The sequence below is a fragment of the Xanthomonas sp. F4 genome (assembly GCF_011761895.1).
The window spans coordinates 112,459-167,440 of sequence record NZ_JAASQX010000008.1 but is presented as its reverse complement, the minus strand read 5'-3'; the positions used below and the strand labels follow the sequence as shown (position 1 = coordinate 167,440).

Sequence of the window (54,982 nt, the reverse complement as noted above, 5' to 3'; positions counted from 1 at the left end):
GCAACGGCATCCAGAACGGGCCCAACGACGGCCTGGCGCTGGTCGACGGCAACGGCAAGGTGGTGCAGTTCCTCAGCTACGAAGGCAGCATCACCGGCGGCGGCGGCCCCGCCGCGGGCATGACCAGCCAGAACCTGCCGGTCAGCGAGAGCAACAGCACCCCGGCCGGCACCTCGCTGCAACTGCGCGGCAACGGCAGCGCCGCAGCCGACTTCAGCTGGACCGACAGCGCCACCGGCACCTTCGGCGCCTGCAACAACGGCCAGACCTTCGCCGGCGGCGGCGGCAGCAACGCCGCGCCGACGGTGACCGCCACCACCCCGACCCAGGGCGCCACCGACTTCCCCGCCGCTGGCGACCTGGCGGTGACCTTCAGCGAAGCGGTGAGCCTGGCCAGCGGCGCGTTCGGCCTGAGCTGCCAGCAGTCCGGCAGCGTGGCGCTGACCTACCCCGGCAGCGGCACCCAGTTCGCGCTGTCCACCAACACCGCGCTGAAGGCCGGCGAGAGCTGCACCCTGAGCATCGTCGCCGCACGCGTGAGCGATGCCGACGGCGCGCATCCGGCGCAGGACCGCAGCGTCGCGTTCAACGTCGCCAACGGTTCCGGCGGCGGTGGCAGCGGTGCCGGCACCTACTATTCGCGGGTCAACACCTCCAGCCCCAGCCAGCTGCGCTGCTCGCTGCACGAGACGATCAAGGGCCACACCGCCTATCCGTACAGCAGCAACTCCGGCACCGACACCTGGGCCATCCTGGAGATCGCCGACGAGGATCCGAACAACAGCCAGCGCGTGCTCGACGCCTACCGCAACCGCAGCTACGCCAAGGGCACCGACCGCGCCGGCAGCGGCAGCGGCCTGAAGTACAACCGCGAGCACAGCTGGCCGAACTCGCTGGGCTTCGGCACCTCCACCGGCGACAAGGGCCTGCCCTACGCGCCGTACACCGACACCCACATGCTGTACCTGACCGACGCCACCTGGAACGCCGACCGCGGCAACAAGCCCTACGCCAAGTGCGACAGCAACTGCGGCGAGCGCGCCACCGAGGCCAACGCCGGCTTCGGCGGCGGCAGCGGCCGCTACCCGGGCAATTCCAACTGGGTGCGCACCCCGGACGGCAACAGCGGCACCTTCGAGGTGTGGGACCACCGCAAGGGCGACATGGCACGTGCGGTGATGTACATGGCGATCCGCTATGAAGGTGGGACCGATGCCAAGACCGGGCAGTCCGAGCCGGACCTGGAGCTGACCGACGACCGCAGCAAGATCGTCAAGACCTCGTCCTCGCCGGCCTACATGGGCCTGCTGTCGACCCTGATCGCGTGGAGCCAGCAGGATCCGCCGGACGACGCCGAACGCGCCCGCAACGAGGTGATCTACAGCTTCCAGGGCAACCGCAATCCGTTCATCGACCACCCGGAGTGGGCGACCTCGTCGCTGTTCACCTCGGCCAAGCCGGCCAGCTGCCAGTTGCTCAACTGAGCCGTGTTGCCTCGCCCGCTGCGGCTGCAGCGGGCGAGGATTGGGGAATCGGGATTGGGGATTCGCGGCGGCCGGCCACGGCCGGGCGCCGCCAAAGGGGGGCCGGCATCCCTATACTGTCGGCCGCATGTCCGCGCCCGCCCTCCGCTTGCTGCTCAGCACCTGCCCCGATCCGGCCAGCGCCGCGCGGATCGCCCAGGCGCTGGTCGACGAACGCCTGGCCGCCTGTGTCAGCCGCCTGCCCGGCGTGCAGTCCACCTACCGCTGGCAAGGCGAGGTGGAGCAAGGCGAGGAAGTGCTGCTGCTGATCAAGACCGCCGCCGACCGGCTGCCCGCGTTGCGGCAGCGGCTGTGCGCGTTGCACCCCTACGAGGTCCCCGAACTGGTCGAACTCGAGGTCGCCGGCGGCCTGCCGGCCTACCTGCAATGGGTGCATGCCGAAACCCGTGAGGAACCGTAAGCCGATGACCCTGCTGCACCGCCTCGCCGCCCTGTGCCTGCTGGCCGTGGCCGCCTTCCCCGCCCTGGCGATCAGCGAAAAGGACTTGCTGCCGGTGGACCAGGCCTTCGCGCTCAGCGCGCAGGCGCCCGAGCGCGGCCGCATCGCGCTGCATTGGGACATCGCCAAGGGCTACTACCTGTACCGGCACCGCATCGCGGTCAAGGTGATCGGCGGCTTCAAGCCCAACCCGACCCTGCAGCTGCCGGCCGGCCACAAGAAGACCGACCCGTACTTCGGCGAGGTGGAGACCTACCGCGACGCGTTGAACGCGGTGCAGAGCGGCATCGCCGACCCCGGCACCGACCGCGTGCAGCTGGAGGTGCGCTACCAGGGTTGCGCCGATGCCGGCGTGTGCTACCCGCCGCAGAAACGCCTGCTCGAGGTGACCCTGCCGGCCGCCGCCTCCGCCACCGCCGCTGCCGATCCCACGCCGGCGCCGCCGGCCGCGATGGGCGGGCTGCCGGGCAATGGCCTGGGCGCGAGCACTGGCGCCAAGCCGCTGTTCGGCGCCGGCGCCGGCGCCGGCGCCGGCGCGGTGCAGGGCCTGCCGCTGCCCTCGGACCAGGCTTTCCACTTCGAAGCCATCGTCGGCGATGGCAATACGCTGCTGCTGCGCTTCACCCCGGCACCCGGCTATTACCTGTATCGCGACCGCACCGCGCTGGCGCTGGAAGGCGCGCCCGGCATCCGTACCGGTATGCCGCGCTGGCCGCAGGGCAGCTCGCACCAGGACGAGCACTTCGGCAACGTGGTGGTGTACTTCGACCAGACCGAGGTCACCGTGCCGCTGCAGCGCCAGCGCGCCGACGCCACCGCCGCGACCCTGGTGGCGACCTTCCAGGGCTGCCAGACCGACGGCATCTGCTACCCGCCGATGACCCGGCGGGTGAAGCTGGCGCTGCCCAAGGGCAGCGTCACGCCCGCCGACCAGGCCGAGGTCAGCCCGCTGCTGGTGACGCCGCTGGACAGCCGCCAGGCCGACGCCAACGACGCGGCCGCCGCCACGGCCGCCAACGCCCTGCCGGCGACGCCGGACGCCTCGGCGCACAACGCCGCGCGCAGCGCCGCACCGCCGCCGGCCACGCAGAACCTGCGGTGGATCCTGTTGCTGGCGCTCGGCGGCGGTCTGCTGCTGAACCTGCTGCCGTGCGTGCTGCCGATCCTGTCGCTGAAGGTGCTGGGCCTGGCACAGAGCGGCGAGAGCCGCGGCCGTGCCCGCAGCCATGCGCTGTGGTACACGCTGGGCGTGCTCGTCTCCTTCGCCGTGGTCGGCGGCATCGCCGTGGCCGCGCGCCTGCTGTGGGGCTTCCAGCTGCAGCGCCCGGGCTTCGTCGCGGTGCTGGTGTACCTGATGTTCGTGGTCGGGCTGAGCCTGTCGGGCGTGTTCACCCTCAGCGCCAACCTCGGCGGCGTCGGCCAGTCGCTGTCCACGCGCAGCGGCCCGGTCGGCGACTTCTTCACCGGCGTGCTGGCCTGCGTGGTCTCCAGCGCCTGCATCGGCCCGTTCATGGGCCCGGCCCTGGGCTATGCGCTGACCGCACCGCCGGCGATGGCGATGCTGGTGTTCCTGACCCTGGGCCTGGGCCTGGCGCTGCCGTTCCTGCTGATCGGCTTCGTGCCGTCGCTGGCCAAGCGCCTGCCCAGGCCCGGCGCCTGGATGGAGACGCTCAAGCAGGTGCTCGCGTTCCCGATGTACCTGAGCGCGATCTGGCTGCTGTGGGTGCTGGGCAAGCAGCGCGGCGTGGACGCGGTGGCGCTGCTGCTGGTCGGCGCCACCCTGCTGGCGCTGGGCCTGTGGTGGTTCGAGCGCGCGCGCTGGCGCGACCACAAGACCGGCATGCGCCTGGCCGCCGTGCTGCTGCTGGCCGCGCTGGTGCCGGCGTGGAGCGTGACCCGGCTGCCGCCGCCCGGCGCCAGCGTCGAGCGCAACACCGTGGCCTATTCGCCGCAGATGCTCGACCGCCTGCGCACCGACAACCGCGTGGTGTTCGTCAACATGACCGCCGACTGGTGCGTCACCTGCAAGGCCAACGAGCGCAACGTGTTCGACAGCGATGCGTTCCGCGACACCATCAAGCGGGTGGACGCGGTGTACATGAAGGGCGACTGGACCAACGAGGATCCGCGCATCAGCGCCTTCCTCGCCGAGCACAAGGCGGTGGGCGTGCCGCTGTACGTGGTCTACGGGCCCGGCGCGCCGCCGACCGTGTTGCCGCCGGTGCTGAGCCAGGCGGTGGTCGAGGACGCCCTGCTGCGCGCGGCGCGATGACACCCGGCACCGCACGCCTGCTGGCGGTCGCCGCGGTGGCGGCGGTGCTCGGCGTGGCGGCGGCGCACTGGTGGGAACGGCGGACGCCGGCTGTGGCCCCGGCCTCGGTGTCCTCCGCCACGGCCAGCGGCCATGCTGCGGCGGCCCCGGTTGCCGCAGCGCGCCCGGGCGACCCCGCCCCGGCGCTGCGCCTGCCCACGCTCGACGGCGGCCAGCTGAGCCTGGCGCAGTTCCGCGGCCGGCCGCTGCTGGTCAACGTGTGGGCGAGCTGGTGCGAGCCCTGCGTGCGCGAAATGCCGGAACTGGACCGGCTGGCCCGCGCGCAGCCGGCCGACGGCCTGCAGGTGCTCGGCATCGCCCTGGACCGCGCCGAGGACGTGCGCGACTTCCTGCAGCGAGTGCCGATCGGCTACCCGATCGCCCTGGAGACCCCGGGCCCGGCCGACGCCAGCGTGCGCCTGGGCGACACCCAGGGCCTGCTGCCGTACAGCGTGCTGATCGACGCCGACGGCCGCATCGTCAAGCAGAAGCTCGGCCCGTTCGCGCCGGGCGAAGTCGAGGGCTGGGCGGGCGGTGGCGCGCAGCCCTCGCGTTAGCCGATGGCCGCACCCGCCGGTGCGCGCTCTTGTGGGAGCGACTTCAGGGCACCTCTAATAACTCACGTTGCCGCGACTCAAACGAACATGTCGTGCCACCTTCGTAGGAGCGGCTTCAGCCGCGACGGGCCTTCCCGGGAAAGCCCGTCGCGGCTGAAGCCGCTCCTACAGGAGGGCTCGCGTAGTCATCAAAGGTGTCCTTCAGTCGCGACGAAGCATTCCCGATAACGCCTCGTCGCGGCTAGGCCGCTCCTACACGCGCCTTTCAGAAGTATGCGGAGGCTGCCCTGCAGTCGCGACGCGATGCCAGGTCACGCCCGTCGCGATCGAAGTCGCTCCCACAGAGGCTTGCGGCGAACCCGCCGAATGCGCTGTGGGAGGGACTTCAGACCCGACGCATGGCATGGCGCCATCGGAAAGCACCCCACTTCACGCGTCGCGGCTGCGTGGCGGTCGACGCCCACACCACCTCCACGCCGCACTGGATCAGCCCGCTACAACACCTGCCGCTGCCGCGCATCGCTAGCACCCTCATCGCCAGTCCGTGCCTGCGCCAGCGCCGCCAGCTCCTCGGCCAGGCGCTGCGCGGCGGTACGCAGCTCCGGCACCGCGGTGATCTCCCACAGGCCGCCGCGCAGCAGCGGGCCCAGGCAGTACAGGCCGGCGACCGGCTGGCCGCCGGCGTCGCGCACCCGCAGCCGCGGATCGACCGCCAACCCCAGGCCCAACGGATCGGCCTGCAGCAGGCCGGCCTCGCGCATCGCCGCGACCAGCGGATGGCTGGTGCGGGCGACGTCGGTATCCAGCCCGGTGGCGCGGATCAGCACGTCGAACTGCTCGGTGCGCGCGCCGCGGTCGGCGCGGTCGCGGATCACCGCCTCCACGGCATCGTCGCCCAGGCGCGCACGCAGCAGGCGCCCGGCGCGGATCCGCAACTGTCCCTGCTGCTGCATCTGCGCCAACGCGGTGGCCGCAGCCGGCGCCAGACGGTGCCGTGCCACTTCCCAGTACGGCCGCAAATGGCGCAGGAAACGCGCGCGCGCCGCCGGCGCCAGGCCGCTCCAGAACGGCTGCAGGTGCGGACGCAGCGCATCCACCACGCAGCGCCAGTCCTCCACCACCGTGGTCAGCTGGCGCAGGCTGCGCACCAGGCCGCGCAGGTCGTGGCTGCGCAGCGCCTGCACGACGCTGGGCGGCAGGCTCACCGGTGCGCCCGGCTGCGGCAGATGCGCCTGCGGCGCCAGGCCGCGCCGCGACAAGGCGGTGATCGCGCCGCGGTGGCCGCGCCGGCGCAGGGTCAAGGCCACGTCGGCCATGGTCAGGCCGGTGCCGACCAGCAACAGCCGCGCCTGCGGCGGCACCGTGTCGAGCACGCCGTCCTGCCACGGCCAGCCGATGTAGCGCCGGTGCACCGCCAGGCGCGGGCCGATGCCCGGCAACGCCGCCGGCGGCAGCGCGCCGATCGCCAGCACCACCACGTCGCTTGCGAAGTCCTCGCCGTTGGCCAGGAACACGCGGAAGCCCTGCGGATCGCGCTCCAGCGCCACTGCCTCCTGCGCCAGCGGCACCACCTCGGTCGCCGACTCCGCCAGCGCGGCGGCCAGGTGCTGTTCCAGGTACTGGCCGTACTGCAGCCGCGGCAGGAACGCCATGCCCTGCGTGGCGTCCAGGTGCAGCGCCGCGGCGAACCCGCCCGGATCCTGCGGATCCACGCCCAGGTCCTTGGCGCGCACGTTCAACAGGTGCTCCGGCCGCGCCGCGCCATAGGCGACGCCGCGGCCGAAGGTGTCGGCCATGCCGACCAGGGTGACGTGGCTGGCGGTGCCCTGCCTGGCCAGCGCCGCGGCCAGCGCGTTGCCGCAGAATCCTGCGCCGATGATCGCAATTCGCATGGCTGGCACCTTGGCCGCTCGGGGCATCCTTTGTGCCCCGGATGCGACGCACGGGTGTAAATCGCCGGTTAATGCGTGCGCTGCGCGGCATGGCGATCGGGCATCAGCACATGGGCGATGCCCATGAGCAGGTCTGGGCCACCGGCGCGCGGACCCGCCGATCCGCCACGGCCCGCCGTCTCGCTAGCGCGCCGGCAGGCGCTCCACCAGGCCGGGCGCATCGGCGACGAAGCTGTCCAGCACGCCATCGGCGACCTTGACCGGGCCGCCGAAACGGGTGGCGCCGGGGATGGAAGGGATCGCCGCGGCCTGCGCGGCAAGCTGCCCGGCCATGGTAAAGGCCTGCGCGGCCGCCGAATCGCCGGCGAGCGCCTGGTTCAATCCGTCCACGCTCAGGCGCAGCGCGCGGCCCCACAGCGCGGTCGCGTCCAGCCATGGCGCCGCCTCGGCCACGAACGCGCCGGTGGCGGCACCGGCACGGATGCGCTGCGGTGCCGCCGCCAGGTCGTCGGCCGCCTGGCCCAGCGCGGCCAGCGCCGCGGCGCGGGCGGCCGGATCGCCGTCGGCCAGCGCATCGCGGGTGGCGTCGATCAGCGCCTTGAGCCGCGGCGCCTGCGGCTGCCAGGGCAGATGGCCGAAGGTCGGCGCCAGGTGCTGGGTGTCGAAGAAGGTCAGCAGCGCGTCGGCCACCTGCACATCCCCGCCGGCCAGGTCGCGCGCGGCCGCGCGCCAGGTGCGCGGCGCGTCGTAGCCGCGGTCGTTCCAGGCGAAGGCCAGCACCCCGGCCACCGCCGGCCGGCTGGCCACCTCCTGGTTCATCGGGTTGGCGACGATGCCGCTCAGCTCCGCCGACAACCCGGCCTGGCGGCGGTCGTACGGCGCCAGCAGCAGGCGCCCGGCGGTCTCGGCGAAGTCGTTGACCGGATAGTTGTCCCACAGCAGCGTCTTGCGCCCGAACGCCTTGGTCGCGTTCTTCGCATCGCTCACCGAGATCGACGCCGGGACCACGTCGGTGCCGGTCCACTGCACCACTACGCGCGGATCCAGCGCCTGCCGCAGCGTCGCCTTGTACGGCGACTCGGTGACGTTGTAGTACTCGGTCGGCACCATGATCAGCGCGCCGTGGCCGGCCGCGGCGATGTCCGCCTGCACCGCGTTGAGCAGCTGCGCCTGCGCGGTGGCGGCGGCCTGCTCGCTGGCGGCGCCGAACGCGGTGGCGTCGCCGGGGCAGTTCCACTTGGTGTATTCGATGTCGTCGAAGGCGATGTAGAAGCTGCGCACGCCGCGTGCGCGCAGCGCGGCGAACTTGCGCCGGATCGCCTGCAGGTCGGCCGCATCGCTGTAGCAGATCGACGGCCCCGGCGAGAGCGCATAGACGAAGTTGATGTGCTCGCGGTTGGCGACCGCGGCCAGCCGGCCCAGCGCCGCCAGCGTGGCGGCCGGGTACGGGGCGCGCCAGCGGTCGCGCGCGAACACGTCGTCCTTAGGGCTATAGATATAGGTGTTGGCCTTGAAGCGGGCCAGGAACGCCAGGTGCGCGGCGCGCTCGGCCATGCTCCACGGCTTGCCGTAGAAACCCTCGATCGTGCCGCGCACCGGCATCGCCGGCGCGTCGGTCACCGCCACCGAGGCGATGCGCCCGTGCGCAACCAGCTGCCGCAAGGTCTGCGCCGCGTGGTACAGCCCGTCGCCGTCGCGGCCGGCCAGCACGATCAGCGTGCCGCGGCCGCGGGCCATGCTGCCCAGCGCATAGCCTTCCGCGCGCTCGGGCACGTCCAGGTCGATGGCGGCCAGCGCGTCGCGCACCGGCGCCGCGTCGACCGTGCCGAGCACCACCGACACCGCTTGCGGATCGCGCGGCAGCGCGCTGGCGCGGCGAATGCGGGAGACCCCGGCGTCGCGCAGCACCGTGCGCACCAGCGCGTCGGTGGCCGGGTCGGGCGCTCCGGCCTGCACCAGCACCACCGACGGCCCAAGCGGCAGTTCCGGCCCAAGCAGGCGCAAGGCGGTCGGCGCCGGGTACACCGCCGGCAGCGTCGCCGGCGCCGCCGCCACTGCGGGGGTGGCGATCGCCCCGGCCAGCAGCGCAAGCGCCAGGATGGAGCAGCCAAGGCCGCAACGGCCAGCGCGGTCGGTTCGCATGCGCCCACTCCTGATTGGTCTTTCAGTGATTTTCAAATGGTATATACCACTTCCAGGAGCGTCGCCGCGCTCCCGTGGCGACATCTGAAATGCCGCCGTCCCATGCTGCAGCGACACTTGCGCGGCGCACGCAGGATGCGACATAAACGTAGGCGCCAGCGGGCGCCGTCCCGCGCCGCCGACGCCAATCAGGCCCGCCGCATGCGCACTGCGGCCCGGCGGCAAAATCAAACATTTGTTTAAAACACCCGCAACTTCGCCGAACTGGACAGCAATGCCGGCTTCGCGCAGACTGCCGCCCTTTCCGCTGCTTTGTTCCCGATGGCGCGACTGTTGCTGCTGCACGGCCCCAACCTCAACCTGCTCGGCACCCGCGAGCCGGGCGTGTACGGCCATGCCACCCTGGCGCAGATCGATGCCGCGCTGCAGGCCCAGGCCAGCGCCGCCGGCCACCAGCTGGAGAGCCTGCAGTCCAACGCCGAGCACGTGCTGGTGGAGCGGGTGCAGGCCGCGCGCGGCGACGGGACCGCCTTCATCCTGATCAACCCGGCCGCCTTCACCCATACCTCGGTGGCGCTGCGCGACGCGCTGGCGGCGGTGGCGATCCCGTTCATCGAGATCCACCTGTCCAACCCGCACAGCCGCGAGCCGTTCCGCCACCACAGCTATTTCAGCGACCACGCGGTCGGCGTGGTCTGCGGCTTCGGTGCCGACAGCTACCGCTACGCGATGGACGCGGCGCTGACCCGGCTGGGAGCGGCCGCATGAGCCGCGCCCACGCCCAACCGGCACCGCACACCCCCGTCTGAGTCCCCGGGCCGCGCGCCCGGTCTTTTTCAAAGTCACTTCACGAGGCCGTTATGGATCTCCGCAAAATCAAGAAACTGATCGACCTGCTGGAAGAATCGAATCTCGCCGAGATCGAGATCAAAGAAGGCGAGGAAAGCGTGCGCCTGGCGCGCACCCCCAAGGGCATGACCGCCAGCGCGCCGCAGTACCTGGCCGCCGCCCCCGTGGCCGCGCCGGCCGCCGCCGCGCCGATGCCGATGAGCTCGCCCACCGAGGCCTCCACCGGCGGCAGCGCCAAGCCCGGCAACGCCCTGCCCGAGGGCCACGTGCTGCGCGCGCCGATGGTCGGCACCTTCTACACCTCGCCGTCCCCGGACAAGCCCGCCTTCGTCAGCGTCGGCCAGTCGGTCAAGGCCGGCGAGACCCTGGCGATCATCGAGGCGATGAAGATGTTCAACCCGATCGAAGCCGACGTCTCCGGCACCATCGTCGCGATCCTGGGCGAAAGCGGCCAGCCGGTGGAGTTCGACCAGCCGTTGTTCGTGATTGGCTGAGACGCCGGGATTGGGGAATCGTGATTCGGGATTCGCAACAGCGGCCTCACGAGCGCCTGGACGTCTGGCGCGACGCGATGGCGCTGGTGGAAGCGACCTACCGGCTCACTCAGGATTTCCCGGATGCCGAGCGCTTCGGACTGACAGCCCAGATGCGGCGCGCCGCGATCAGCATTCCCTCCAACATCGCCGAGGGCGCCGCGCGGCGCTCCACCGCCGAGTACCTGCGCTATCTGTCGATGGCGCGGGGTTCGCTGGCCGAGTTGGATACGCAACTGCAGATCGCGACACGGCTGCAATTCTGTGCGACCGACGCGGCAACCCATGATCTCTTGAACCGCACGTTCTCCAGGCTCAACGCATTGATCCGCACGCTGGACGATTCGCGACACCTGCGCGATGCCGGCGCCCTTTACGAATCCCCAATCTCGAATCCCGAATCCCATGCTCGATAAAGTCGTCATCGCCAATCGCGGCGAAATCGCGCTGCGCATCCTGCGCGCGTGCCATACGCTCGGCATCCGCACGGTCGCGGTGCATTCCACCGTGGACCGCAACCTCAAGCACGTGGCCATGGCCGACGAGTCGGTGTGCATCGGCCCGGCGCCCTCGTCGGAGAGCTACCTCAACATCCCGGCGCTGATCGCCGCGGCCGAGGTCACCGACGCCCAGGCCATCCACCCCGGCTACGGCTTCCTGTCGGAGAACGCCGACTTCGCCGAGCGCGTGGAACAGTCCGGCTTCATCTTCATCGGGCCCAAGGCCGACACCATCCGCCTGATGGGCGACAAGGTCGAGGCGATCCGCGCGATGAAGGCCGCCGGCGTGCCGTGCGTGCCCGGCTCGGGCGGCCCGCTGGGCGAGGACATCGTCGCCAACACCAAGATCGCCCGCGAGATCGGCTATCCGGTGATCATCAAGGCCGCCGGCGGCGGCGGCGGCCGCGGCATGCGCGTGGTGCATTCGGAGGCCGCGCTGAAGGCCGCCATCGAGACCACCAAGTCCGAGGCCAAGGCCGCTTTCAGCAACGACCAGGTGTACATGGAGAAGTTCCTGGAGAACCCGCGCCACGTGGAGATCCAGGTGCTGGCCGACGGCCAGGGCAACGCCATCCACCTGGGCGAGCGCGACTGCTCGATGCAGCGCCGCCACCAGAAGGTGGTGGAGGAAGCGCCGGCGCCGGGCATCACCGAGGAACTGCGCAACGAGATCGGCAAGGTCTGCGTGGACGCCTGCATCCGCATCGGCTACCGCGGTGCCGGCACCTTCGAGTTCCTGTTCGAGAACGGGCGCTTCTACTTCATCGAAATGAACACGCGCATCCAGGTGGAGCACCCGGTCACCGAGCGCATCACCGGCATCGACCTGGTCTGCGAGCAGTTGCGCATCGCCGCCGGGCACAAGCTCAGCATCAAGCAGAAGGACATCGTCCTGCGCGGCCATGCGATCGAGTGCCGCATCAACGCCGAGGACCCGGAAACCTTCATGCCCAACCCGGGCCTGATCACCGGCTTCCACCCGCCCGGCGGCCCCGGCGTGCGCGTGGACACGCACATCTACAGCGGCTACAAGGTGCCGCCGAACTACGACTCGATGATCGGTAAGCTGATCGTGCACGGCCCCGACCGCGAGACCGCGATCGCGCGCATGCGCGTGGCGCTGAGCGAGATGGTGGTGGACGGCATCAAGACCAACATCCCGCTGCAGCAGCGGATCATGCGCGACAAGGGCTTCCAGGCCGGCGGCCAGAACATCCATTACCTGGAAAAGCGCCTGGCCGAACGCAAGAACAAGTCGATCGCGTTGTAGGAACGGCTGGGATTCGGGATTCGGGATTTGGGATTCGCTAGAGCCGGCTTCGGATCGATGCCGGCAGGCGCAAAGGGCGCGGCTTCGATGGACCCATGGTCTTGCCGGGCTTCGGGTCGCAGATGCGCCCAGCCGCACCTGAAAGATCCGGATCTGGATCCGCTTTTGCGAATCCCGACCTCCCCAATCCCGAATCCCGGCTATTTCCCCTGCTGCGTCCCCGTCACCGGCTCCACGCCCAGGCTCGAGGTCGGGCTGACGATCATCACCGTCTCGGTGGAGCCGTCCGGCCAGACGATCTGGAAGGTGCTGCCCGGGGCCAGAGTGGAGAACGGCATGCCGCTGTTGGCGCGGTAGATCGCCGCCACCTGCGCGGCGCCGGCGCGGCGCACGTCCGGCGCGGAGTGCGCCGTGGTCAGTTCGACCTTGGACAGGCCGCGGTAGCGCTGTTCGGCGGTGTCGATCAGCAGCAGGCCCGCCGCCGCCGCCGAATAGGCGACGAAGGCCAGGACCCAGAACCAGAATTTGGCGCCATGCAGCCATCGCCGGTAATTCATGAGCCTGCTCCCGTGGTGTCCACCAGTCGGTTGACCATGTCGTTCATCGTGTCCGTGCCTTGCCGCGGAACCGCGGCGTCATAAACAAAACTGCTGAAATCCTGGCTGGGGTCGCGCGAGCAGATCCCGCCGTTGGCGCAATAGCGGGTCATCAGCTCGCTGTCCGGGCCGCAATCCAATCCCAGCCTGCAGGCGGCCAACTGCCAGGCCAATTCGGAAAACTGGGTGCCGGCCACGCCGCCATCCATGCCGTCGTCGCCGCTGGCGGCCAGGCCCATCGCCGGCGCCAGTGCCACGTAAGCATCGGGATCGCCGGACGCGCGCACCCGCGCCACCAGATCGCGCTTGTACTCGGCGCCGGCATGCAACGGCTGGCCCAGCGCCAGCAGCGCCGCTTCGGCGGCCAGGTTGCCGCCGCGCGCGGCCTGCACCCGCTGGGCGACGATGGCCTGGCGGGTCAGGCCGTCGCCGGGCAAGAACCCGGCGCAACGGCGGCCGACGCGGGCACGCGCCTGCACCATCTGCGCCGAGGTCGGCAGGCGGGCGTCGGCGATCGCGCGGGTATCGGCCCCGTAGCCGACCGGGTCCATCGCGTAACCGGCGCAGTAGTCGTAGATGCGGCTGAGCCGCCAGGACGCCTCGGGATCGCCGTGCGCGGCGGCGATCGACAGCTGCTGCGCGGCGCGGTAGAGATCGGCGCCGCGTTCGCCCTCGGCATCTGCACGCGGGCGCATCGGCGCCGAGGACGGCACGGGCGCGGTGGCAGGCGCGGCGGGCGCAGGGGCGGCAGCGGACGCCACCGCAGTCGACGGCGCGGCCACCACTGGTGCCGCCGGCAGCGACAGCGCGCGATAGGCGACCACGCCCAGCAACAGCGCGGCGGGCGCCAGCAACAGCCAGGTTGGACGGGACACGACGGGCATGCGCGAGAGAGCCGGACAACGGGCAGAAGCGCAGCCGGACCCCCTGTCGCCCGGTGCTGCGAGCCGGCAGTCTACCCCAGGCCGCGGCCATGGCATGCGCCAAATGGCGCCGCAGCACGGACGCGCGGACCGGCGGCACGGACGAACGGCACGACGCGCCAGCACAGGCCGCATCCAGCGCGAGGTCCGCCGCCCGTCTAAGATGCGCCCTTCCCCCCATTGCCCACCGACCGATGCCGTTCCTCGAACTGACCCTGCGCTGCACCGACGCCACCCAGCCCCGCTACGAGACTGCGTTGGAGGATGTCGGCGCGCTGGCGGTGACCCTGCTCGATGCCGACGCCGACACCAGCAACGAACGCGCGATCCTGGAGCCGGGCGTGGGCGAGACACCGCTGTGGGGCACGCTGGTGCTCACCGCCCTGTTCCCCGAGGAACAGGACGCGCTGGTGCTGCTGGCCGCGCTGGAAGCGTTCGACCCCGGGCTGGACTGGACCCAGGCCACGTTCCGCAAGGTCGACGACCAGGATTGGGAGCGGGCCTGGCTGGACCAGTTCCAGCCGATGCGCTTCGGCACGCGTACCTTCATCGTGCCGTGGAACCATGACCTGCCGGAGGAGGCCCGCGGCGCCGACGCCGCGGTGGTGCGCCTGGACCCGGGCCTGGCGTTCGGCTCCGGCACCCACCCGACCACCGCGCTGTGCCTGCGCTGGCTGGACGCGCTGGCCACCGACGGCGTCCTGGCGCAGGCGCGCGTGCTCGATTTCGGCTGCGGTTCGGGGATCCTGGCACTGGCCGCACTGAAGCTGGGCGCCGCCGCCGCGGTGGGCGTGGACAACGACCCGCAGGCGCTGCTGGCCAGCCACGACAACGCCGAGCGCAACGCCGTGGGCGAGCGCCTGGCGGTGTACCTGCCCGCCGACGAACCGGCGGCCACCTATCCGGTGGTCGTGGCCAACATCCTCGCCTCGGCGCTGGACGCGCTGGCACCGACCCTGGCCGCGCGCGTAGCGCCAGGCGGGCGCATCGCCCTGTCCGGCATCCTGCACGGCCAGGAACAGGAACTGCTGCAGCGCTACGCGCCGTGGTTCACCCAGCTGCGCACCGAGCAGGACGGCGACTGGATGCGCATCGACGGCGTGCGTCGCGGCTGATTCGTCATACCCGATCCGACGCGCCGTCGCACCCGGCGCCGACCGGCCCGCGGCAGGGGCAGCGGGTAGGCACATGGACCGGACCTGCACGCCCTGCAAATTAGCTCTTGATTAATTATCGTAAAAAGATAATTATCGCCGCGTAGCGCACCGACGCGGAGGCAGCATCATGCGGCATCAGGGGAAAGAGGACGGCGGGGCAACACCCGCGGCAGGCGACGCGCTTGCTCGCCGGGGAAGGGTGTTCTTCGCCATCGCGTGCGCCGTGATGGCGCTGATGGCGGCAACTGCCGCACTTCAGGTGCTCTTGCTGCTTTTCCGTGTCGGGGACCACGCCGGCATGCTGCATGGCGGGTTCGCCTTCATCCTGCCGCAGGCGCATGATGGCGCGATGCCGGCCGGTTTCGTGGCGATCTCACGCTATGCAGGTTGGCAGTCCGCCTTGGCGGCTGCGCTGCTGACGTTGCGTCTGATTCCGGGTTTAGTGATCCTGTCCGGGCTGATCGGTCTGTTCCGTCTTTATGCCCGACACCTGATTTTCACCGCCGCCAATGAAGCGCTGGTGCGTCGGATCGCATGGGCGCTCATCGCCTATGCCGTCGTCCCGCTCATGACCCATGCCGTGCTCTATGCCGCCGACATGAGCCCGGTCGCCATCAAGCTGGAACTCCGCCAACTCGACGCGGCGGTCCTTGGCATCCTGCTGTTCGCGTTCGTGAACGTCGTCGCCGTCGGTGCGGAGATCGAACGCGACCGTGCCGGGTTCTTTTGATGCCGATCGTCATCCGGCTCGACGTCATGCTTGCGAAGCGGAAGATGCGGTCGAAAGATTTGGCGCGTGCGATCGGCGCGACCGAGGCCAACCTGTCGCTGTTCAAATCGGGGAAGGTCAAAGGACTGCGCTTCGAGACACTGGAAGCGATATGTCGGGAGCTGGACTGCCAGCCCGGCGACCTTCTCGAATACGACCCGGACACGCCGTCGCCCCCCTGATCAGCCGCGCTCAGCGCGCCCTCGCCCCCTCAATGATGGAGAAGCCCATGCGTCCGATGTCGGCGCTCGTCGCCTCGTGCCTGTTGCTCAGCCCCCATGCCGAATCCTCCGTGCCGCTGACCCCGGCGGGGAACGGCCATTTGGTCGTGCCTGCCTTCGTCAACGGCAAGGGGACCGTGCCCTTCATCCTCGACACCGGGGCTGACGGAACACATGTCTATCAGTGGTTCGCCAAGCAGCAGGCGTTGGAACCGGGCCTGCCCATCAGCGTGGAGGGCATGACCGGAGCGGCGATGATGCCGACCTATCGACTCGACAGCCTCACGGTCGATGGCCGCACGATGCGCAACGTCGAGGCCACCGGCTTGCCGGATCGCAAGGACGCCGAGGTCGCGGCGGGGGTGACGGGCAACGACCTGATGGACGGTGCGATCGCAATCTTCGACTTCCCGTGCCGCGAAGTCTCGCTGCGCCCCAAACCCGTCTCGATGCGCCGCATCCTCACCAAGGATGCAGTGATGCTCCAGGGCGGGACCGTCGTCGACGGAACGCAACTGACGCTGCCTGTCACCGTCAACGGCGTGGCGGGAATCGCCGTGCTCGACACGGGTTCGCGCGGGACGCAGATCAATCCGGCGTTCGCACGTGCCGCGCATCTCGATGTGGATGGCCCGTCTTTCCGGCGCGGGGAGACGCTCTACGGCGCGGCATCGGAGGCAAGGGAAACGCGCGAAGGCGAGGTCGACGCGGTGGCATTCGCAGGTCGCCGCGTGGACCGTCTCACCGTTCGCGTGGCCGATCTGCCAGTGTTCAAAAGCTTCGGGTTTGGCCAGGAGCCGGCGATGATCCTGGGCATCAACGCGATGATGGGGCAGCGCCTGGTCTACGACCACCAGGCAAAGCGGTTCTGGTTCGATCGCTCGCGCTGCGAGGCACCTGAATAAGCCAGCACCACCCCGCGGCGCATGGTCGACGCTTTGCGCGATTGGGCGCGTGGAACGGGAAAACGGGAAAGCGTCGGGGGCCGCAGAGGGCGGGCTCGCGACGAAGATAGTATCGCTAACATTCGACCAATAGGCAGCGCTACGAACCAACCGCAACGACCGGCACGGCTATATCTCGCCTCCCTTGCGGAGGTGCGTGTGAACAGCAAGCTGTACCAACGGGTGCGCGAAGCGCGCAAGCTGACCGGCCTCACCCAGGAGGCCCTGGCGCTGGACCTGGGCGTGACCCGCAGCGCCGTGGCGCAGTGGGAAATGGCCGAAGGCACAGCGCCGGCGGTGGAGCACCTGATCGCGCTGGCCCGCCGCAGCGGGCTGAGCTTCGAGTACCTGGCCACCGGCCGCGGCGAGCGGGTGTTCGGCGAACCGATCGCCGCGGACGCCGCCGCCATCGGCGAACTGCCCAACCAATACCAGTTCACCGACCAGCAGTTGCGCCTGCTGGAGCGCTTCGAAAGCCTGAGCCCGCGGCAGCGCGCCGGCTTGCTCGACCTGCTCGACACCCGCAAGTCGCGCTGAGCAGGCCGCGGGACCCTCGCGCCGTGACGCGTCTAGCGCTGACAAAGGCCACGATCCAGCGGTAGCGCGCTGCAGATCCAGCCGGCGCATGCTTGAATACGGCTCTCGCCGTCGTCGCCCGCGCGCATGCCCGATCGCACTCCGCCCCGTCCCAGCCTCGCCACCTTGCTGCGTCAGCCCGATCCGTCCGCCACGCAGGACGAGGCACCGGTCGCGCCGGCAGCGGGCGACGATGCACCGGCGGCAGCGCTGACCGACACGGCAGCACCGCCCGTAGCGCCAAGCGTCTCGCCAGCGTCTGCGAACGCGAAGCCGAGCAAGACCGAGGACGACGCCGACACCAACGCGCACCACGCCGCGCGTGACACGGACCTGGGGGCGCTGCCGTCAGCGCCCGCATCGGCGACGGACCCCGCACCAACACTGGCACCGACTACGACCGCGGCCATCGGTACCGCCCCCATCGCGCCTGCGTCCGCCGCCACTGCCGCCCCGAGCTTCCTGCATGGCCCACGCGCGCGGCGCCCGGTGCTGCACGCCGCGCCGTGGCAGTGGATCGCGCTGGCGGGGCTGGGCCTGCTGCTGGCGCTGCAGATCCTCATCGCCGATCGCCAGCGTCTGGGCGCCGACCCGCGCTGGCGGCCGTGGGTGGCCGGGGTGTGCCAGGTCCTGCGCTGCAGCGTGCCGGCCTGGCGCGAGCCGGCGGCCTTCACCATGCTCAGCCGCGAGGTGCGGCCGTTGCCCGGCCATGCCGGCACCCTGCAGGTGCAGGCGACGTTCCGCAACGACGCACGCTGGGCGCAGGCCTGGCCGCTGCTGCAACTGTCGCTGGCCGACACCGACGGCCGCACCATCGGCAGCCGCGTGCTGCGCCCGCAGGAGTACCTGGGCCGCGCACGCCCGGACAGCGCCACATTGGAGCCGGGACAGAGCGCACAGATCGCGTTCCAGGTGCGCGAACCGGCCGCCGAGACTGCGGCATTCAGTTTCGACTTCCACTGAGAACGCTGCGTTCGGGCACTGCGCCATGGCAGCGGCGCAGGCCACGCGCTAGACTCGTCCCCCCGCGCCGGCCCTCCTGCCGTCCGGCGCCGCTGTCATCCGGGGATCCGTCGAACTTGAACGCCGCCACCACTCGTCCTGACTCCAGTCGCGGCGCGCCGAAGCCGCCGCTGCGCGAACACGTGGCGCAATCGGTCCGCCGCTACCTGCGCGACCTCGATGGCTGCGACGCCGACGACGTGTACGAGATCGTGCTGCGCGAGATGGAGATCCCGTTGTTCGTGGAAGTGCTCAACCATTGCGAAGGCAACCAGAGCCGCGCCGCGGCGATGCTGGGCATCCATCGCGCCACGCTGCGCAAGAAGCTCAAGGAATACGGGCTGGCTTGAGGGCCGGGATTCGGGATGATCAGCCTGCGGCTGTTGAAAGCCGGGATTCGGGATTGCAGCATCCTGTCCTGCAGGACTTGAGTGGCAAGCGATCCGACACAGCACGCGACGCTGGTTGTAAGCGCTGCGCATCATCCTTGTAGGAGCGGCTTCAGCCGCGACGCCTGAAACCTGCATCGCCTCGCGAGGCGATGTCGAGCGAAGTGTTGCCGCGAAGAAGCAGCGAGCGCCGAAGGCCGCACATTGCCATGTGGGAGGGGCTTCAGCCCCGACGCGACACTGGCTGAAGCGCCAGGGCTGCAGCCCTGCTGCAACGAATGCCATGCCACCACCTGGCCGCAAAGCGCGATCGCATCACCCAACCTCCATCGCCGACAGACGAACGGCGATGGGAATCCGAAAGAAATTCCTACCCGCTTGCTGCGCGATCGGCCCCGACGCGCTATCGGGAAGGCATCGCGGCTGAAGCCGCTCCTACGCACGCACAGCGCGCGACACTCCAGCGAATCCCGAATCCCGACATCCCCAATCCCCGCCCCTCACACCCATCCATAACGGATCAGGTGGAAGAACACCGGCGCGGCAAAGCACACCGAATCCAGGCGATCGAGCACGCCGCCGTGGCCTTCGATCATGTGGCCCCAGTCCTTGATGCCGCGGTCGCGCTTGATCGCCGACATCACCAGGCCGCCGAAGAAGCCCATCAGGTTGGCGACCAGCGCCAGCGCGAACGCCTGCAGTGGCGAGAACGGGGTGATCCACCACAGCGCCGCGCCCAGCAGGCTGGCCGAAAGGATGCCGCCGAAGAAGCCTTCCACGGTCTTGGACGGCGACAGCCTGGGCGCGATCAGGTGCTTGCCGATCAGCTTGCCCCACACGTACTGCAGCACGTCCGAGGACTGCACCACGATCACCAGGAACGCAAACAGCAGCAGGTTGCGGCCTTCGTAGCCGGGAATCTTCAGGTTCAGCAGCGCCGGCACGTGCGAGATGCAGAACACGCAGATCATCAGCCCCCACTGCACTTTCGCGGTGCGCTCCAGGTAGCGCGTGGTGTCGCCGCCGATGGTGGACAGGATCGGCAGCACCAGGAACGCATAGACCGGGATCAGCAACGTGTACAGGCCGTACCAGTCGCTCCACACCAGCCAGTACTGCCACGGCAGCACCACATAGAACGCGGCCAGCAGCGCGTAGTAGTCGCCGCGCCGGGTCGGGGTGAGGGTGATGAACTCGCGCAGTGCGAACAGCGACACCAGCGCGAACAGCACGATCACGCCCAGGCGGCCGAAGGCGAACGCCAGCGCCACCACCGCGGCCATCACCCACCAGGCGCGGATCCGCGCCACCAGGTTGTCCAGCACCGCGCTGGGTCGTCCGCGCGCGCGCCAGCGCAGGGTCTCGGCGATCAGCGTGGCCACGATCAGCACCGTGGCGATGCCCAGGAACAACCACACCGTCTGTTGCCGCAGCGAGGACTGCTGCAGGTGTTCGCTCAGCGCGATCGGATTCATCGGGCCGCCTCCGCCTGCTCCGGCGCCAAGGCCAGCAAGGCCGCACGCGCGCGATCGAGGAAGGCCTGCTTGTCCTCGCCGGCGCCCAGCCGCAGCGGCTCGCCGAAGGTGGTGGTGCACAGCAGCGGCAGCGGCAGCCACATGCCCTTGGGCATCACCCGCTTGAGGTTGTCGATCCACACCGGCACGAACTCCAGTTCCGGCCGCTGCCGCGCCAGGTGATAGAGACCGCTCTTGAACGGCAGCAGGCCATCCTCGGTGTTGCGCGTGCCTTCCGGGAACAGGATCAGCGAGCCGCCGGCGTCGACCGCCTCGCACAGGCAGGCGATCGGATCGCGCTGGCGCTGCTGCGGATCGCGCTCGATCAGCACGCCGTTGAACACGGCATGGATCAGGTAGCGACGCAACGCGTCGCGCTGCCAGTAGTCGGCCGCCGCCACCGGCCGCACCTCTCGCCGCAACGGCGCCGGCAACGACGACCAGATCAGCACGAAATCGCCGTGGCTGGCGTGGTTGCCGTAGTACACGCGGCGCTCGCTGGACGGCATGCAGCCGCGCCACAGCGCACGTGCGCCGGTGAGCAGACGGATCGCGGCGCTGCAGCCGCGGGCGATCAGGCGGGCGATCATGTCCACTCCAGTTCGCGCACGATGGCGCGCACGCGCATCACGATGGTCAGCGCGGCGGCGGCGATCAGCAGCGCCAGCGCCACGGCCAGGATCATGTGGGCCAGCGTGGCGTGCTGCAGCAGCAGCGCCGCGGCCGCCGCCAATGCGGCCAGCGACAGCCAATGCATGCGCTGCACGCGCGCCATCGGCCCCTGCAGCGGTTCGCGCACCGCGCAGGCCAGGCCGAGCATGCGCACATAGGCGGTGCCCACGCACAGCAAGGCGGCGGCCCAGCCCAGTTCCGCGCCGATGCCCAACACCGGCTGCAGGCCATAGCCCACGCCCAGGCACACCGCCACATCCGACAGCCGGTCCGGCGCCTCGTTGTACACCGCACCGGCACGGCCGATCAGTTGCGCCTGATGCGCCAGCAGCCCGTCCAGGCGGTTGCACAGCAGCCGCGCCTGCAGCGCCAGCGCCGCCAGCACCAGCAGCGCGGCGGCATTGAGCGGCGGCTCGCGCCAGGCCAGGGCGAACATCAGCGCGGCCAGCACTGCGCACGCCAGCCCGGTCCACGACACGCCGTTGGGCGTGGCCCCGCGCGCGCGCAACGCCAGCGCCAGGCGCGCACGCCACTGCGCACGCCGCACCTGCCAGGTCGAACCGGCCATCAGTCGCCGCCTCCACAACCGCCGCAGCCACCGCCGCCGCAACTGCTGCCGCAACTGCCGCCGCCGTCGCTGCTGCCACCGCCGCCACCGCAATTATTGGTCGACGCGTTACCACCGCCACCGTTGGACAGCGGCGAACGCAAGGCGTGGTAGTCGGCCCAGGGCGTGGTCATCAACACACTGGTGCCGGCCAGGGCCAGCGGCAGCGCCAGGTGCGAACCGGGCGCCAGCGAGGGAGCAGCGACGCCGTCGCGCCAGGCCGCATCGCGATCGGCCAGCAGCGCGTCGCCGACGACGCTGCGCCGCGGCGGTGTGAGCAGGAAGCCGAGCGCAACGACCGTGACCACCACCATCGCCGCCACCAGGAAGCCGATCGGGCGCTGCAGCTGCAGGCCGATGCGCAGCTTCAGCAGACCCACGGTCCACAGCGCCAGCAACGGTGCGGCGCCGAACAGGCGCGCACACAGGGCCTGCGCATGGCCCAGCCATAGCCCCTTGGCGACCAGGGCCCGGCGCAGCGGTGCGGCGTCGCGCCGCAAGGCGGCCAGCGCCTGCTGCAGCTGCGGCTGCGCGCGCACGATCGCCAGCGCGCGCTGCAGCGCCGGCGGTGCGGCGACCCGGGTGTGTTCCAGCCGCGCGTGGCGGCGCAGGCGCGGGTCGGCTTGCAGGCGCACCGCGCCGGCCGCCAGCAGCAGGGCCAGTTGCTGATCGGCGACGCGCTCGCTGCCGCCGGCCAGATACGCCAGCTCGGCCGGATCCAGCGGCGCCTCGGTGTCGCCGCCGCGCAGTCCGCGTACGGCCAGGCGCAGCCGCGCGCCCAGGCTCCAGGCCAGGCCGATGCCGGCCAGGAACAGCAGCAGGAACGGCGGCCCGGGCCAATGCAGCGGCGAGTGCGGGCCGTTGCCCTGCCAGAGCACCGCGAACAGCAGCGCCACGCCCAGGATCCAGCCCCACAGGGCGACGCCGCCGCGCGCGCGGACCACACGGCGCGTGCCGGCCTGGCGCGGTGCCGGCGCGGTCGGCGCGCCGGCCGGGGCCGGCCAGCACGCCAACGGCGGCTCGCCGAAGTGATGCCAGTAGTGCCCCAGCGTGGCCTTGTACTGCGCCTGGAAGCGCTCGGCGTCGGCCGGGTCGCCGCGCCCGGGTTGATGATGCAGGGTGATCCGCAGCACCTGCGGACAGAACCGTTGCCAGTACTCGCGGGTGTCGGTGAGGTGGGTATGCCAGACCTGGTCGACCAGGGCGCTGGGCGTCACCTCCTCGCCGGCCACGCAGGCCAGGAAGCAGAAGCGCCGGTACTCCTCGACCGCCCGCGCGGCCAGCGCCTGCGACACGTTGGCTTCCTTGGCGACGCGGCGCACGAACGCCGGCAGCGCCGCTTCGCCGTCGCCGAAACGGTAGGCCTGCAGGCGCTGCCACAGCGCGTGCCGGGCCGCATCCACCTCGGAGCGCAAGGTCGTTGCGGGTTCGTCGGTCATGGCGTCTGCCTCCTCATGCAAACTGCCCCGTGCACAGCGCCAGTACCAGCGCCAGCAGCTGCACCACGAGCGCGATCAACTGCCGCCGCAGCAGGCGGCGCATGCCCTGCCAGCGCGCCAGCCAGTCGCGCGGCGGCGGCAGCGTGCACAGCAGGCCCAACCTGTGCAGGACCGCGTCCAGATCGGCACCGGCGCGCGCTGGATCCGCTTCGGCCAGCACTGCCTCCAGCAGATCCGCATCCAGGCCGACCCGCGCCGCCCAGTAGCGCTGCAGCAGGCCGGCCAGCGCCGAGCATCCGCACAGCGCCGCGGCGAGCACGGCGCCGGTGCCGGCATACCAGGCGACCAGCAGCAGGGCCGTTGCCAACACCACCTGCGACAGCCGGTCCAGTGGCGCGCCCTGGCGCAGCACGGCCGCCATCGTGTGCAGTTCCAGCGACGCGCTCATGCCGGCAGCTCCTGCGCCTGCAGCGACGCCGGCGGCGCAGTGCAGGCGGCGGCGATGGCGGCACGCTGCGCCGGCCCCAGCACGATGCGTGGCGCGCGCGCCTGCAGCAGCGCCAGCGCGTCGTCCACGCTGACAGCGCGGCCGCTACGCAGCAGCCAGGTGGCAACGGCGGCCGCGCTGCGCGAATAGCCCAGCGCGCAGCAGGCCAGCACCGGGCCGTGCACGCGCGCCGCTTCGATCGCGTCGGCGGCCGCACGCAGGGCCGCGGCCGGCGGCGCCACCAGGTCCAGCATCGGCACCACGCGGTCGTGCGCCTGCGCCGGATGCAACGACAGTTCCGCGCTGACGTCGACCACCGCGGCGAAGCGCGTGCGCTCGCCGCGGCCGGGCATGCGCCCGAGCCAGACGCCGTCGGCGATCGCGCGTGGCGCCGGATCGCGCCAGGTCCAGGCGCGCGAGTTCAGCCACGCGGCAACCAGGTACGGCGCGTACAACCAGCGCGCGGCCAGGCTCAGGCGGCCGTCGGTGCGCTTCTGCAAACCGAGCGGACCGAGCAGCGCGTAGCTGAGCGCGACCAGCAGCAGCGACAGCCCCGGCCACAGCAGCCACCAGCCGGCGCCACCGAGCGCGCGTGCGGCGGCCACGCAGGCCACGCTGCCGAGCAGGTACAGCGCGGCCAGGCGCCAGCGCCGCGGATCGCGCGCGAGTGCCGCCGCGGGCAACGGCGCGGCGATGCGCTCCGGCCATAGCCACACGCACAGCCAGCCGGCGGCCAGGCCGGTAGGCACATCCAGGAAGTGATGCTGGTAGGTGGTCAGCACCGACAGCCCGATCAGCGCGAACCAGCCGTGCAGGGCCAGCCGCGGCAGCCCGTGCAGGTGCTGCGCGTAGCGCACCCACAGCACCACCAGCAGCACGATGTGCAGCGACGGCGCCTGGTTGAACGGCTTGTCGAAGCCGAGCAGCACCGCGAACAGCCAGCCGAACACGCCCTCGGTGGGTGGCCGCTCGAAACCGAAGCGCAGCGGCCACAGCAGGAAGCAACCCACCGCCAGCAACTGCGCGGTGAGCAGGCGCCGCGCATGCGTGTCCAGTTCGGCACGCGTGCGGCACACGAAGAACGAGGCCACGTAGAACAGGTCGATCGACCAGTACGGCACGATGGTCCACGGCCAGAACGGGATCTGGGTTTCCCAGGCGAATGGCAGCGACGGCACGTCGACGCGACGCGCGGCCAGCGTGTTGGCCAAGCCGTAGCTGAGGAAGAAGAACGGCCCCAGCAGCGCCAGCCAGACCAGCGCACGCCGCCACGGCCGCGCGGCGGCAACGCTCATGGCGCGATCCGCTGCGCCAGCGACACAGTGAAGATGCCCCAGTCGTCGATGCGCTGCTCCAGCTTGCGGAAGCCGGCCGCGCACACCAGCTCGTCCATCTCCTGCTGGGTACGCCGGCGCATCACCCAGGCCGCACCGCCGCGGTGGCTGGTCAACGCGCGGGCGATGAATTCCAGCTGCGGGTGCCAGGGTTGACCGGTGTAGGCCAGGTAACCGCCCGGCTCCACCGCCGCGGCCACGCCCTGCAGCGAGCGCAGCACCTGGTCGTTGTCCGGGAACAGCTCGTACAGGCCCGACACCACCGCCAGCGTCGGCCGCGGCTGCAGCGCCGCCAGCGCGTCGCGGTCGAAGGCATCGCCCTGCTCGAAGCGGGCGATGTCGGTGGCGCCGAGCGCGGCGATCAGCGCGCGGCCCTGCGCCACGTTCAAGGGACTGAAATCGCGCAGCAGGATCGCGTCGGCGCGCTGGCTGCCACCGGCCAGCGCTTCCAGTACGTAGCGGCCATGGCCGGCGGCGATGTCCAGCGCGCGCACCGGCAGGCCGGCGGCGCGCAGGCGCTGCATCGCCAGGCCCAGCAGTTCGTGCAGGTGCTGGCGACGCACGCGGATGCCGCGCCAGCCGATCGCATCCAGGTAGTTGCGGTCGATCATCCGCCCCAACGGGCCGCGCCCGGCGGCCTGATCGCGGTAGATGTAGTCCAGCGTGCTGCCGGAATCGAAGCCGGTCTGCAGGCCCAGCGCGATGCCCTCGGACAGCCGCCCACCCAGGCGCAGGCCGGCGCGCACGCCGCGCCAGCGCAGGTCCTGCAGGCTGTAGCGCTCCGGCGGCCAGGCCAGGCGCTCGGCTTCCTCGAAGGTCGGGCCATGCCGGTGCGCCTGCAGCAGGCTGGGCAGCGCCGGCGCGGCGGCGAAGCGCTCGCGCACGAAGCGGCGGATCTGCGCCAGCGCCGGTGCGCGGTCGCGCTCGCCCAGGGTGTCGTGGAAGAAACCGGGCAGCAGGTGGCGCTCCTTCACCGGCGAGGACAAGCGCTCGTAGAAGCGATCCTGCGGCCCGCGATGCACCACGAAATCGCTGCCAGACACCAGCAGCTGCACCGGCACGGTGATCGCCTGCGCGTCGCCGACCACGCGGTCGGCCGCCGCATACAGACCCAGCAGCACCCGCACCGAGATCGGCCGGGTGATCAACGGATCGCTGCGGTAGCTCTCGACCCGCGCCGGGTCGTGGGTCAGCCACTGCGGCTTGACGTAGCTGTTGACGAAGAAGTTGCCGCGCAACTTCTGCATCAGGGCCAGCCCGGGCCGTGCGAACGGCACGTACAGCTTGACCTTGAACGCCGGCGAAGCCAGCACCAGCGCGCGCAGCGGCGGCGCGTAGTCGTGCACCCAGGTGCTGGCGACCACCGCGCCCACGCTCTGCGCGATCACCACGATGTCCTGCACGGCGATGCCGTGGACCTGCCCGATGTGCGCGACGAAGCGGTCCAGGTCGCGCACCAGCGCCGGGAAACCGGGCGCGTCGCCGCGCGCGCCGGGCGAGCGGCCGTTGCCGCGCGCATCCCAGGCGAACAGCGCGCAGTCGTCCAGGCCCAGTTCCTCGGCCAAGTGCATGACCCGCCCGGAATGCTCGTGGCCGCGGTGCAGCAGCACGATCGCCCGCGGCGGCGCCACCGGCGCGGTTGCCGGCCAATGCCGGTAGAACAGCCGTGTGCCGTCGAAACTGGCGAATTCGCTTTCGTTGACCTGCCGCATCCGTTGCCGATGTCCTGTCTGTGGTGAATCCATGTATCCCGCGGCCCGCAATGGCCGCACCCGCTCAGTCGCGCGCGTCCGCCTCGCGTAATCCGGCCGCGACGCGGCGCACCGCCGTCGACACGCACAGGAACGCCACCACCCCAGCGAAGCCATTGACGGCTGGTGCGCCGGGTAAGCCACAGGCCAACAGCACCCCCAGCACGCCGACGTAGAAGGCGCGATCGCTCTTGCCCATCGGCCCATCGTAGCGGCGGCTGGCGCCGACCATCAGCCCGAGCACGCCGGCATATTCGGTCAACGCCGCGCCCAGCACCATCAACCACACCCAGCCGCCCATCACGCCCGGCACGCTCAGCAGGCTCAGGTACAGCGCCGCATCGGCGACCACGTCGCACAGTTCGTTGAGGTAGGCGCCCAGCCGCGACTGCTGGCCGAACTCGCGCGCCAGCATGCCGTCCACCGCGTTCAAGGCCATCCGCAGCAGCATCCACACCGGCAGCAGCGCATACCACAGCGGCTGCGCCGCGCCTTGCGCGTAGACCACCGCGGCGACCAGCAGCGACAGCAGCGCCGCGGCCACCGTCACCTGGTTGGCGGTGACGCCGAGTCGGTCCAGCACGCGCACGCCCGGCCGCAGCAGGTCCTGGAAACGTCCTTTGAGGGCATAGATCGACACGCGCGTGGTCCTGACGGCGAGGGCGGGGCGGCGACAGCCTAATGCATCGCAGCGGCGGCGCGCGCGATGGCGCAGCCCGCCACGCCCGCGCCAGGCGCCGCGTGCGGCGGCACGACCAGTGCGCGTCGCCGTCACGCCGCGGGGGCCGCGCAGCACTGCCTGCGGCACGAGAACCCAACTACGCAAGGGCCGCCGAGCGCTCGGCGTCATCGCGTGGAATCGACCTTCGCACGCACGATCCGCTTACCCGGTGCGGACCTCAGCCGGGCGTCGGCGGGCCTCAGCGCCTACAATGGCGGCCCGTTCCGCTGCCCCCGCCCTGCCCCATGCCCTCCGATTTCCTGCCCGTGCGCCGGGCGCTGCTGTCCGTTTCCGACAAGACCGGCCTGATCGACCTGGCCCGCGCGCTGGCCGCTCGCAACGTCGAACTGCTGTCCACCGGCGGCACCGCCAAGGCGCTGCGCGAGGCCGGGCTGGCGGTGAAGGACGTGTCCGAACTGACCGGCTTCCCGGAGATGATGGACGGCCGGGTCAAGACCCTGCACCCGCTGGTGCACGGCGGCCTGCTTGGCCGTGCCGGCACCGACGATGCGGTGATGGCCGAACACGGCATCGCCGCGATCGACCTGCTGGTGCTGAATCTGTATCCGTTTGAGGCGGTCACGGCGAAGGCCGACTGCACGCTTGCCGACGCGGTGGAGAACATCGACATCGGCGGCCCGGCGATGCTGCGCTCGGCGGCCAAGAACTTCGCCCGCGTGGCCGTGGCCACCGACCCGGCGCAGTACGCCGAGCTGCTGGCCGAGCTGGAGGCCAACGACGGCCGGCTGTCGGCGGCCAAGCGCTTCGCCCTGGCGGTGGCCGCGTTCAACCGCGTCGCCCAGTACGACGCGGCGATCAGCAACTACCTGTCCGCGGTCACCGCCAGCGACGCCGCGGTGCCGACGCGCAGTCCCTTCCCGGCGCAGATGAACTCCAGCTTCGTCAAGGTGATGGAACTGCGCTACGGCGAGAACCCGCACCAGCAGGCCGCGTTCTACCGCGACCTCCACCCCACGCCCGGCACCCTGGCTACCTTCACCCAGCTGCAGGGCAAGGAGCTGTCCTACAACAACATCGCCGACAGCGATGCGGCCTGGGAATGCGTGCGCCAGTTCGACGCGCCGGCCTGCGTCATCGTCAAGCACGCCAATCCGTGCGGCGTGGCGGTCGGCGCCGGCTGCGGCGATGCCTACGAACTGGCCTACGCCACCGACCCGACCAGCGCCTTCGGCGGCATCATCGCCTTCAACCGCACGCTGGACGCGGCCACCGCCAAGGTCATCCTGGACCGCCAGTTCGTCGAGGTGCTGATCGCCCCCGACTACGACGACGCCGCGCTCGAATACGCCAAGAAGAAGGCCAACGTGCGCGTGCTGCGCATCCCCGCCGGCGACGGCGCCTACGGCATCGACAGCAAGCGGGTCGGCTCGGGCATCCTGCTGCAGACCAGCGACGCCCACGTGGTGCCGCGCGATGCGCTGAAGGTGGTGACCCGGCTGGCGCCGAGCGAGGCGCAGTTCGCCGACCTGCTGTTCGCGTGGAAGGTGGCCAAGTACGTCAAGTCCAACGCCATCGTCTACGCCAAGGACCACCGCACCATCGGCGTCGGCGCCGGGCAGATGAGCCGGGTGTACTCGGCGCGCATCGCCGGCATCAAGGCCACCGACGCCGGCCTGGCCGTGGAAGGCTCGGTGATGGCCTCCGATGCGTTCTTCCCGTTCCGCGACGGCATCGACGCCGCCGCCGCGGCCGGCATCAAGGCGGTGATCCAGCCCGGCGGTTCGATGCGCGACGCCGAGGTGATCGCCGCGGCCGACGAGCACGGCATCGCCATGGTGTTCACCGGCGTGCGCCACTTCCGCCACTGAGTCCGGAGCGATGCGCATGTCCGCTGTCGCGCCGCGTCCGCTCGCCGTGCTGGCCCTGGCCGGCGCCGTCGTACTCGGCGGCTGCGCGCCGGCGCCGGCGCCCTCACAAGGCAAGGCCCCTGCGGCTGCGCCCGCCAGCGCCGCCGCACCAGCCCACGTCAGCCGCACCGCGCGCCTGCTCGCATTCGTGCAGCAACGCTACGGCAGCGCCGCGACGCTCGCCGGACACTGGCCGGGGCAATGGACCCAGGACGGCGATAGCCATGCGGTGGACTGGCAGATCTGCGCCGAACAACCGGTGGTCATCGGCGACGGCTGGCAGCAGTTGCTGGCGGTGTGCGGCGCGCTGCGCGATGCCGGCCACCCGGAGCCGGGCACCATCGACTTCTACGTGCTGCGCCCCGAGGGCCAGGGCTTCGCCGTCGCCGCCGAACGCACCGGCGGCACCTACGGCAGCCAGGGCCAGCCGGGCGAGGTCGGCATCGTCCGCGCCGGCAGCGACTTCTACGGGTTCCGGGTCGAGGACGGCTGGTTCGGCCAGGGCTACGCGCTGCAATCGCAGACCCTGATCCTGCCCGGCCCCAAGGGCCTGGTCGACGCCGGCAGCGTGCGCAGCCACATCGACAACGGCGGCGCCGCCGACTGCGACGACGCCGATGCGGCGGCGGACTGCAAGGCGGGCCAGTTCAACATCGACTTCGCCCTGCGCTTCGACGACCGCGACCATGCCGCCCGCGTGTGGCCGCTGCTGATCGAGGAAACCGGCACGGACTGCGGCCAGCGTCCGGTGCACCGCGAACACCGTTTCGCGCTGGATCAGAAGACCTGGACTACCATTTCCCCGAGGCGCTGCAGCGCGAAGGCTGCACGTGAGGCGTGCGCGCCCGGTGCACCCGCTTCCCTTTCCCCTGCAATCTGGAACTCCGCGATGAAACTGCTCGTCATCGGCTCCGGCGGCCGCGAACACGCCCTGGCCTGGAAGCTGGCCCAGTCCCCCCGTGTCGACGAAGTGCTGGTGGCACCCGGCAATGCCGGCACCGCCGGCGAGGCCAAGTGCCGCAACGTGCCGGTCAAGGTGAACGACCTCGACGGGCTGTTGGCGCTGGCCCAGGACGAAGGCGTGGCGCTGACCGTGGTCGGCCCGGAAGTGCCGCTGGTGCTGGGCGTGGTCGACCGCTTCCGCGCCGCCGGGCTGCGCATCTTCGGCCCCAGCGCCGCCGCCGCGCAGCTGGAAGGCAGCAAGGCCTACGCCAAGGACTTCCTGCAGCGCCACGGTATTCCCACCGCGTTCTACGCCGTGCACACCGAGGTCGAACCCGCGCTGGCGTACGTCCGCGACAAGGGCGCGCCGATCGTGATCAAGGCCGACGGCCTGGCCGCCGGCAAGGGCGTGATCGTGGCGATGTCGCTGGAGGAGGCCGAGGCCGCGGTGCGCGACATGCTCTCCGGCAACGCCTTCGGCGACGCCGGTGCGCGCGTGGTGATCGAGGAATTCCTCGACGGCGAGGAAGCCAGCTTCATTTCCATGGTCGACGGCCACACCGCGCTGCCGATGGCCACCAGCCAGGACCACAAGCGCGTCGGCGACGGCGACACCGGCCCCAACACCGGCGGCATGGGCGCGTACTCGCCGGCGCCGGTGGTGACGCCCGAGGTGCACGCGCGGGTGATGCGCGAGGTGGTGGAGCCGACCGTGCGCGGCATGCAGGCCGACGGCGTGCCGTTCACCGGCTTCCTCTACGCCGGGCTGATGATCGACGCCAGCGGCGCGCCCAAGGTGATCGAGTTCAACGTGCGCTTCGGTGACCCGGAAACGCAGCCGGTGATGCTGCGCCTGCAGTCGGACCTGCTCGACCTGCTCGAGGCCGCGCTCGACGAACGCCTGCACGCGACGCAGGCGCAGTGGGATCCGCGCCCGTCGCTGGGCGTGGTGCTGGCGGCGGCGCCGTATCCGGAGACCCCGGTCACCGGTGAAGCGATCACCGGCCTGGACGCGGTGCCGGCCAACGCCAAGGTGTTCCATGCCGGCACCACGCTGGACGCGCAGGGCCGCGTGCTCAGCGCCGGCGGCCGCGTGCTGTGCGTGGCGGCGTTGGGCGACAGCGTGGCAGAGGCGCAGCGGCATGCGTACGCCGGTGTGGAGCAGATTCACTGGGCCAGCGAATTCCACCGCCGCGACATCGGCTGGCGTGCGATCGCGCGCGAGCAGGGGGCGTAAGGGGCTGGGAATCGGGAATCGGAGTGAAGTATCGGCCCACGAAGCCGGTCGTGCTGGGCAGTCCACGATGTCGCACCAGACCCTCTGTGGGAGCGGCTTCAGCCGCGACGAGCGAAGCCGAAAGCCGGCTGACACTCTACCCCGTCGGAACTGAAGTCCCTCCCACAAGGGTGCCCGGCCCACTCCCTGTGGGAGCGGCTTCAGCCGCGACGCATGAAGCCCAAAGCCGACTGACACTTCCCCTCGTCTGGACTGAAGTCCCTCCCACAAAGAGCGCACGTCGAGCGCACGTGGAAACACGCACGCGGCCACCATCGCCCTTGCGCTAGCCTGAAACTTCCCCCGGTTCGCACACACCCCATGGCCCTCTCTCCTGCCCTCCGCACCCGCTTCCGCGCGCTCGCCGCGCAGACCGACGGCATCGACACCGCGGCCTACGCCGCCTGCGACAAGGATCCGCTCGATCCCATCATCGGCCTTGGCCGCCGCGACGCGCGGGTGTGCATCCTGGGCCGCGACCCGGGCCGCAGCGAGGTGGAGCACGGCGAGCCTTTCGTCGGCAGTGGCGGCCAACTGGTGCGCAAGGCGCTGTACCGGCACCTGCACGACGGGGCGGAGATGCCCGATTTCGCCGCCGGGCTCGAGGCCGGCCGCGTCGCATTCTGGCTCAACACCGTGCCGTACAAGCCGGTGGGCAACAAGGCCTGGTCGATGCCGGTGAAGCGGCGCTTCCATCCGCTGATGCGGCGCCTATTGCTCGAGCAGTGGCGCGGCCGCGATGTGCTCACCCTCGGCCGCGAGGCCTTCCTGTGGTTCGGCATCGACCAGCCGCGCGAGGTGCGTGCGGCGCTGGACGCGTTCTGGGCGCGCGAGGACCGCTTCCAGGCGCAGACCGAGGTGGTGCTGCGCAGCGACGACGGCCGCCGCACCCGCCGCGTGGTGCTGCATCCGCTGCCGCATCCCTCGCCGCTCAACCAGACCTGGTACAAACGTTTCCCGGCACTGCTGGACGCCCGCCTGCGACAACTGGAAGTCTGAGCGCGCTCGCGTAGACGGGCCCTCTAGAGGGGGATCGCATACAGCGACGGTGCGTTATCGTGTCGCGGTGCCGACCCCCTCGATCGAAACCCGCCTGAGCCGCCTGTGGGCCCACGAAAAGGCCAGCTACGGGCTGCGCGTGTTCATCGCGCTGGCGGTGGCGATGGGCGTGTGCTGGCACCAGCAGCAATTGGAGGCGGTGCCGGCGCTCTTCCTGGGCACCATCGCCAGCGCCATCGCCGAGACCGACGACAACTGGCTAGGCCGGATCAAGTCGGTGCTGCTGTCGCTGCTGTGTTTCGCCGCCGCCGCCGCCGCAGTGGTGCTGCTGTTCCCGTATCCGTGGCCGTTCGCTGCCGGCCTGGCGCTGTCCACCTTCGCCCTGACCCTGCTCGGCGCGCTCGGCGAACGCTACGCCTCGATCGCCCAGGCCACGGTGGCGCTGGCGATCTACGCGATGATCGGCCTGGACCATGGCACCCAGAACGGCCACGTCGGCGGCACCGCCTGGCACGGCGTGGCGCTCCTGTTGCTCGGCGCCGGCTGGTACGCGGTGCTGTCGGTGCTGTGGACGGTGCTGTTCGCCAACCGGCCGGTGCGCGAGCGGCTGTCGCGGCTGTACCTGGAGCTGGGCCGCTACCTGCGGCTCAAGGCGGCCCTGTTCGAGCCGGTGCGGCAGAGCGACCTGCACGCGCGGCGGCTGGCGCTGGCCGAGCAGAACGCGCAGGTGGTGGCCGCACTCAACGCGGCCAAGACCGCGATCATCAGCCGCTTCGGCCGCTCCGGCCGGCCCGGCGTGCAATCGGGCCTGTATTTCCGCCTGTACTACATGGCGCAGGATTTTCACGAGCGCGCCAGCTCCTCGCACTATCCGTACGAGGCGCTGACCGACGCGTTCTTCCACAGCGACGTGCTGTACCGCTGCCAGCGTCTGCTGGCCCTGCAGGGCAAGGCCTGCGCGGCGCTGGGCGAGGCGATCCGGCTGCGCCAGCCGTTCGACTACGGCGAGCAGACCCAGCAGGCCACCACCGACCTGCGCGAGTCGCTGGATTTCCTGCACGCCCGCGCCGATCCACGGCAGGCACGGCTGCTCGGTTCGCTGGAATTGCTGGTCACCAACCTGCACAGCATCGAGCGGCGCCTGGCCGAGGCCGCGCAGTCGGACACCACCAGCGACACCCTCGACACCCGCCTGCGCGACTCCTCGCCGCACACCCTGCGCGAGATGCTGCGGCGCCTCGGCCAGCAACTCACGCCCGGCTCGGTGCTGTTCCGGCACGGTCTGCGCATGGCCATCGCGCTGGTGGTGGGCTACGCCATCATGCAATCGATCCACGCCAGCAACGGCTACTGGATCCTGCTGACCACCGCCTTCGTGTGCCGGCCCAACTACGGCGCCACCCGCCTGCGCCTGGTCCAGCGCATGGCCGGCACCCTGATCGGCCTGGGCGCGGCCTGGGCGCTGATGCAGCTGTTCCCCGGCACCGAACTGCAGCTGCTGTTCGCCCTGCTCGGCACCCTGGTGTTCTTCGTCACCCGCACCGACCGCTACATGCTCGCCACCGCGGCGATCACGGTGATGGCGCTGTTCTGCTTCAACCTGATCGGCGATGGCTTCATGCTGATCTGGCCGCGCCTGCTCGACACCCTGATCGGCTGCGCGATCGCCGCCGCCGCTTCGTTCCTGATCCTGCCGGACTGGCAGGGCCGCCGCCTCAACCAGGTGCTGGCAACCGTGTTGTCCAGCAGCGCGCGCTACCTGGCGCAGGTGCTGGAGCAGTACCGCAGCGGCATGCGCGACGACCTGCCCTACCGCATCGCCCGCCGCGACATGCACAACGCCGACGCCGCGCTGTCGGTGGCGCTGTCGAACATGCTGCGCGAGCCCGGCCGCTACCGCCGCAACCTGGATGCCGGCTTCCGCTTCCTGGCCCTGTCCAACACCCTGCTCGGCTATCTGTCGGCGCTGGGCGCGCACCGTGCCGCGCTGGCCGGCGAGACCGATCCGGACATCGCCCGCGCTGGCGATTACCTGCCGCAGGCGCTGGGCGCACTGGCCGACGCGCTGGCCGAGCGGCGCGCGCTGCCGGCCGCCGACGAAGCGGCCGAGACCGCGCTGGCCGACGCGCTGGAGCGCGAGGAGGGCATCGACGAGGCCAAGCGCCGGCTGGTGCGCAATCAGCTCGCGCTGACCCTGCGCCTGCTGCCCAAGCTGCGCGCCGCCGCGCAGGCGGTCACCGCCGCGACGGTGCCGCCGGCGCCGGCGCTTGCCGCGCCGGCCGCACGCTGATGCCCATCCACAGCAGCGCCGCCACCGCCAGCGCCGCGCCGCCGATCGCCACCCCGCGCCAACCGGCGTAGGCATAGGCCGCGGTGCCGAGGCTGGACCCGATCGCACCGCCGATGAAGTAGCAGGTGACGTAGGCCGAGGTGATGCGGTTGCGCGCAGCCGGATCCAATTGATAGATCACGCTCTGGTTGCCGATGTGCACGCCCTGCACCGCCACGTCCAACAGCACGACCCCGGCGATCAGCAGCCACAGCGAGTGCGGCGCGCCGAGCAGCAACAGCCACGACAGCAGCAGCATGACCAGGCCGCCCCAGCCGACCAGATGGCCGGCGCCGCGGTCGGACAGCTTGCCGGACAGGTTGGCGGCGAACGCGCCGGCCGCGCCGATCAGCCCGAACAGGCCGATGGTCGCGGTGCCGTAGCGGTAGTCCGGGCCGGACAGCAGGAACGCCAGCGTGGTCCAGAACATGCTGAAGCCGGCGAACAACAACCCGCCGAGCACCGAGCGCGCGCGCAGCACTGGCTCGTCGCGCAGCAGCGCCAGCACCGACCCGATCAGGTGCGGATAGGACAGGTGCGGGTTGCCCGGGTGCCGCGGTAGGCCGCGCCACAGCAGGCCCGAAGCCACCAGGATCAGCACCGCCGCGACCCAGTACACGGTGTGCCAGCCGCCGATCCCGGCCAGCAGGCCGGAGGCCGTGCGCGCCAGCAGGATGCCCAGCAGCAGGCCGCTCATCACCGTGCCGATGACCCGGCCGCGCTCGTGCGGCGCGGCCAGGGTGGCGGCGAACGGCACCAGGATCTGCGCCGCCACCGAACTCAGGCCGGTGATCAGGGTGCCGAGCAGCAGCAGCGCGAAACTGTGCGCCATCGCGCTGACCAGCAGGCCGACCGCGCTGAGCGCGTACAGGCCGACGATCAGGCTGCGCCGTTCGAAGCGGTCGCCCAGCGGCACCAGGAACAGCAGGCCGACCGCGTAGGCCAGCTGCGCGGTGGTGACCACCGCACCGGCGCGGCGCACGTCGATGGCGAAGGTCTGCGCCAGCACTTCCAGCAGCGGCTGCGCGTAGTAGTTGCTGGCCACCGCCAGGCCGGTGGCGGTGGCCATCAGCAGCACCAGGCCGCGGCGCATCGGCGGGTGCGAGGTCGTTTCCATGGAAGGACACCAGAAATCGTGGGGAGGGGCGCAGTCTGTGGCGACGGTAGCGATCTTTCAAACGCATTTTTTTCACCACTGCCATCTGCTTTTGAGATAGCGTGAGCGCGGCGGCCGGTAGCCGGGCCGCTTCGCCGGGGTTGCCGCTGCGGACGCATGCAGCCCTGCAGTCCAGAAAGAAAAGCGGCCCCACCGACTGCCATGGCTTCGAAGGAACGCGTCCCATGCCCAGCACCGACATCGCCGAGGCGCTGCACCAGCACGGGTACGCGGTGGTCCGCGGCTTCCTGGGCGACGGCGACATTCCCGACAGCCTGCTGCGCTTCCTGGAAGGCGCCGAAAAGTTCCACGACGGCGTGATCGGTGACCTGCCGGCGGCGGACATGCAGCGGATCCAGGCGCGCATCGCCGCCACCGTGCCGCCCGTGGCCGCGGCCATGGGCCTGGCGATCGCCGCCGACCGCTTCGGCTACTGCGCCATCCGCATCCGCGAAAGCCATGCCGCGCCGAGCCTGCGCCTGCCGTTCGACCAACACCGCGATCCGAAGACCGCGCCGGGCGGCGCGCTCAACTGGCACCTGGATCACTTCAGCTATTTCCTGCATGGCGACCATCGCAACTATCTGATCTGCTACATGCCGGTGCGCAAGCCCGATGCCGGCCTGGCCAACGTGGCCATCGTCGCCGACGACGTGGTCGCGCGCCTGGATCCGCAGCTGCACCGGCGCATCCAGGGCCGCGGCGCGCTACGCTTCCGCTGCGTGGAGGCCGACACGCTGGACTGGTTCCGGCTGCGTTTTCCCGGACAGGCCATCGCCATCGGCGACTGGTATGCGATCGAGGACCTGCACGACGCCAGCCCCGGCTGGAAGATCGACTTCGACCTGGAAGCGCACAAGGTGGTGCCGCAACTCGCGGTCGGCGACCTGCTGATCATGCGCGCCGACGTCATCCACCGTACCCACGATGCCGGCTGCGACCGCATCTCGGTGCGCTGCGATGTGCTGCCCGCGCGTGCGCCGCGGCTCGAGACGCTGCACGGCCTGCTCGGCCTGAGCCTGCGCTACCCGTTCATGAGCCGCAAGCGCCGCTACAACATCCGCCTGTGGCTGCGCCAGCAATGGCGCAAGCGGCTGGGGCGCGCGACGTGAGGCGGCCGCTGCGACAAACGTCGTTGCATGCATGCAGCGCCACCACTGCTCGGCTGCCGCGTCGCCACGGTGCACGCCAGGCAACGCCATGCTGACCCTGCGCCAGCTCGAATTCGCCGTGGCCGTCGCCGAGGAAGGCAGCTTCACCGCTGCCGCGCGCCGCTGCCACACCGTGCAGTCGGCGCTGAGCCACCAGATCGCCAAGATCGAGCAGGCGCTGGGCGCGCGGCTGTTCGAGCGCGGTGCGCGGCAGGTGCGCGCCACCGCCGCCGGCGAGGTGTTCCTGCACAACGCCCGCGCCACCCTGCGCGCGGCCGAGCGCCTGCACGAGGAGATGGCGCAGACCCTGGGCACGGTGCGCGGCCGCCTGCAGATCGGGCAGATCTCCTCGTTGAATGCGGTGCAGGTGCCGGCCGTGCTGCGCCAGTTCCGCGAGGCGCACAGCGCGGTGGACGTGCACCTGCGCACCGGCATGAGCGATGCGCTGCTGCTGGAACTGAGCGAAGGCCGGCTCGACGTGGCCCTGGTCGGGGTCGGCCCGCATGTGGCGCTGCCGCCGCAGCACCTGTTGCTGCACGAGGAAGGGCTGGCGCTGATCGCCGCGCCCGGCCACCGTTTCGCCGCGCGCCGCGAGGTGGCCCTGCGCGAACTGGAGGACGCGCCGATGGCCGGGCTGATCCCCGGCGCCGGCGTACGCGGCATCATCGACCGCGCCTTCGCCGCCGCCGGCCTGCGCCAGCGCCTGCAGTACGAGGTCACCCACGCCGACCTGCAGCGGCAACTGGTGGCCGAAGACCTGGGCCTGGCCGTAGTACCGCAGACCATGGCCACCGGCATGCACGGCGTGGCCACGGTGGCGCTGCGCGAGCGCTTCCGCTTCCTCACCTATGCCGTGTGGCGGCCGGACCCGACCCCGGCCGCGCGCGCCTTCATCGCCCTGCTGCGTGCGCGGCGCGATGCACTGCAGGCCGCGGCCGGCAGCGCCGAGGCCGGCCGCCGCGCGCCGCGCCTGCGCGCGCGGCGAACCTGCTAGGCTGCGCGCGTTCGCAAAGGAGCCTGCATGTCCGCCCACAGCCAGTTCGCCCTGTTGCGGCAACGCCGCTTTCTGCCGTTCTTCGTGGTCCAGGCGCTGGGCGCCTTCAACGACAACGTGTACCGGCAGGCGATCATCGGCCTGCTGTTCTATCTGGGCGTGACCCCGGAGCAGCGCACGCTGTACACCAACCTGGCGCCGGCGCTGTTCATCCTGCCGTACTTCCTGTTCTCCTCGCTGGCCGGGCAGATCGCCGAGAAGCTGGAGAAATCGCGGCTGGTGGTCATCACCACCACGATGGAGATCGCGATCATGTCGCTGGCCGCGGTCGGCTTCCTGACCGAGAACATGGCGGTGCTACTGGTGGCGCTGTTCTGCACCGGCCTGCAGTCGACCCTGTTCGGGCCGGTGAAGTATTCGATCCTGCCCTCGGTGCTCAAGCCAGAGGAACTGACCGGCGGCAACGGCCTGGTCGAGATGGGCACCTCGATCTCGATCCTGTGCGGCATGATCCTGGGCGGGCTGATCTTCCAGATCGCCGGCAGCCACGGGCCGGTGGCCGCGGCCACCGCGGTGGTGGCGCTGGCGGTCACCGGCAACCTGATGGCGCGCTGCATCCCCAAGGTCGACGCCGGCGCGCCGGACCTGAAGATCAACTGGAACCCGCTGCCCGAGTCGCTGGCGATCATGCGCCTGACCCGGCGCCAGCTGGCGGTACGCAACGCGGTGCTCGGCGTGTCCTGGTTCTGGTTCGTCGGCACCGTGCTCACCGCACAGTTGCCGACCTATGCCGAACTCAACCTGGGCGGCGCGCAGGACCTGTACATCTTCGCCCTGGCGCTGTTCTCGATCGGCACCGGCACCGGCTCGCTGCTGTGCGAGAAGCTGTCCGGGCGCACCGTGGAAATCGGCCTGGTGCCGCTGGGCGCGTTCGGCATCAGCGCTTTCATGCTCGACCTGTACTTCGCCCGGCCCGGCGCCGCGCTGCAGACCGGCCTGAGCATCGGCCAGTTCGTGCACCAGGCCGGCAGCTGGCGGATCATGCTCGACCTGGTCGGCATCGGCCTGTGCACCGGCCTGTTCGTGGTGCCGCTGTTCGCGCTGATCCAGAGCCGCACGCCGAAGGCGGAACTGTCGCGCGTCATCGCCGGGCTCAACATCCAGAACTCGCTGTTCATCGTGCTGGCAGCGATGATCGGCATCGTCCTGCAGATGCGGGAGCTGCACCTGTTCGGCACGCGCGTCGCGATGCCCGGGCTGAGCATCCCGCAGGTGTTCCTGGCGCTGGCCATCGCCAACGCGCTGGTGGCGCTCTGGATCTTCAGCATCGTCCCTGAATTCCTGATGCGCTTCCTCAGCTGGGTGATGGTGCGCACGCTGTACCGGTTGCGCCTGCACGGGGTCGAGCGCCACGTGCCCGAGGAAGGCGCGGCGCTGATCGTGTGCAACCACGTCAGCTACATGGACGCGCTGGTACTGGCGGCGGCGATCCCGCGGCCGGTGCGCTTCGTCATGTACTACCGCATCTTCAACATCCCGGTGATGCGCTGGATCTTCCGCACCACCAAGGCGATTCCCATCGCCGGCGCGCGCGAAGACCCCGAGCTGATGCAGCGCGCGTTCGACGCCATCGACGCTGCACTGGCCGAGGGCGAGCTGGTGTGCATCTTCCCCGAGGGCGCGCTGACCAAGGACGGCGAGATCGCCGCGTTCAAATCCGGCGTGGAGAAGATCCTGGCCCGGCGCGCGGTGCCGGTGGTGCCGATGGCCTTGCGCAACATGTGGACCAGCATGTGGAGCAAGCGCGATTCGCGGCTGCGGCGCATGCGCGTGCCGCGGCGCTTCCGCGCGCATGTCGAGGTGATCGCCGACGCGCCTGTGGCGGGCGCGCAGGCCACCGCCGAGACCCTGGAAGCGCAGGTGCGGCGCCTGCGCGGCGACGCCGCCTGAGTGCGGCGCAGGTGCCGCAAGCGCGCGCTTCGGGTAAATTAGCCGCAGGGGAGGCGCCACAAGCGGTGGCGTCCATTGCGAAGGACCGAACACAGTGAACCAGGTCGTACCACCACCAGCGCCCAACGCGACGGGCGTCTATGTGCCCAACAATCTCGTCTGGGCGATCCTGTCCACGCTGTTCTGCTGCCTGCCGCTGGGTATCGTCTCCATCGTCTATGCCTCGCAGGTGGATGGCCGCCGCGCCGCCGGCGATATCGCCGGTGCGCGCGAGGCCTCGCGCAAGGCCGGCCTGTGGGCGCTGTGGTCTGCGCTTGCCGGACCGATCCTGATCGCGCTGTGGTTCCTGCTGTTCGGCGGCCTGGCCTTCCTCGGCAGCCTGACCAGCCACTAGCGCTGGGCGTTTCCCGTTTCACCACCCAACCACCGGAGCAACACGGATGAACACCACCGCACCGCAAGTGTCCAACAACCTCGTCTGGGCGATCCTGACCACGCTGTTCTGCTGCCTGCCGCTGGGCATCGTGTCCATCGTCTACGCCGCGCAGGTCAACACCAAGCTCGCCGCGGGCGACGTGACCGGCGCGCGCGATTCGGCGGACAAGGCCAAGAAGTGGGCGATCTACTCGGCGATCACTGCGGTGGTGCTGATGGTGCTGTACATGATCTTCCTCTTCGCCCTGGGCGGCCTGGGCATGATGCAGCAGGCGTCCGCGTCCTGAGCACCGCGGCCGCCGTCGCCCGGCGACGGCGGCCGGCCACCCACGCTCGCTTCCCTGCCATGTCCCTGCCGCGCCTGCAGTCCCTGCCCCGCTGGCTGCCGCTGGCCGCACTGAGCGGCGCGGCATTGGTCGCCACCGTGGTGCTGCGCCGGATCGATCCCAACGTGCCCGGCAATCCGCTGCCCGGCTGTCCGTTCCGTGCCCTCACCGGCCTGTACTGCCCCGGCTGCGGCAGTACCCGCTGCCTGCACGCGCTGGTGCATCTGGACCTGGCCCACGCCTGGACCAGCAATCCCTTGCTGGTGGTGGCGCTGCCGCTGCTGGCGATCATGGCGCTCAACGCCGCCGGCCTGCGCCTGAGCCCGCTGGCGCCGCTGCTGAAGATCCTCGCCGACCCACGACTGTGGCTGTGGGTGCTGCTCGGCTATGCGCTGCTGCGCAATCTGCCCTGGTATCCCTTCACCCTGCTTGCGCCGCACTGACGGCCCGCCACACCCGCACCGCAGCGACTCGTCTAGACTCCCCGACTGCCGTGCACCACCCATCAAGGAGATCCACATGAGCACCGTCAGCCCCGTCGCGCCTCCGCCGCCCCCCGCCTCCGGCGTTCCCGGCCCGGTTCCCAATCACCTGGCCTGGGCGATCATTTCGACCGTGCTCGGCTTCTGCCTGTGCTGTCCGGCGCTGATCACCGGCATCGTCGCCATCGTGTTTTCCAGCAAGGTCAACGGCCTGCTCAACCAGGGCGACCTGGAGGGCGCGCGCCGCGCCTCCAACACCGCCAAGACCTGGTGCTGGGTGACCACCGCGCTGGCCATCATCGGCCTGCTGATCAACGTGGTCATGTTCGCCACCGGCGGCATGCAGACCTACATGGACTACATGCAGCAGATGCAGCACGCAAGCTGACCGGCATGCGCGCCTGGCAACAACGGGCGTGCCTGGGTGCCGCCGCCGCATTCGCGGCCGGCGGCGCCACGCTGTTGTACCGCTTCGACCCAAATGCCGCGAACAACCCGTTCGCGCCGTGCATGTTCCATGCGCTCACCGGCTACTACTGCCCAGGCTGCGGCATGACCCGTGCGCTGCATGCGCTGGTGCACCTGGACCCGGTCGGTGCGTTTGCGATGAATCCTGGCGCGATGCTCGGCCTGGCGCTGCTGCCGGGGCTGATCGCCTGGAAAGCCGGCTGGCGCGCAGCCTGGTTCGCCCCGGTGGTCGGCGTGGTCTCGCGGCCGAACTTCTGGCTGGTCGCGCTGCCGGGCTACTGGATCGCGCGCAACCTGCCGTGGTTCCCGTTCACCCTGTTGGCTCCGCACTAGCGGACGGTGCCGCGATTCGCGCCGGGCGCAGGCATCGCCTGCGTGTGTGCATCCCTCGCCGCCGGACCTCAGCTGACCCAGCCGGCGATCACCAGCAGCGCCAGCAGCACCAGCCACAGCAGCAATACCCGCCAGACCTGGCTCATCGCATCGCGCAGTTCGGGCAGGCGCCGCAGCGCCGGCACCACCATGCCCGCATCGCTGTAGTCGTGCGCCTCGGCATCGAGTTCGCCGCGTACGCTGGCGCAGGCCACCGGCCCGAGAAAGCCGGTGTCCAGCTGCCACCGCTTGCCGCCAGCGGCGCGCCAGGCGCCGAACACCGCCTCGAAATTGCCGACCAGTGCCAGCGAGAAGGTCATCAGGTGCGCCACCGGCCATTCCATCGCCGCCAGCAGCAGGCGCGCGCCGGCGGCGGTCGCGGGCGGCAGCCGCGGCGCATACGGGCCGACCGCGGCCAGCGCCAGCAGCCGGTAGCCCAGCGCGCCGAACGGCCCCAGCAGCAGGAACCAGAACAGCACCGCGAACCAGCGCCGCAGCGCGCTGACCGCCACCGCCTCGACCAGTCCGGCCGGATCCTCACGCAGCGGCCCGCCATCGGCCTGCAGCTGCGCCACCGCCAGGCGCCGCGCGCTGGCATCGTCGGCATCGATGATCGCCTCCACGTCGGTGTCCAGATCGCGCGGTCCCCAGCTGAAGGCCAGCACCGCGATCCCGAACAGCAGGGTCAGCAGGCCCAGATGCGGCGCCGCCAGCAGCCACTGCAGCAGGCCGACCAGCAGCAGCGGCGGCAGCAGCGCCAGCGCGATGCCGTAGCGGCCGCGCCAGGCGCTGCCTTCGCCGGCATGCGTGTCCAGCCAGCTCAGCCAGTCGCCGAAGGCGTCGAAGCGGCGCAACGAGGCCACCATGCCGGGCGCGACATGGCCCAGCACCAGGGCGACGATCACAGCGACGAGGGTCGTGAACATGCAGGTCCTCCGGGACCGTTCTGAAACGGATGCGCGCAGCGCGCCGGCGCGGTCAGGCCGGCGCGCCGTGCCGGTACCAGTCCTCGATCAGCGCGCGGGCGATGGAGATGCGCGGCGGCAGGCGCAGGCCATGGCCGTCGTCGGCGCTGTCGCCGTGCGCGGCCAGGCGCGCCAGCGCGGCGCCGACGTCCTCGCGCTCGAACCAGCGCGCGTCTTCCAGCTCACCGTCCACCTGCGGCGTGTCCGCCTCCGCCTGCGCACTGAAGCCGAGCATCAACGCGCCGGGAAACGGCCACGGCTGCGCACCGTAGTAGCGGCAACTGCCGGGCCGCACCCGCACCTGGGTCTCTTCGGCCACCTCGCGTGCCACCGTCTGTTCCAGCGATTCGCCCGGCTCGACGAACCCGGCGATCACCGAGTAGCGCCGCGCCGGCCAGCTCGCCTGGCGCCCCAGCAGCAGGCGCCGGCCGTCGCTGACCGCGACGATCACCGCCGGATCCACCCGCGGATAGTGTTCGCTGGCGCACTGCGTGCAGACGCCGAGGAAGCCGCCGCGCTGCAAGGCGATGGTGCCGCCGCATACGCCGCAGAAGCGGGTACGCGACTGCCAGTGCAACATTGCGCGGGCGTAGGCGAACAGGCCGGCCTCCAGCGCCGGCCATTCGGCCGCGGCGCGGCGCAGATCGATGCGCTGCAGTGGCGGCGCCAACTGCGGCACGGCATCGGCGGCCAGCGCGAACCAGGCCTGGCCCTGGTCCAGGCCGAGAAACAGCGCGTGCTCGGCCAGCGCGCCCAGGGCGGCGGTACTGGCGATCAGCGGGCGTGCGTCGGCATCGGCATGCGCATGGCCATCGGCGTCCAGCACCAGCACCCTGGCCTGTTCCCAGGCCTGGCGCAATGCCGCTGGATCGTTGCGCACGGCATCGGCACGGTCGATCGCAGGACCGGCGAAGGCGAAGGAAGCGGGCGTCGGATCGGACATGCGCCGCAGGGTGCAGGCAAACCGTGCGTCCCGCAAGCCGCAGCGTGTCTACACGCTGAAGCTGCTGCCGCACCCGCAGGTGGTCTTGGCGTTGGGATTGCGGATCACGAACTGCGCCCCGTGCAGGCCCTCGCTGTAATCCACTTCCGCGCCCATCAGGTACTGCAGGCTGAGCGGGTCGACCAGCAGGGTGACCTGGTCGGTCTGCACCGCCAGGTCGTCCTCGGCACGGTTCTCGTCGAACTCGAAGCCGTACTGGAAGCCGGAACAGCCACCGCCCTGGATGTACACGCGCAGCGCCAGCGCGTCGTTGCCTTCCTCGCGGATCAACTCGCGCACCTTGGCCGCGGCGGCCGCGGTGAAGTTCAACGGCCGCTCCAGCGACTGGTAGTCGGGCGTGGGCGCGGCGCCCGGCAGGGAAACGAGAGTGCTCATGGCGGCAGGATGGGGACGGACGGCGCCCGAATCAAGTCTCGGCCGTCAGCGCACGCGGCGGCTCGGCGTCGCTGCCGGCCTGCTCGCGGTGCGCTTCCGGCGGCGCCAACGCGACCAGGCTCCCGGCGTGGATCAGGCGCCCGGTCAGCTGTGCGCCGGCGTTCATCTCCACCACCTGGTAGTGCACGTTGCCCTGCACCCTTGCCTTCGACGCCAGCTCCACGCGCTCGGCCGCGTGCACGTCGCCGATCAGCTGGCCGTTGATGATGACCACCGGCGCGCGCACCTCGCCCTCGATGCTGCCGTGCTCGGACAGGGTCAGCGTGGCCGGCGCGCCGTCCTCGGCCACGACCTTGCCGAGGATGCGCCCTTCCACGTAGAGCCCGCCGCTGAACACCAGGTCGCCGCGGATCACCACCTGCGCGCCGATCAGCGTATCGACCACGGTCTGGCCGCTGTTGCGGCTGTTCTTGTTCCCAAACATAGGCTGATTATTCCCCTTTGCCGTTACCGGCCAATGTCCAATCGAAGGTCTGGCTGACCGGCGCCCCGCCGCCGCTCAACACCACCCGCACCCGTTGCGGAGTGAAGCCTTTGGGCAGGATCACGCTGCCATCCAGTTGCTGGAAGTAGCGGAACGAGTAGTCCTGCCCGGGCACACCGGTCTTCTGGTGCAATTCGTCCCAGCCCACGCTGGTCAGCTTGCCGCCTCGCACACCCTCCACGGTCAGCCGCAGCTGCCCCTGGCTGATCGCCCCGCGGTTGAGGTTCTGGGTCAGCACCACGTTGTAGCGCCAGGTGCCGCCGGCCTCGGCGGAGAACTCCACCGAATGCACGCTCAGGCCCTTGCGCTGGCTGGTCGCGCCGACCAGGCGCTCGTAGAACGCCACGTCGGCACGCAATCCGGCGATCTCTTCGTCGCGCTCGGCCAGCGAACTCTGCACCTCGTTGTTGGCGGCGCGGCTGATCTGGTCGGAGCGGGCCAGGGTGGCCTGGCGCTGGTTGAGCGTCTCGATCTGCCGCTGCTGCGCCTGCAGGTTGCGCTCGGCCTCGCGCAACTGCGCGCTGACCGCACTGAGCCGCGGCGCGGCCTGGCGGCTGGCCAGCCACCAGGTCAGCGCCAGCGACAGCAGCCACAGCCCGGCGAGCAACAACCAGACGGTCCGGCCGCGCGGCGGCGTGGCGCCATTGGGCACGATCTGGAAACGGGGAACGGGTCGGTTCATGCGCGCGGCCGCGCCACCGAGGCGGCGCCGGCGTCGATCCTCGCGGGTCGGCCTGCTGGGCCACCTAGTGTAAGCCACCCTCCTGAGCGGCGCCGGACTGCACGGCAAGCCCGCGCCGCGGGCTGGCCTTCGTGGCGGGCTTGGCCGATAGTGGCCGGCATCCGTGCAGTTGCAGGAGCGCCTGCCATGACCGACGCCCATCTCTTCGTAATCGGCATCCTGCTGGCCTGGCTGGCCGGCATCCGCGTCTACCTGACCGTGTTCGGGATCGGCCTGGCCGGCCTGTGCGGCTGGCTGGAGCTGCCGCCGGCACTGCAGGCGACGCAGTCGTGGTGGGTGCTGGGCACCTCCGGCGCGCTGGCGCTGGCCGAGTTCTTCGCCGACAAGATCCCCGGTGTGGATTCGGTGTGGGACCTGCTGCAGACCCTGACCCGGATTCCGGCCGGCGCCTTCCTGGCCGCGGCCACGCTCTCGCCCGACGGCCAGCTGAGCGCCGGCGCGCTCGCCACCGGGGCCGGCGTGGCACTGACCAGCCACGTGCTCAAGGCCGGCACCCGCGCCCTGCTCAACACCTCGCCGGAGCCGGCCAGCAACTGGATCGCCTCGCTGGCCGAGGATTCGGTGGTGATCGCCGCACTGGCGCTGGCCCTGGCGCATCCGTGGCTGGCGCTGGCGGTGGTGCTGACGGCGAGCGCGCTCGGCGCGCTGCTGGTGTGGTGGACCTGGCGCCTGCTGTGGCGGGGCATGCGCCGCCTGCTGGCGCCGGCGTCGGCGCCCGCCGCGCCGCAAGGCACGCAGCCTTCGCGAACTTGATCGCATAATTGGACGTGCACCAGGAACCAGACGCGATGCCCGCCAACGACGCCGCTCCGCTTTCCCATCGCGAGGACCCGCGCGCGCGCGCCGTCCGCGCCGAGACTCCGCCGCCGCACTACTGGCGCCGCTGGGTCGGCGACGCGGAGCACGTCGCCGCGCCCGCCGACCTCGCCTCCGATCCCGCGCCTGCCGACCACGCCGCGGCGTCCGCCATGCCGCTGGCCAGCAGTGAGCACGACGATGGCCCGGCCGACGCCAGCGCGGCCGCCTTCCTGGTCGCCGACGCCGACGCCGATCACGCCGCACAGGATGCGGCCGCGCCGTACCGCGTGCTGATCGTCGAGGACGACCGCGCGCAGGCGCTGTTCGCGCAGAGCGTGCTGCATGGCGCCGGCATGCACGCGCAGGTGCAGATGCAGGCCGAAGGCGTGCAGCAGGCCATCCTCGACTACCGCCCGGACCTGATCCTGATGGACCTGCACATGCCGGGACTGGACGGCATGCGCCTGACCGCGCTGATCCGCCAGCAGCCGCAGCATCAGTTGCTGCCGATCGTGTTCCTGTCCGGCGACGCGGATCCGGAGCTGGAGTACGAAGTGCTCGACAGCGGCGCCGACGACTTCCTGACCAAGCCGATCCGGCCGCGGCACCTGATCGCCGCGGTGTCCAACCGCATCCGCCGTGCCCGCCAACAGGCCCAGCAGGGCCACGCCGAGGCGGTGCCGCTGAACAACCCCGAGACCGGCCTGCCGACCCGCGCCCATCTGCTGCAACTGCTGGACACGACGCTGCGCGCGCGCCGCCCCGGCAGCCTGTACTTCATCGAGATCGCCAGCGCGCTCGGCTTGCGCGAACGCTACGGCTACGCCGCGTTCGAGCGGCTGATGGTGCAGGCCGGGCGCCGCCTGGCCGGCATCACCGCGCCGCAGCCGCTGGCGCGGCTCAATGACAACAGCTTCCTGCTGCTGGCCGAGGACGCCGACGCCGACACGCAGCGGCAACGCGCGCAGCGCCTGCGCGACACCCTGTCCGGCCACGCCTTCGCGCTGCGCGAGGACGAGGCGCTGCATCTGCGCTGCGCGGTCGGCTACGCCGACTTCGGCCATGGCTTCGAGGACGCCGGCAGCGCGCTGGAGGCGGTCGAACGCAGCGCACTGCAGGCGCGGCTGCATCCGCAGGGCGTCGCTGTCTACGTGCCGCCTCAGGCGGAAGAGGATCTGCAGCGCATCGCGATGCTGGAAGGGCAACTGGAGCCGGCCTACCAGCCGATCGTCGCTGTCGCCGGCGGCGACATCGCCCAATACCAGGTGCTGCTGCGCCTGCGTCAGCGCGACGGCAGCCTGCTCTCGGCCGGACAGATCCTGCCGGCCGCCGAAGCCGGCGGACGCATCGCCGACCTCGACCAGCAGGTGCTGGACCACGCGCTGGGCCTGCTGCATCTGTACCAGCACGCCACCCCGCCGCTGCGCCTGTTCGTCTCGCAGTCCACGCGTACGCTGGCGCGCACCGCCTTCGCCGAGTGGCTGATCGAGACCATCGGCCGCCGCGGCGTCACCGGTACGTCGCTGGTGATCGACCTGCGCCTGGACGATGCCCTGGTCCACACCGCCACGCTGCAGCAGTTCTGCGCGCGGCTGATGCCGCTGGGCGTGCAGTTCTGCATCAGCCAGTTCGAACCGGGCGCCGAAGCCGAAGCGCTGCTGGCGCATTTGCCGCTGGGCTATCTGCGCCTGTCGGCGCGCTTCGCCGGCGCGCATGCCGACCCCGAACTGCGCGACCAACTGCGCGCCACCATCGATCTGGCGCACCGCGCCGGGCTGCTGATCATCGGCCAGCAGATCGAGCAGGCGCAGGCGGCAGCGGCGATGTGGATGGGCGGAGTCGATTTCATCCAGGGCAACCTGGTGCAGTCGGTCGGCGACCAGCTGAACTTCGACTTCCAGAACGCGGTGCTCTAGCCATGTCCGACCGCAGACGCCGGCCCGTTCCGTGGCCGGCGGCCTTCGCCGCGGCGCTCGCCGTCGCCGGCACCTTGCTTGCGCTGCCGCCGTTGGCGCTGCCGTTGCCGGCGCCGTGGCACTGGCTGGCGCCGCTGTGCATGGCCGCCGCCGCGGCCCTGGCCACCGTCGCCGGCTGCTGGGCGCGCCAGCAGATCGAACGCCTGGATGCGGCGCTGGCGCGTGCGGCCCTGGCCGAGTCCGAGCGCAACGCCCTGCAGCACGACGTGCACGCGCGCGAGCGGCTGGAAAAGGAGCTGCTGCAGGCCAAGCAGGCCGCAGAGGCGGCCACCCAGGCGGCTGAAGCGGCGGTGCTGGCCAAGGGCGAGTTCCTGGCGACGATGAGCCACGAGATCCGCACGCCGCTCAACGGCATCATCCCGATGCTGGAACTGATCGGACGCGGCCCGCTCGGCCTGGACCAGCGCGAGATGCTGCGCGCGGCCAGCACCTCCTCGCTGCAACTGCTGCGCATCGTCGACGACATCCTCGATTACTCCAAGCTCGAAGCGAACCGGCTGGAGCTGGAGATCACCACCTTCAACCTGCGCGAGCTGCTCGACGGCGTGCTGGAGCTGATGCAGCGCGCGGCCGAGGCCAAGGGCCTGCGCATGGCGCTGCAACTGGACCCGGCGGTGCGCCTGCCGGTGCGCGGCGATCCGGTGCGCCTGCGCCAGGTGCTGAGCAACCTGCTCGGCAATGCGGTCAAGTTCACCGCGCGCGGCGCCATCGACCTGGGCGTGCGCCGGCTCGGCGAGACTCCGGCGCAGCACTTGCTGCGCTTCGAGGTGCGCGACACCGGCATCGGCATCAGCGCCGATCGCCAGGAGCACCTGTTCCAGGCCTTCACCCAGGCCGACGCCTCCACCACCCGCCTGTATGGCGGCACCGGGCTGGGCCTGACCATCTGCAAGCGCATCGTCGAGCTGATGGGCGGGCGCATCGGCGTCGTGTCGCGGCAGGGCCAGGGCGCCACGTTCTGGTTCGAGATTCCGCTGCTGAAGGTGATCGGCGACCTGCCGCAGAGCCCGGGCGGGCTGCCGCGACTGCATGCGTTGCTGGTCGGCGCCGACCAGCGCCTGCAGCAACGCCTGAGCGTGCTCCTGCCGAACTGGGGCGTGCAGGTGAGCAAGGTCGATTCGACCCAGGAAGCGCTGGAGCGGCTGCGCGGCAACGGCAGCGGCGTGCGCCCGGCCTACGACCTGGTGATCGGCGACCTCGACGGCCTGCGGCAGAGCGCGCGCGCCCTGCAGCGCGCGGTGGCGCGACTGCCGGCGCCGCAGACCGCGCGGCTGATCTGGCTGTACGGCGAGGTCGACATTCCCGAGGAGATCCGCGCGCACGGCGCGTTGCTGTCGCGGCAGGCCGCCGACATCGACCTGCGCAGCATGCTGGCGCTGGCGCCGGCGACCCCGAGCCTGACCAATGAAGCCGCGGGCGACGGCACCGCCAACGCTGGCGAGTTCTACCACGACGCCTTCGCGACCGACGCCGTGCACACCCCCGCGCCGGTGCTCGCCGCAGACCCGGCGACCGCCGTGACCGATGCGCCACCGCCGCGCAGCGGCTACCGGCTGCTGCTGGTCGAGGACAATCCGGTCAACCTGATGGTGGCGAAGCGGCTGCTGGAATCGCTCGGCCACCACGCCGACAGCGTCGAGGACGGCGCCGCCGCACTGGCGCAGTTGGCGCGGCAACCCTACGACCTGGTGATGATGGACTGCCAGATGCCGGTACTGGACGGTTACGCCGCCACCCGGCAATGGCGCCAGCGCGAGGCCGAGACGGGACGCCCGCGCCTGCCGATCCTGGCGATGACCGCCAACGCGATGGCCGGCGACCGCCAGCGCTGCCTCGATGCCGGCATGGACGATTACCTGTCCAAGCCGATCGACCGCACGCGGCTGGAGGCCTGCCTGCAACGCTGGCTGCCGCTGCAGCCGGTGGCCATGCCGGCCAGCGCGGCGTTCGCGCCCGAGCCCGCCGCCGCAGCGGCATCGCAAACAGCGCCGGAGATCGCCGCGAGCGGCCAGGTGCCGGACACGATCCCTCTTGCCAAGACATCCGCGGAGGCGCAGCCCGCTCCACAGGTCGAAGCGCAGGCACCGGTTGCCGCAAAGCCCGATGCGGCATCGGCATCCACCGTGGCGACGTCCGCGCCGACCGACGCGACCGACGCCGACGCGGTGGTCGAGCCCCCCGCCGTGCCGGCGCCGGTACTGGAGATCGCCGTGCTCGACGAACTGCGCGATGTCATCGGCAGCGCCAGCGTCGCGCAGATCGTCGAGCTGTTCCTGGCCGATGCACCGCTGCTGATCCAGCGCCTGGAGCAGGCCGCGGCGACGGCGGAGCCCGACGCGCTGCGCGAGGCCGCGCACACGCTGAAATCCTCGGCCGCCAACCTCGGCGCACTGGCGCTGTCGGCAGCGGCACTGCGCATCGAGTCGGGCGTGCGCACCGGTACCCTGGATCGCCCCGTGGTCGCAGTCGCCCTGGTGATCGCCGAGTTCGCACGCGCGCGCCTGGCGCTGAGCGGCTACCGCGCCAGCGTCCGCGACAACACCGAACCCGCCGCGCCGTAGCGCGGCATCGCACTGCGCCACGACTGCGGGCGACACGATCGCCCGCAAGACCTGGCCACAGTGCATCGAAGACGCAGACGCACGACCTGCTGCTTTTCTCGTAGAGAGCGACGTCGCGCGATGCCGATGCTATGCCGTCCGCATGGACCCGCGCAGGAGCGGCATGCGCCACTTTTCAGGATCAGCGGCGACGTTCCGCCAGCACTGCGTCGCGGCTGAAGGCGCTCCTAGACGCGCACGACAACGCCGACGCATATCCGGGAGTGCGGGGCGTACAGCATCCAGCGCGGCGCGGACACAGGCCAGCGCCGCGGCGTCATGCGCCGACGATTCAGTCGTCGAGCTTGGTCAGCAGGTAGTTCGGCTCGCCGATGCGCTCGATCAGGTCGAGCTGGGTTTCCAGCCAGTCGATGTGCTCTTCTTCCGATTCCAGGATGTCGGCCAGCAACTGGCGGCTGACGTAGTCCTGGATCGATTCGGCGTAGGCGATGCCGTCGCGCAGGGTGACGGTGCCTTCCTGCTCCAGCGCCAGGTCGCACTCGAGGATTTCCTTGGGGTTCTCGCCGATGCGCAGCTTGCCCAGCGCCTGGAAGTTGGGAAGTCCCTCGAGGAACAGGATGCGGTCCGCCAGCTTGTCGGCGTGCTTCATCTCGTCGATGGATTCCTTGTACTCGTGCTCGGCCAGTTCCTTCAGGCCCCAGTTCTTCAGCATCTTGGCGTGCAGGAAGTACTGGTTGATCGCGGTCAGCTCGTTGTAGAGGACCTTGTTGAGGAACTCGATGACTTTGCTGTCGCCCTTCATTGCATCGCTCGCGTAAAGCCGGAAAGCGCAGACTCTAGCGAATCGCGCCGCGGCGTGAAGGAACGCGAATCGTGATCATCCCGAATGCGCCGTAGCGCGTCGACGGAACTCAGGCGGCGCGGGCCAGGCCGCCCAGCACCGGCAACGGCAGCTCGCGGCTCAGCGCGCGCTGCAGCAGGTCGCCGGCCATGTCCAGGCAGGAGCCGCAGGTGGCACCGCAACCGGTACGCATGGTCAGTTCGGACACGCTGCGGCAGCCGGCTTCGGCGGCTTCGCGGATCTGGCGATCGGTGACCCCATTGCAGATGCAGACGTACACGGCGGGCTTGGCGGCGGACGGCGCGGACTGCGCCTGGCGCCCATTCAAACCAAAGTGAGAATGGTTGTCAATTCCGCCCGTTAATCGTTATTAATCCGCGCCGCCCAGGGGCCGCCGCGCTTGCGTGGACGCTTGCGCGGCCGATCGTGGCCGGCGGTATTGCCCGGCAACCAGGCCTCCTGGGCCAGGGTCGGCATGGCACGGATGCCGGCACCGGCGATGCTCTGCGCCAGCGGCGCCAGGTGGCGCAACGCCCGTGCGTAGACGCCACGCTTGAACAGCACCACGTGCTCCACCGGGTACCAGAAATCGACCCAGCGCCAGTGGTCGAACTCCGGCGTTTCGGTCAGTTCCAGGTTCAGCTGGCTCTCGTCGCACTGCATCCGCAACAGGAACCAGACCTGCTTCTGGCCGATGCAGACCTGGCGTTCGTTGCGGCGGATGGCCCGGCTGGGCAGGCGATAGCGCAGCCAACCGGGGGTGGCGCCGAGCACTTCCACGTGCTCGGGCAACAGCCCGGTTTCTTCGCGCAACTCGCGGTACATGGCCTCCACCGGGGTCTCGTCGGTGTTCATGCCGCCCTGCGGGAACTGCCAGCCGTCCCGGCGCACACGACGTGCCCAGAACACCTGACCATCCGGCCGCATCAGCACGATGCCTACGTTCGGTCGATAGCCGTCCGGATCGATCACGATGCGGACTCCTGAAAAATCTACTGGCTCCGACTCTGCCATGGCTGCGGCCGGGCCACAAGCAGCGTAGAAACCCGTTGACAGCCGCGCGCTTCTCTATAAGAATTGGCGGTTCACCAAGGCTATGTAGCTCAGCCGGTTAGAGCACAGCACTCATAATGCTGGGGTCGGTGGTTCGAGTCCACCCATAGCCACCATGGTGTGTACGCCCAAGGCGTGCGATACTTGCAGTCCACATTGCCCCGTCGCCAAGCGGTAAGGCACCTGACTCTGACTCAGGCATTCGGTGGTTCGAATCCATCCGGGGCAGCCAAACACACAAAAAAGGCCGATCGAAAGATCGGCCTTTTTTGTGTGTTTGGCTGCGGGTTCGCGCAGGCGCTACGCACCTGCGCCCCACACCTTGCTGCGCAAGGTGCGGGCCCCGGCCTTCCGCCTCCACATCCCCGCGCCTGTCGGCGCGCCCCCTTGGACTCCAAGGGGGCTTTTCACCAGACGGTTGATGCAGACTTGACGCAGGAAAGCCTCGAGCTGCAGGCGAACTGCAATCGCCTGCCAAGCCTGTTGAATACCGACCTTGCGCTAGGCGATGAAATCGCGAGCGATCCATCGCCGCCGCCACTGCCCAGCTCCGGCATCCAAATGGAGTGCCGGCCAGCACTACGGAGCTGAGTCCCAAACGACAAAAGCCCGGCCGAAGCCGGGCTTTTGCTTGGTCCCAGCGGGCTCCCGAAGGAGCCCACGCCAGGCGCGATGGATCAGCGCTTGGAGAACTGGGTGGCGCGACGGGCCTTGTGCAGACCGACCTTCTTACGCTCGACTTCGCGGGCGTCGCGGGTCATGAAGCCGGCCTTGCGCAGCTCGGTCTTCAGGGTTTCGTCGTACTCGACCAGCGCACGGGCGATGCCCAGACGGATCGCACCGGCCTGGCCGGTGGTGCCGCCGCCGGTGGCGGTGACCAGGATGTCGAAGCTCTCGGTGTTCTTGGTCAGCTCCAGCGGCTGGCGCACGATCATGCGCGCGGTCTCGCGGCCGAAGAACTCGTCCAGCGGACGGCCGTTGACGGAGATGTTGCCGGTGCCCTTGCGCAGGAACACGCGGGCAGTGGAGGACTTGCGGCGGCCAGTGCCGTAGTTTTGCGAAATCGCCATGATTAGATATCCAGAACCTGCGGCTGCTGAGCGGCGTGCGGATGCTCCGCACCGGAATAGACCTTGAGCTTGCGGTACATCGCGCGACCCAGCGGGCCCTTGGGCAGCATGCCCTTGACGGCGATTTCGATCACGCGCTCCGGGTGGCGCTCCAGCGCCTGCTCCAGGCTCTCGGTCTTCAGGTTGCCGATGTAGCCGGTGAAGCGGTGGTACTTCTTGTCCTTGAGCTTGTTGCCGGTGACGACGATCTTCTCGGCGTTGATCACCACCAGGTAATCGCCGGTATCGACGTGCGGGGTGTAGACCGGCTTGTGCTTGCCGCGCAGGCGGCGGGCCAGTTCGGTGGAAAGCCGGCCCAGCGTTTTGCCGGCGGCGTCGACGAGATACCAGTCGCGCTGGACGGTCTCGGACTTAGCAGTGAAGGTGCTCATGATCAGACTCGGTTGGTCGGGCGGATTCCTGCAGCGAACGGCCGGAACTTTGCCACGCGTTGTGAATTGCAAAAACGCAAGAGGCGGAATTCTACGTGGCCCGGCCGCAGCGCGCAAGTCCGCCCTGCCGGAGTCGGCAGGACCGGCGGCGCGCTTGGCAGTGCGCCGGCCGGCGGCGAAAATCGGGGTCCCCACCGCTTCCGGGCTTTTCCCCATGACTGCCAGCCGCCAGCATTCCCCGCTCGATCGCGCCCTGGTCGAGGCCCAGCGCGCGCTGGAAACCGTGTTCGGCGACCCGCCGGCGCAGCGCCCCTATCCCGCCGCGGCCACCGCCGATGTGGTGCTGGCGCCGGACGAGCGGCGCCATGCCGCCGGCCTGATGCGCATCAACCACGTCGGCGAGGTCTGCGCGCAGGGCCTGTACTTCGGCCAGGCCGCGGTCGCGCGCGATCCGGCCACGCGTGCGCACCTGCTGGAGGCGGCGCAGGAAGAAACCGACCACCTGGCCTGGTGCGCGGCGCGGCTGCGCGAACTGGACAGCCGCCCCAGCCTGTTCAATCCCCTGTGGTACGCCGGCAGCTACGCGATCGGCACCCTGGCCGGGCTGCGCGGCGACGGCTGGAACCTGGGCTTCGTGGTCGAGACCGAGCGTCAGGTCGAGGCGCACCTGGACGAACACCTGCAGACCCTGCCGCCGGCGGACCTGCGCAGCCGCGACGTGCTGAAGGTGATGAAG

54 protein-coding genes, 2 tRNA genes and 1 pseudogene (2 of these 57 running past the window's edge) are annotated in these 54,982 nt (G+C 70.7%); 34 read left to right on the top strand and 23 right to left on the bottom strand.

Annotated features, from left to right (window positions below; all coding sequences use genetic code 11):
* The 4 genes from FHR66_RS19940 to FHR66_RS19925 form a co-directional block, all read left to right on the top strand.
* Positions 1-1,484: the 3' portion of an endonuclease gene (locus FHR66_RS19940; RefSeq protein WP_160966523.1), read on the top strand. It extends 295 nt beyond the left edge of the window; 1,484 of the gene's 1,779 nt are visible here — the last part of the coding sequence; its start codon lies beyond the left edge, outside the window; the stop codon is at positions 1,482-1,484.
* A 127-nt stretch (positions 1,485-1,611) separates the two neighbouring features.
* Positions 1,612-1,944, top strand: coding sequence for a divalent-cation tolerance protein CutA (cutA, locus tag FHR66_RS19935; RefSeq protein WP_160966521.1), 333 nt, complete (start codon positions 1,612-1,614; stop codon positions 1,942-1,944).
* A gap of 4 nt (positions 1,945-1,948) precedes the next feature.
* Entirely contained in the window at positions 1,949-4,255 is a 2,307-nt protein-coding gene (locus FHR66_RS19930) for a protein-disulfide reductase DsbD family protein (RefSeq protein ID WP_160966519.1), read from the top strand.
* The gene (locus tag FHR66_RS19925) at positions 4,252-4,851 is read left to right on the top strand and encodes a TlpA disulfide reductase family protein (RefSeq protein WP_167088055.1); all 600 of its coding nucleotides are present in this window, start codon (positions 4,252-4,254) and stop codon (positions 4,849-4,851) included. The genes FHR66_RS19930 and FHR66_RS19925 overlap by 4 nt, the downstream gene beginning before the upstream one ends.
* A gap of 494 nt (positions 4,852-5,345) precedes the next feature.
* Here FHR66_RS19925 and FHR66_RS19920 read toward each other — a convergent pair whose 3' ends face one another.
* Positions 5,346-6,743, bottom strand: coding sequence for an FAD/NAD(P)-binding protein (locus FHR66_RS19920; RefSeq protein WP_160966515.1), 1,398 nt, complete (start codon positions 6,741-6,743; stop codon positions 5,346-5,348).
* A 183-nt stretch (positions 6,744-6,926) separates the two neighbouring features.
* The gene (locus FHR66_RS19915) at positions 6,927-8,885 is read right to left on the bottom strand and encodes a beta-N-acetylhexosaminidase family protein (protein ID WP_160966513.1); all 1,959 of its coding nucleotides are present in this window, start codon (positions 8,883-8,885) and stop codon (positions 6,927-6,929) included.
* Between the two features lie 321 nt (positions 8,886-9,206).
* On the opposite strand from FHR66_RS19915, the gene aroQ reads away from it, so the two are divergent.
* The 4 genes from aroQ (at position 9,207) to accC (ending at position 12,037) form a co-directional block, all read left to right on the top strand.
* On the top strand, positions 9,207-9,653 hold the full coding sequence (gene aroQ, locus FHR66_RS19910) for a type II 3-dehydroquinate dehydratase (RefSeq protein WP_160966511.1): 447 nt from the start codon (positions 9,207-9,209) through the stop codon (positions 9,651-9,653).
* 92 nt (positions 9,654-9,745) lie between these two features.
* Entirely contained in the window at positions 9,746-10,228 is a 483-nt protein-coding gene (gene accB / locus FHR66_RS19905) for an acetyl-CoA carboxylase biotin carboxyl carrier protein (protein WP_160966509.1), read from the top strand.
* Positions 10,229-10,305: 77 nt separating this feature from the next.
* Positions 10,306-10,683 (top strand): four helix bundle protein, encoded by a 378-nt coding sequence (locus tag FHR66_RS19900; RefSeq protein ID WP_202394629.1) that lies wholly within the window; start codon positions 10,306-10,308, stop codon positions 10,681-10,683.
* Entirely contained in the window at positions 10,673-12,037 is a 1,365-nt protein-coding gene (accC, locus tag FHR66_RS19895; protein WP_048489337.1) for an acetyl-CoA carboxylase biotin carboxylase subunit, read from the top strand. Before FHR66_RS19900 ends, accC begins: the two co-directional genes overlap by 11 nt.
* A 200-nt stretch (positions 12,038-12,237) precedes the next feature.
* Here the strand turns inward: accC and FHR66_RS19890 are convergent, their stop codons facing one another.
* Entirely contained in the window at positions 12,238-12,594 is a 357-nt protein-coding gene (locus tag FHR66_RS19890) for a hypothetical protein (protein ID WP_160966505.1), read from the bottom strand.
* Positions 12,591-13,517, bottom strand: a complete 927-nt coding sequence (locus FHR66_RS19885; protein WP_160966503.1) for a hypothetical protein — start codon at positions 13,515-13,517, stop codon at positions 12,591-12,593. Before FHR66_RS19885 ends, FHR66_RS19890 begins: the two co-directional genes overlap by 4 nt.
* Before the next feature lie 233 nt (positions 13,518-13,750).
* On the opposite strand from FHR66_RS19885, the gene prmA reads away from it, so the two are divergent.
* The 7 genes from prmA (at position 13,751) to fis (ending at position 18,575) form a co-directional block, all read left to right on the top strand.
* The gene (gene prmA / locus FHR66_RS19880) at positions 13,751-14,671 is read left to right on the top strand and encodes a 50S ribosomal protein L11 methyltransferase (protein WP_160966501.1); all 921 of its coding nucleotides are present in this window, start codon (positions 13,751-13,753) and stop codon (positions 14,669-14,671) included.
* A 169-nt stretch (positions 14,672-14,840) separates the two neighbouring features.
* A complete protein-coding gene (locus tag FHR66_RS19875) occupies positions 14,841-15,443 on the top strand; it encodes a hypothetical protein (protein ID WP_160966499.1) in 603 nt (200 codons plus the stop codon).
* Complete coding sequence (locus tag FHR66_RS19870; RefSeq protein WP_160966497.1) at positions 15,443-15,664, top strand: helix-turn-helix domain-containing protein; 222 nt, start codon at positions 15,443-15,445, stop codon at positions 15,662-15,664. Before FHR66_RS19875 ends, FHR66_RS19870 begins: the two co-directional genes overlap by 1 nt.
* Positions 15,665-15,711: 47 nt before the next feature.
* Complete coding sequence (locus tag FHR66_RS19865) at positions 15,712-16,608, top strand: aspartyl protease family protein (protein WP_160966495.1); 897 nt, start codon at positions 15,712-15,714, stop codon at positions 16,606-16,608.
* Between the two features lie 198 nt (positions 16,609-16,806).
* Positions 16,807-17,184, top strand: coding sequence for a helix-turn-helix transcriptional regulator (locus FHR66_RS19860; RefSeq protein WP_160966493.1), 378 nt, complete (start codon positions 16,807-16,809; stop codon positions 17,182-17,184).
* A gap of 126 nt (positions 17,185-17,310) precedes the next feature.
* Positions 17,311-18,186, top strand: a complete 876-nt coding sequence (locus FHR66_RS21200; RefSeq protein ID WP_237475291.1) for a DUF3426 domain-containing protein — start codon at positions 17,311-17,313, stop codon at positions 18,184-18,186.
* Positions 18,187-18,302: 116 nt separating this feature from the next.
* Positions 18,303-18,575 carry a DNA-binding transcriptional regulator Fis gene (gene fis / locus FHR66_RS19850; protein ID WP_003471008.1) on the top strand — a complete coding sequence of 91 codons (273 nt, stop codon included), beginning with the start codon at positions 18,303-18,305 and terminating at the stop codon, positions 18,573-18,575.
* Between the two features lie 539 nt (positions 18,576-19,114).
* Here the strand turns inward: fis and FHR66_RS19845 are convergent.
* The 8 genes from FHR66_RS19845 to FHR66_RS19810 all read right to left on the bottom strand — a co-directional run bounded on the left by FHR66_RS19845 (position 19,115) and on the right by FHR66_RS19810 (position 27,058).
* Positions 19,115-20,089, bottom strand: a complete 975-nt coding sequence (locus tag FHR66_RS19845) for a phosphatidate cytidylyltransferase (protein WP_160966491.1) — start codon at positions 20,087-20,089, stop codon at positions 19,115-19,117.
* Entirely contained in the window at positions 20,086-20,718 is a 633-nt protein-coding gene (locus tag FHR66_RS19840; RefSeq protein WP_160966489.1) for a lysophospholipid acyltransferase family protein, read from the bottom strand. The genes FHR66_RS19845 and FHR66_RS19840 overlap by 4 nt, the downstream gene beginning before the upstream one ends.
* Positions 20,715-21,368 (bottom strand): CDP-alcohol phosphatidyltransferase family protein, encoded by a 654-nt coding sequence (locus FHR66_RS19835; protein WP_160966487.1) that lies wholly within the window; start codon positions 21,366-21,368, stop codon positions 20,715-20,717. Before FHR66_RS19835 ends, FHR66_RS19840 begins: the two co-directional genes overlap by 4 nt.
* Positions 21,368-22,846 carry a TIGR04222 domain-containing membrane protein gene (locus tag FHR66_RS19830; RefSeq protein WP_160966485.1) on the bottom strand — a complete coding sequence of 493 codons (1,479 nt, stop codon included), beginning with the start codon at positions 22,844-22,846 and terminating at the stop codon, positions 21,368-21,370. Before FHR66_RS19830 ends, FHR66_RS19835 begins: the two co-directional genes overlap by 1 nt.
* Positions 22,847-22,859: 13 nt before the next feature.
* Entirely contained in the window at positions 22,860-23,294 is a 435-nt protein-coding gene (locus tag FHR66_RS19825; RefSeq protein WP_160966483.1) for a hypothetical protein, read from the bottom strand.
* Complete coding sequence (locus FHR66_RS19820) at positions 23,291-24,628, bottom strand: phosphatase PAP2/dual specificity phosphatase family protein (protein WP_160966481.1); 1,338 nt, start codon at positions 24,626-24,628, stop codon at positions 23,291-23,293. The genes FHR66_RS19825 and FHR66_RS19820 overlap by 4 nt, the downstream gene beginning before the upstream one ends.
* Positions 24,625-26,379, bottom strand: a complete 1,755-nt coding sequence (locus tag FHR66_RS19815) for a bifunctional alpha/beta hydrolase/class I SAM-dependent methyltransferase (protein WP_160966479.1) — start codon at positions 26,377-26,379, stop codon at positions 24,625-24,627. Before FHR66_RS19815 ends, FHR66_RS19820 begins: the two co-directional genes overlap by 4 nt.
* 64 nt (positions 26,380-26,443) lie before the next feature.
* Complete coding sequence (locus FHR66_RS19810) at positions 26,444-27,058, bottom strand: CDP-alcohol phosphatidyltransferase family protein (RefSeq protein ID WP_160966477.1); 615 nt, start codon at positions 27,056-27,058, stop codon at positions 26,444-26,446.
* A gap of 326 nt (positions 27,059-27,384) precedes the next feature.
* On the opposite strand from FHR66_RS19810, the gene purH reads away from it, so the two are divergent.
* The 5 genes and pseudogenes from purH to yccS all read left to right on the top strand — a co-directional run bounded on the left by purH (position 27,385) and on the right by yccS (position 34,514).
* Complete coding sequence (gene purH, locus FHR66_RS19805) at positions 27,385-28,968, top strand: bifunctional phosphoribosylaminoimidazolecarboxamide formyltransferase/IMP cyclohydrolase (protein WP_160966475.1); 1,584 nt, start codon at positions 27,385-27,387, stop codon at positions 28,966-28,968.
* Positions 28,969-28,984: 16 nt separating this feature from the next.
* Positions 28,985-29,841 (top strand): annotated as a pseudogene (locus FHR66_RS19800) (hypothetical protein).
* Between the two features lie 55 nt (positions 29,842-29,896).
* Positions 29,897-31,186, top strand: coding sequence for a phosphoribosylamine--glycine ligase (gene purD, locus FHR66_RS19795; protein ID WP_160966565.1), 1,290 nt, complete (start codon positions 29,897-29,899; stop codon positions 31,184-31,186).
* A gap of 360 nt (positions 31,187-31,546) precedes the next feature.
* On the top strand, positions 31,547-32,224 hold the full coding sequence (locus FHR66_RS19790; RefSeq protein WP_160966473.1) for a uracil-DNA glycosylase family protein: 678 nt from the start codon (positions 31,547-31,549) through the stop codon (positions 32,222-32,224).
* Positions 32,225-32,291: 67 nt separating this feature from the next.
* On the top strand, positions 32,292-34,514 hold the full coding sequence (gene yccS, locus FHR66_RS19785) for a YccS family putative transporter (RefSeq protein ID WP_160966563.1): 2,223 nt from the start codon (positions 32,292-32,294) through the stop codon (positions 34,512-34,514).
* Here yccS and FHR66_RS19780 read toward each other — a convergent pair.
* On the bottom strand, positions 34,459-35,670 hold the full coding sequence (locus FHR66_RS19780; protein ID WP_160966471.1) for an MFS transporter: 1,212 nt from the start codon (positions 35,668-35,670) through the stop codon (positions 34,459-34,461). The genes yccS and FHR66_RS19780 overlap by 56 nt on opposite strands.
* Positions 35,671-35,894: 224 nt before the next feature.
* Here FHR66_RS19780 and FHR66_RS19775 point away from each other — a divergent pair, with 224 nt between their 5' ends.
* The 8 genes from FHR66_RS19775 (at position 35,895) to FHR66_RS19740 (ending at position 41,848) form a co-directional block, all read left to right on the top strand.
* Positions 35,895-36,821, top strand: coding sequence for a hypothetical protein (locus FHR66_RS19775; protein ID WP_160966469.1), 927 nt, complete (start codon positions 35,895-35,897; stop codon positions 36,819-36,821).
* An 88-nt stretch (positions 36,822-36,909) separates the two neighbouring features.
* Entirely contained in the window at positions 36,910-37,854 is a 945-nt protein-coding gene (locus FHR66_RS19770) for a LysR family transcriptional regulator (protein ID WP_160966467.1), read from the top strand.
* Between the two features lie 27 nt (positions 37,855-37,881).
* Positions 37,882-39,804, top strand: a complete 1,923-nt coding sequence (locus FHR66_RS19765) for an MFS transporter (protein ID WP_160966465.1) — start codon at positions 37,882-37,884, stop codon at positions 39,802-39,804.
* Positions 39,805-39,898: 94 nt separating this feature from the next.
* Positions 39,899-40,198 (top strand): CD225/dispanin family protein, encoded by a 300-nt coding sequence (locus FHR66_RS19760; RefSeq protein ID WP_160966463.1) that lies wholly within the window; start codon positions 39,899-39,901, stop codon positions 40,196-40,198.
* A gap of 46 nt (positions 40,199-40,244) precedes the next feature.
* Positions 40,245-40,526, top strand: coding sequence for a CD225/dispanin family protein (locus FHR66_RS19755; RefSeq protein WP_160966461.1), 282 nt, complete (start codon positions 40,245-40,247; stop codon positions 40,524-40,526).
* A gap of 59 nt (positions 40,527-40,585) precedes the next feature.
* Complete coding sequence (locus FHR66_RS19750; protein ID WP_160966459.1) at positions 40,586-41,008, top strand: DUF2752 domain-containing protein; 423 nt, start codon at positions 40,586-40,588, stop codon at positions 41,006-41,008.
* A gap of 76 nt (positions 41,009-41,084) precedes the next feature.
* The gene (locus FHR66_RS19745) at positions 41,085-41,435 is read left to right on the top strand and encodes a CD225/dispanin family protein (RefSeq protein WP_160966457.1); all 351 of its coding nucleotides are present in this window, start codon (positions 41,085-41,087) and stop codon (positions 41,433-41,435) included.
* Positions 41,436-41,440: 5 nt separating this feature from the next.
* Positions 41,441-41,848, top strand: coding sequence for a DUF2752 domain-containing protein (locus FHR66_RS19740; protein WP_160966455.1), 408 nt, complete (start codon positions 41,441-41,443; stop codon positions 41,846-41,848).
* Between the two features lie 68 nt (positions 41,849-41,916).
* Here FHR66_RS19740 and FHR66_RS19735 read toward each other — a convergent pair whose 3' ends face one another.
* The 5 genes from FHR66_RS19735 to FHR66_RS19715 are packed head-to-tail and all read right to left on the bottom strand — an operon-like array spanning position 41,917 to position 45,456.
* Positions 41,917-42,813, bottom strand: a complete 897-nt coding sequence (locus FHR66_RS19735) for a hypothetical protein (protein WP_160966453.1) — start codon at positions 42,811-42,813, stop codon at positions 41,917-41,919.
* 52 nt (positions 42,814-42,865) lie between these two features.
* Positions 42,866-43,795 (bottom strand): NAD(+) diphosphatase, encoded by a 930-nt coding sequence (gene nudC, locus FHR66_RS19730; protein ID WP_160966451.1) that lies wholly within the window; start codon positions 43,793-43,795, stop codon positions 42,866-42,868.
* A 48-nt stretch (positions 43,796-43,843) separates the two neighbouring features.
* Entirely contained in the window at positions 43,844-44,230 is a 387-nt protein-coding gene (gene erpA, locus FHR66_RS19725) for an iron-sulfur cluster insertion protein ErpA (protein WP_160966449.1), read from the bottom strand.
* 31 nt (positions 44,231-44,261) lie between these two features.
* On the bottom strand, positions 44,262-44,714 hold the full coding sequence (locus FHR66_RS19720) for a bactofilin family protein (protein ID WP_160966447.1): 453 nt from the start codon (positions 44,712-44,714) through the stop codon (positions 44,262-44,264).
* 7 nt (positions 44,715-44,721) lie between these two features.
* Positions 44,722-45,456 (bottom strand): DUF6776 family protein, encoded by a 735-nt coding sequence (locus tag FHR66_RS19715; protein ID WP_160966445.1) that lies wholly within the window; start codon positions 45,454-45,456, stop codon positions 44,722-44,724.
* Between the two features lie 186 nt (positions 45,457-45,642).
* Here FHR66_RS19715 and FHR66_RS19710 point away from each other — a divergent pair, with 186 nt between their 5' ends.
* From FHR66_RS19710 to FHR66_RS19700, 3 genes are read left to right on the top strand one after another with little or no spacing between them, the layout of a single operon-like run.
* On the top strand, positions 45,643-46,269 hold the full coding sequence (locus FHR66_RS19710) for a DUF4126 domain-containing protein (RefSeq protein WP_167088053.1): 627 nt from the start codon (positions 45,643-45,645) through the stop codon (positions 46,267-46,269).
* Between the two features lie 35 nt (positions 46,270-46,304).
* The gene (locus tag FHR66_RS19705; RefSeq protein WP_160966441.1) at positions 46,305-48,230 is read left to right on the top strand and encodes an EAL domain-containing protein; all 1,926 of its coding nucleotides are present in this window, start codon (positions 46,305-46,307) and stop codon (positions 48,228-48,230) included.
* Between the two features lie 2 nt (positions 48,231-48,232).
* Positions 48,233-50,851, top strand: a complete 2,619-nt coding sequence (locus FHR66_RS19700; protein WP_237475290.1) for an ATP-binding protein — start codon at positions 48,233-48,235, stop codon at positions 50,849-50,851.
* Positions 50,852-51,182: 331 nt separating this feature from the next.
* Here FHR66_RS19700 and bfr read toward each other — a convergent pair whose 3' ends face one another.
* The 3 genes from bfr to FHR66_RS19685 all read right to left on the bottom strand — a co-directional run bounded on the left by bfr (position 51,183) and on the right by FHR66_RS19685 (position 52,664).
* Entirely contained in the window at positions 51,183-51,653 is a 471-nt protein-coding gene (gene bfr, locus FHR66_RS19695) for a bacterioferritin (protein ID WP_160966439.1), read from the bottom strand.
* A 109-nt stretch (positions 51,654-51,762) separates the two neighbouring features.
* Positions 51,763-51,972, bottom strand: coding sequence for a (2Fe-2S)-binding protein (locus FHR66_RS19690; protein ID WP_160966559.1), 210 nt, complete (start codon positions 51,970-51,972; stop codon positions 51,763-51,765).
* A gap of 80 nt (positions 51,973-52,052) precedes the next feature.
* Complete coding sequence (locus tag FHR66_RS19685; protein ID WP_160966437.1) at positions 52,053-52,664, bottom strand: RNA pyrophosphohydrolase; 612 nt, start codon at positions 52,662-52,664, stop codon at positions 52,053-52,055.
* 120 nt (positions 52,665-52,784) lie between these two features.
* Between FHR66_RS19685 and FHR66_RS19680 the strand changes: the two genes are divergently transcribed.
* Positions 52,785-52,861 (top strand) — tRNA-Met (locus FHR66_RS19680).
* A 41-nt stretch (positions 52,862-52,902) separates the two neighbouring features.
* Positions 52,903-52,977, top strand: a tRNA-Gln gene (locus FHR66_RS19675).
* Positions 52,978-53,422: 445 nt separating this feature from the next.
* Here FHR66_RS19675 and rpsI read toward each other — a convergent pair.
* Together rpsI and rplM are read right to left on the bottom strand one after the other, a co-directional pair.
* Positions 53,423-53,815: a 30S ribosomal protein S9 gene (rpsI, locus tag FHR66_RS19670; RefSeq protein ID WP_010341421.1), complete on the bottom strand. Its 393-nt coding sequence runs from the start codon at positions 53,813-53,815 to the stop codon at positions 53,423-53,425.
* 2 nt (positions 53,816-53,817) lie between these two features.
* Entirely contained in the window at positions 53,818-54,246 is a 429-nt protein-coding gene (gene rplM / locus FHR66_RS19665; RefSeq protein ID WP_010341420.1) for a 50S ribosomal protein L13, read from the bottom strand.
* Positions 54,247-54,460: 214 nt separating this feature from the next.
* On the opposite strand from rplM, the gene coq7 reads away from it, so the two are divergent.
* Positions 54,461-54,982 carry the 5' portion of a 2-polyprenyl-3-methyl-6-methoxy-1,4-benzoquinone monooxygenase gene (gene coq7, locus FHR66_RS19660; protein WP_048489304.1) on the top strand. It continues 123 nt past the right edge of the window, so 522 of the gene's 645 nt are visible here — the first part of the coding sequence; its start codon is at positions 54,461-54,463; the stop codon falls past the right edge of the window.

What these genes read in the sequence shown, in the direction of transcription:
- cutA (WP_160966521.1), top strand. Translation starts at nt 1,612, where the DNA reads ATGTCCGCGCCCGCCCTCCGCTTGCTGCTCAGCACCTGCCCCGATCCG.
- FHR66_RS19930 (WP_160966519.1), top strand. Translation starts at nt 1,949, where the DNA reads ATGACCCTGCTGCACCGCCTCGCCGCCCTGTGCCTGCTGGCCGTGGCC.
- FHR66_RS19925 (WP_167088055.1), top strand. Translation starts at nt 4,252, where the DNA reads ATGACACCCGGCACCGCACGCCTGCTGGCGGTCGCCGCGGTGGCGGCG.
- FHR66_RS19920 (WP_160966515.1), bottom strand. Translation starts at nt 6,743, where the DNA reads ATGCGAATTGCGATCATCGGCGCAGGATTCTGCGGCAACGCGCTGGCC.
- FHR66_RS19915 (WP_160966513.1), bottom strand. Translation starts at nt 8,885, where the DNA reads ATGCGAACCGACCGCGCTGGCCGTTGCGGCCTTGGCTGCTCCATCCTG.
- aroQ (WP_160966511.1), top strand. Translation starts at nt 9,207, where the DNA reads ATGGCGCGACTGTTGCTGCTGCACGGCCCCAACCTCAACCTGCTCGGC.
- accB (WP_160966509.1), top strand. Translation starts at nt 9,746, where the DNA reads ATGGATCTCCGCAAAATCAAGAAACTGATCGACCTGCTGGAAGAATCG.
- FHR66_RS19900 (WP_202394629.1), top strand. Translation starts at nt 10,306, where the DNA reads ATGGCGCTGGTGGAAGCGACCTACCGGCTCACTCAGGATTTCCCGGAT.
- accC (WP_048489337.1), top strand. Translation starts at nt 10,673, where the DNA reads ATGCTCGATAAAGTCGTCATCGCCAATCGCGGCGAAATCGCGCTGCGC.
- FHR66_RS19890 (WP_160966505.1), bottom strand. Translation starts at nt 12,594, where the DNA reads ATGAATTACCGGCGATGGCTGCATGGCGCCAAATTCTGGTTCTGGGTC.
- FHR66_RS19885 (WP_160966503.1), bottom strand. Translation starts at nt 13,517, where the DNA reads ATGCCCGTCGTGTCCCGTCCAACCTGGCTGTTGCTGGCGCCCGCCGCG.
- prmA (WP_160966501.1), top strand. Translation starts at nt 13,751, where the DNA reads ATGCCGTTCCTCGAACTGACCCTGCGCTGCACCGACGCCACCCAGCCC.
- FHR66_RS19875 (WP_160966499.1), top strand. Translation starts at nt 14,841, where the DNA reads ATGCGGCATCAGGGGAAAGAGGACGGCGGGGCAACACCCGCGGCAGGC.
- FHR66_RS19870 (WP_160966497.1), top strand. Translation starts at nt 15,443, where the DNA reads ATGCCGATCGTCATCCGGCTCGACGTCATGCTTGCGAAGCGGAAGATG.
- FHR66_RS19865 (WP_160966495.1), top strand. Translation starts at nt 15,712, where the DNA reads ATGCGTCCGATGTCGGCGCTCGTCGCCTCGTGCCTGTTGCTCAGCCCC.
- FHR66_RS21200 (WP_237475291.1), top strand. Translation starts at nt 17,311, where the DNA reads ATGCCCGATCGCACTCCGCCCCGTCCCAGCCTCGCCACCTTGCTGCGT.
- FHR66_RS19845 (WP_160966491.1), bottom strand. Translation starts at nt 20,089, where the DNA reads ATGAATCCGATCGCGCTGAGCGAACACCTGCAGCAGTCCTCGCTGCGG.
- FHR66_RS19840 (WP_160966489.1), bottom strand. Translation starts at nt 20,718, where the DNA reads ATGATCGCCCGCCTGATCGCCCGCGGCTGCAGCGCCGCGATCCGTCTG.
- FHR66_RS19835 (WP_160966487.1), bottom strand. Translation starts at nt 21,368, where the DNA reads ATGGCCGGTTCGACCTGGCAGGTGCGGCGTGCGCAGTGGCGTGCGCGC.
- FHR66_RS19830 (WP_160966485.1), bottom strand. Translation starts at nt 22,846, where the DNA reads ATGACCGACGAACCCGCAACGACCTTGCGCTCCGAGGTGGATGCGGCC.
- FHR66_RS19825 (WP_160966483.1), bottom strand. Translation starts at nt 23,294, where the DNA reads ATGAGCGCGTCGCTGGAACTGCACACGATGGCGGCCGTGCTGCGCCAG.
- FHR66_RS19820 (WP_160966481.1), bottom strand. Translation starts at nt 24,628, where the DNA reads ATGAGCGTTGCCGCCGCGCGGCCGTGGCGGCGTGCGCTGGTCTGGCTG.
- FHR66_RS19815 (WP_160966479.1), bottom strand. Translation starts at nt 26,379, where the DNA reads ATGCGGCAGGTCAACGAAAGCGAATTCGCCAGTTTCGACGGCACACGG.
- purH (WP_160966475.1), top strand. Translation starts at nt 27,385, where the DNA reads ATGCCCTCCGATTTCCTGCCCGTGCGCCGGGCGCTGCTGTCCGTTTCC.
- purD (WP_160966565.1), top strand. Translation starts at nt 29,897, where the DNA reads ATGAAACTGCTCGTCATCGGCTCCGGCGGCCGCGAACACGCCCTGGCC.
- FHR66_RS19790 (WP_160966473.1), top strand. Translation starts at nt 31,547, where the DNA reads ATGGCCCTCTCTCCTGCCCTCCGCACCCGCTTCCGCGCGCTCGCCGCG.
- FHR66_RS19780 (WP_160966471.1), bottom strand. Translation starts at nt 35,670, where the DNA reads ATGGAAACGACCTCGCACCCGCCGATGCGCCGCGGCCTGGTGCTGCTG.
- FHR66_RS19775 (WP_160966469.1), top strand. Translation starts at nt 35,895, where the DNA reads ATGCCCAGCACCGACATCGCCGAGGCGCTGCACCAGCACGGGTACGCG.
- FHR66_RS19770 (WP_160966467.1), top strand. Translation starts at nt 36,910, where the DNA reads ATGCTGACCCTGCGCCAGCTCGAATTCGCCGTGGCCGTCGCCGAGGAA.
- FHR66_RS19765 (WP_160966465.1), top strand. Translation starts at nt 37,882, where the DNA reads ATGTCCGCCCACAGCCAGTTCGCCCTGTTGCGGCAACGCCGCTTTCTG.
- FHR66_RS19755 (WP_160966461.1), top strand. Translation starts at nt 40,245, where the DNA reads ATGAACACCACCGCACCGCAAGTGTCCAACAACCTCGTCTGGGCGATC.
- FHR66_RS19750 (WP_160966459.1), top strand. Translation starts at nt 40,586, where the DNA reads ATGTCCCTGCCGCGCCTGCAGTCCCTGCCCCGCTGGCTGCCGCTGGCC.
- FHR66_RS19745 (WP_160966457.1), top strand. Translation starts at nt 41,085, where the DNA reads ATGAGCACCGTCAGCCCCGTCGCGCCTCCGCCGCCCCCCGCCTCCGGC.
- FHR66_RS19740 (WP_160966455.1), top strand. Translation starts at nt 41,441, where the DNA reads ATGCGCGCCTGGCAACAACGGGCGTGCCTGGGTGCCGCCGCCGCATTC.
- FHR66_RS19735 (WP_160966453.1), bottom strand. Translation starts at nt 42,813, where the DNA reads ATGTTCACGACCCTCGTCGCTGTGATCGTCGCCCTGGTGCTGGGCCAT.
- nudC (WP_160966451.1), bottom strand. Translation starts at nt 43,795, where the DNA reads ATGTCCGATCCGACGCCCGCTTCCTTCGCCTTCGCCGGTCCTGCGATC.
- erpA (WP_160966449.1), bottom strand. Translation starts at nt 44,230, where the DNA reads ATGAGCACTCTCGTTTCCCTGCCGGGCGCCGCGCCCACGCCCGACTAC.
- FHR66_RS19720 (WP_160966447.1), bottom strand. Translation starts at nt 44,714, where the DNA reads ATGTTTGGGAACAAGAACAGCCGCAACAGCGGCCAGACCGTGGTCGAT.
- FHR66_RS19715 (WP_160966445.1), bottom strand. Translation starts at nt 45,456, where the DNA reads ATGAACCGACCCGTTCCCCGTTTCCAGATCGTGCCCAATGGCGCCACG.
- FHR66_RS19710 (WP_167088053.1), top strand. Translation starts at nt 45,643, where the DNA reads ATGACCGACGCCCATCTCTTCGTAATCGGCATCCTGCTGGCCTGGCTG.
- FHR66_RS19705 (WP_160966441.1), top strand. Translation starts at nt 46,305, where the DNA reads ATGCCCGCCAACGACGCCGCTCCGCTTTCCCATCGCGAGGACCCGCGC.
- FHR66_RS19700 (WP_237475290.1), top strand. Translation starts at nt 48,233, where the DNA reads ATGTCCGACCGCAGACGCCGGCCCGTTCCGTGGCCGGCGGCCTTCGCC.
- bfr (WP_160966439.1), bottom strand. Translation starts at nt 51,653, where the DNA reads ATGAAGGGCGACAGCAAAGTCATCGAGTTCCTCAACAAGGTCCTCTAC.
- rpsI (WP_010341421.1), bottom strand. Translation starts at nt 53,815, where the DNA reads ATGGCGATTTCGCAAAACTACGGCACTGGCCGCCGCAAGTCCTCCACT.
- rplM (WP_010341420.1), bottom strand. Translation starts at nt 54,246, where the DNA reads ATGAGCACCTTCACTGCTAAGTCCGAGACCGTCCAGCGCGACTGGTAT.